Annotated in this window: 49 protein-coding genes and 3 pseudogenes (1 of these 52 running past the window's edge); 50 read left to right on the top strand and 2 right to left on the bottom strand. The window is 39.1% G+C overall.

What is annotated here, in order from left to right:
• The 7 genes from pbp2b to rpsI all read left to right on the top strand — a co-directional run.
• On the top strand, positions 1-220 hold the 3' end of the coding sequence (gene pbp2b / locus AC3E7H_RS08545; RefSeq protein WP_414260822.1) for a penicillin-binding protein PBP2B. The gene continues 1,826 nt to the left of window position 1, outside the view; only the last 220 of its 2,046 coding nucleotides appear in the window; the start codon falls outside the window, past its left edge; its stop codon occupies positions 218-220.
• 10 nt (positions 221-230) lie between these two features.
• Positions 231-827 (top strand): recombination mediator RecR, encoded by a 597-nt coding sequence (recR, locus tag AC3E7H_RS08540; protein ID WP_070888870.1) that lies wholly within the window; start codon positions 231-233, stop codon positions 825-827.
• 166 nt (positions 828-993) lie between these two features.
• Positions 994-2,037, top strand: a complete 1,044-nt coding sequence (locus AC3E7H_RS08535; RefSeq protein WP_414260821.1) for a D-alanine--D-alanine ligase — start codon at positions 994-996, stop codon at positions 2,035-2,037.
• A 53-nt stretch (positions 2,038-2,090) separates the two neighbouring features.
• On the top strand, positions 2,091-3,461 hold the full coding sequence (locus tag AC3E7H_RS08530; protein ID WP_490676389.1) for a UDP-N-acetylmuramoyl-tripeptide--D-alanyl-D-alanine ligase: 1,371 nt from the start codon (positions 2,091-2,093) through the stop codon (positions 3,459-3,461).
• A 146-nt stretch (positions 3,462-3,607) separates the two neighbouring features.
• Entirely contained in the window at positions 3,608-4,315 is a 708-nt protein-coding gene (locus tag AC3E7H_RS08525; RefSeq protein ID WP_490676388.1) for a YwaF family protein, read from the top strand.
• A 159-nt stretch (positions 4,316-4,474) separates the two neighbouring features.
• The gene (rplM, locus tag AC3E7H_RS08520; protein ID WP_001044622.1) at positions 4,475-4,921 is read left to right on the top strand and encodes a 50S ribosomal protein L13; all 447 of its coding nucleotides are present in this window, start codon (positions 4,475-4,477) and stop codon (positions 4,919-4,921) included.
• A gap of 18 nt (positions 4,922-4,939) precedes the next feature.
• Positions 4,940-5,332, top strand: coding sequence for a 30S ribosomal protein S9 (rpsI, locus tag AC3E7H_RS08515; protein ID WP_000075973.1), 393 nt, complete (start codon positions 4,940-4,942; stop codon positions 5,330-5,332).
• Between the two features lie 260 nt (positions 5,333-5,592).
• Here rpsI and AC3E7H_RS08510 read toward each other — a convergent pair.
• A pseudogene (locus tag AC3E7H_RS08510) lies at positions 5,593-5,793 on the bottom strand (tyrosine-type recombinase/integrase); the annotation flags it as partial.
• Positions 5,794-5,932: 139 nt separating this feature from the next.
• On the opposite strand from AC3E7H_RS08510, the gene AC3E7H_RS08505 reads away from it, so the two are divergent.
• The 14 genes from AC3E7H_RS08505 to glmS all read left to right on the top strand — a co-directional run bounded on the left by AC3E7H_RS08505 (position 5,933) and on the right by glmS (position 22,845).
• Positions 5,933-6,445 carry a GNAT family N-acetyltransferase gene (locus tag AC3E7H_RS08505; RefSeq protein ID WP_485737624.1) on the top strand — a complete coding sequence of 171 codons (513 nt, stop codon included), beginning with the start codon at positions 5,933-5,935 and terminating at the stop codon, positions 6,443-6,445.
• A 147-nt stretch (positions 6,446-6,592) separates the two neighbouring features.
• Complete coding sequence (locus tag AC3E7H_RS08500) at positions 6,593-7,279, top strand: XRE family transcriptional regulator (RefSeq protein ID WP_000284673.1); 687 nt, start codon at positions 6,593-6,595, stop codon at positions 7,277-7,279.
• Between the two features lie 3 nt (positions 7,280-7,282).
• Entirely contained in the window at positions 7,283-8,698 is a 1,416-nt protein-coding gene (locus AC3E7H_RS08495; RefSeq protein ID WP_000540266.1) for a Y-family DNA polymerase, read from the top strand.
• Positions 8,695-9,057: a hypothetical protein gene (locus AC3E7H_RS08490; RefSeq protein WP_000567213.1), complete on the top strand. Its 363-nt coding sequence runs from the start codon at positions 8,695-8,697 to the stop codon at positions 9,055-9,057. Before AC3E7H_RS08495 ends, AC3E7H_RS08490 begins: the two co-directional genes overlap by 4 nt.
• Complete coding sequence (locus AC3E7H_RS08485; protein WP_000196990.1) at positions 9,050-9,328, top strand: DUF5960 family protein; 279 nt, start codon at positions 9,050-9,052, stop codon at positions 9,326-9,328. The genes AC3E7H_RS08490 and AC3E7H_RS08485 overlap by 8 nt, the downstream gene beginning before the upstream one ends.
• A gap of 628 nt (positions 9,329-9,956) precedes the next feature.
• Positions 9,957-10,814, top strand: a complete 858-nt coding sequence (locus tag AC3E7H_RS08480; protein WP_000760785.1) for a TPM domain-containing protein — start codon at positions 9,957-9,959, stop codon at positions 10,812-10,814.
• A gap of 38 nt (positions 10,815-10,852) precedes the next feature.
• On the top strand, positions 10,853-11,446 hold the full coding sequence (locus tag AC3E7H_RS08475) for a LemA family protein (RefSeq protein ID WP_000790850.1): 594 nt from the start codon (positions 10,853-10,855) through the stop codon (positions 11,444-11,446).
• A 666-nt stretch (positions 11,447-12,112) separates the two neighbouring features.
• Entirely contained in the window at positions 12,113-14,626 is a 2,514-nt protein-coding gene (gene secA, locus AC3E7H_RS08470) for a preprotein translocase subunit SecA (protein ID WP_000002003.1), read from the top strand.
• An 81-nt stretch (positions 14,627-14,707) separates the two neighbouring features.
• A complete protein-coding gene (locus tag AC3E7H_RS08465; protein ID WP_045762820.1) occupies positions 14,708-15,739 on the top strand; it encodes a 3-deoxy-7-phosphoheptulonate synthase in 1,032 nt (343 codons plus the stop codon).
• Position 15,740: 1 nt separating this feature from the next.
• Entirely contained in the window at positions 15,741-16,772 is a 1,032-nt protein-coding gene (locus tag AC3E7H_RS08460; RefSeq protein WP_075228792.1) for a 3-deoxy-7-phosphoheptulonate synthase, read from the top strand.
• Between the two features lie 45 nt (positions 16,773-16,817).
• Positions 16,818-17,180 (top strand): holo-ACP synthase, encoded by a 363-nt coding sequence (gene acpS, locus AC3E7H_RS08455; protein ID WP_075228817.1) that lies wholly within the window; start codon positions 16,818-16,820, stop codon positions 17,178-17,180.
• Positions 17,170-18,273 carry an alanine racemase gene (alr, locus tag AC3E7H_RS08450; protein WP_075228793.1) on the top strand — a complete coding sequence of 368 codons (1,104 nt, stop codon included), beginning with the start codon at positions 17,170-17,172 and terminating at the stop codon, positions 18,271-18,273. The genes acpS and alr overlap by 11 nt, the downstream gene beginning before the upstream one ends.
• A 24-nt stretch (positions 18,274-18,297) precedes the next feature.
• Positions 18,298-20,313, top strand: coding sequence for an ATP-dependent DNA helicase RecG (gene recG, locus AC3E7H_RS08445; RefSeq protein ID WP_075228794.1), 2,016 nt, complete (start codon positions 18,298-18,300; stop codon positions 20,311-20,313).
• Positions 20,314-21,036: 723 nt separating this feature from the next.
• Complete coding sequence (gene glmS / locus AC3E7H_RS08440; protein WP_000334312.1) at positions 21,037-22,845, top strand: glutamine--fructose-6-phosphate transaminase (isomerizing); 1,809 nt, start codon at positions 21,037-21,039, stop codon at positions 22,843-22,845.
• Positions 22,846-23,271: 426 nt separating this feature from the next.
• On the opposite strand, the gene AC3E7H_RS08435 is transcribed toward glmS, so the two are convergent.
• The gene (locus AC3E7H_RS08435) at positions 23,272-24,756 is read right to left on the bottom strand and encodes a DUF1846 domain-containing protein (RefSeq protein WP_490676387.1); all 1,485 of its coding nucleotides are present in this window, start codon (positions 24,754-24,756) and stop codon (positions 23,272-23,274) included.
• A gap of 150 nt (positions 24,757-24,906) precedes the next feature.
• On the opposite strand from AC3E7H_RS08435, the gene AC3E7H_RS08430 reads away from it, so the two are divergent.
• The 29 genes and pseudogenes from AC3E7H_RS08430 to AC3E7H_RS08290 all read left to right on the top strand — a co-directional run.
• Positions 24,907-26,517, top strand: a complete 1,611-nt coding sequence (locus AC3E7H_RS08430) for a glycoside hydrolase family 13 protein (protein ID WP_061863836.1) — start codon at positions 24,907-24,909, stop codon at positions 26,515-26,517.
• A 315-nt stretch (positions 26,518-26,832) separates the two neighbouring features.
• On the top strand, positions 26,833-28,800 hold the full coding sequence (locus AC3E7H_RS08425) for a peptide ABC transporter substrate-binding protein (RefSeq protein ID WP_490676386.1): 1,968 nt from the start codon (positions 26,833-26,835) through the stop codon (positions 28,798-28,800).
• 160 nt (positions 28,801-28,960) lie between these two features.
• Positions 28,961-30,919 (top strand): peptide ABC transporter substrate-binding protein, encoded by a 1,959-nt coding sequence (locus AC3E7H_RS08420; RefSeq protein WP_490676385.1) that lies wholly within the window; start codon positions 28,961-28,963, stop codon positions 30,917-30,919.
• Between the two features lie 305 nt (positions 30,920-31,224).
• Entirely contained in the window at positions 31,225-32,670 is a 1,446-nt protein-coding gene (gene cpsA / locus AC3E7H_RS08415) for an LCP family glycopolymer transferase CpsA (RefSeq protein ID WP_490676384.1), read from the top strand.
• A 1-nt stretch (position 32,671) separates the two neighbouring features.
• Complete coding sequence (cps4B, locus tag AC3E7H_RS08410) at positions 32,672-33,403, top strand: capsular polysaccharide biosynthesis protein Cps4B (RefSeq protein ID WP_490676383.1); 732 nt, start codon at positions 32,672-32,674, stop codon at positions 33,401-33,403.
• A gap of 8 nt (positions 33,404-33,411) precedes the next feature.
• Complete coding sequence (locus tag AC3E7H_RS08405; protein WP_490676382.1) at positions 33,412-34,104, top strand: CspC family polysaccharide chain length determinant protein; 693 nt, start codon at positions 33,412-33,414, stop codon at positions 34,102-34,104.
• A 10-nt stretch (positions 34,105-34,114) separates the two neighbouring features.
• On the top strand, positions 34,115-34,798 hold the full coding sequence (locus tag AC3E7H_RS08400; protein WP_490676381.1) for a tyrosine-protein kinase: 684 nt from the start codon (positions 34,115-34,117) through the stop codon (positions 34,796-34,798).
• A 21-nt stretch (positions 34,799-34,819) separates the two neighbouring features.
• A complete protein-coding gene (locus AC3E7H_RS08395) occupies positions 34,820-36,190 on the top strand; it encodes a sugar transferase (protein WP_490676380.1) in 1,371 nt (456 codons plus the stop codon).
• A gap of 3 nt (positions 36,191-36,193) precedes the next feature.
• The gene (gene pssD / locus AC3E7H_RS08390) at positions 36,194-36,643 is read left to right on the top strand and encodes a PssD/Cps14F family polysaccharide biosynthesis glycosyltransferase (RefSeq protein WP_070460308.1); all 450 of its coding nucleotides are present in this window, start codon (positions 36,194-36,196) and stop codon (positions 36,641-36,643) included.
• A complete protein-coding gene (locus tag AC3E7H_RS08385; RefSeq protein ID WP_070460306.1) occupies positions 36,643-37,149 on the top strand; it encodes a glycosyltransferase in 507 nt (168 codons plus the stop codon). Before pssD ends, AC3E7H_RS08385 begins: the two co-directional genes overlap by 1 nt.
• Positions 37,150-37,453: 304 nt before the next feature.
• Positions 37,454-38,353, top strand: coding sequence for a beta-carotene 15,15'-monooxygenase (locus AC3E7H_RS08380; protein ID WP_490676379.1), 900 nt, complete (start codon positions 37,454-37,456; stop codon positions 38,351-38,353).
• A complete protein-coding gene (locus AC3E7H_RS08375; RefSeq protein WP_070460302.1) occupies positions 38,343-39,371 on the top strand; it encodes a glycosyltransferase family 2 protein in 1,029 nt (342 codons plus the stop codon). Before AC3E7H_RS08380 ends, AC3E7H_RS08375 begins: the two co-directional genes overlap by 11 nt.
• A gap of 7 nt (positions 39,372-39,378) precedes the next feature.
• Positions 39,379-40,335, top strand: a complete 957-nt coding sequence (locus AC3E7H_RS08370; RefSeq protein ID WP_070460300.1) for a glycosyltransferase family 2 protein — start codon at positions 39,379-39,381, stop codon at positions 40,333-40,335.
• A 15-nt stretch (positions 40,336-40,350) separates the two neighbouring features.
• Entirely contained in the window at positions 40,351-41,271 is a 921-nt protein-coding gene (locus AC3E7H_RS08365; protein WP_070460298.1) for a capsular polysaccharide synthesis protein, read from the top strand.
• The gene (locus AC3E7H_RS08360; protein WP_070460296.1) at positions 41,264-42,727 is read left to right on the top strand and encodes a flippase; all 1,464 of its coding nucleotides are present in this window, start codon (positions 41,264-41,266) and stop codon (positions 42,725-42,727) included. The genes AC3E7H_RS08365 and AC3E7H_RS08360 overlap by 8 nt, the downstream gene beginning before the upstream one ends.
• Positions 42,711-43,850 (top strand): CDP-glycerol glycerophosphotransferase family protein, encoded by a 1,140-nt coding sequence (locus AC3E7H_RS08355; protein ID WP_070460293.1) that lies wholly within the window; start codon positions 42,711-42,713, stop codon positions 43,848-43,850. Before AC3E7H_RS08360 ends, AC3E7H_RS08355 begins: the two co-directional genes overlap by 17 nt.
• A 38-nt stretch (positions 43,851-43,888) precedes the next feature.
• Positions 43,889-44,123, top strand: a pseudogene (locus AC3E7H_RS08350) (adenylyltransferase/cytidyltransferase family protein); the annotation flags it as partial.
• Between the two features lie 48 nt (positions 44,124-44,171).
• Positions 44,172-44,561: pseudogene (locus tag AC3E7H_RS08345) on the top strand (sugar nucleotide-binding protein); the annotation flags it as partial.
• A 242-nt stretch (positions 44,562-44,803) separates the two neighbouring features.
• The gene (gene ftsA / locus AC3E7H_RS08340; protein ID WP_490676378.1) at positions 44,804-46,177 is read left to right on the top strand and encodes a cell division protein FtsA; all 1,374 of its coding nucleotides are present in this window, start codon (positions 44,804-44,806) and stop codon (positions 46,175-46,177) included.
• 17 nt (positions 46,178-46,194) lie between these two features.
• Complete coding sequence (gene ftsZ, locus AC3E7H_RS08335; protein ID WP_414260794.1) at positions 46,195-47,451, top strand: cell division protein FtsZ; 1,257 nt, start codon at positions 46,195-46,197, stop codon at positions 47,449-47,451.
• A gap of 5 nt (positions 47,452-47,456) precedes the next feature.
• Complete coding sequence (locus tag AC3E7H_RS08330) at positions 47,457-48,128, top strand: YggS family pyridoxal phosphate-dependent enzyme (RefSeq protein ID WP_075227282.1); 672 nt, start codon at positions 47,457-47,459, stop codon at positions 48,126-48,128.
• Between the two features lie 9 nt (positions 48,129-48,137).
• A complete protein-coding gene (locus AC3E7H_RS08325; RefSeq protein ID WP_490676377.1) occupies positions 48,138-48,689 on the top strand; it encodes a cell division protein SepF in 552 nt (183 codons plus the stop codon).
• Positions 48,689-48,952 (top strand): YggT family protein, encoded by a 264-nt coding sequence (locus AC3E7H_RS08320; protein ID WP_490676376.1) that lies wholly within the window; start codon positions 48,689-48,691, stop codon positions 48,950-48,952. The genes AC3E7H_RS08325 and AC3E7H_RS08320 overlap by 1 nt, the downstream gene beginning before the upstream one ends.
• Positions 48,949-49,734: a YlmH family RNA-binding protein gene (locus AC3E7H_RS08315; protein ID WP_485766245.1), complete on the top strand. Its 786-nt coding sequence runs from the start codon at positions 48,949-48,951 to the stop codon at positions 49,732-49,734. The genes AC3E7H_RS08320 and AC3E7H_RS08315 overlap by 4 nt, the downstream gene beginning before the upstream one ends.
• A gap of 8 nt (positions 49,735-49,742) precedes the next feature.
• On the top strand, positions 49,743-49,997 hold the full coding sequence (locus AC3E7H_RS08310; RefSeq protein WP_490676375.1) for a DivIVA domain-containing protein: 255 nt from the start codon (positions 49,743-49,745) through the stop codon (positions 49,995-49,997).
• A 16-nt stretch (positions 49,998-50,013) separates the two neighbouring features.
• Positions 50,014-50,799, top strand: coding sequence for a DivIVA domain-containing protein (locus tag AC3E7H_RS08305; protein WP_490676374.1), 786 nt, complete (start codon positions 50,014-50,016; stop codon positions 50,797-50,799).
• A gap of 256 nt (positions 50,800-51,055) precedes the next feature.
• The gene (gene ileS / locus AC3E7H_RS08300) at positions 51,056-53,848 is read left to right on the top strand and encodes an isoleucine--tRNA ligase (RefSeq protein ID WP_490676373.1); all 2,793 of its coding nucleotides are present in this window, start codon (positions 51,056-51,058) and stop codon (positions 53,846-53,848) included.
• A 267-nt stretch (positions 53,849-54,115) separates the two neighbouring features.
• Positions 54,116-55,282, top strand: coding sequence for an IS110 family RNA-guided transposase (locus AC3E7H_RS08295; protein WP_490676372.1), 1,167 nt, complete (start codon positions 54,116-54,118; stop codon positions 55,280-55,282).
• Between the two features lie 630 nt (positions 55,283-55,912).
• Positions 55,913-57,671: lectin-like domain-containing protein (locus tag AC3E7H_RS08290; RefSeq protein WP_490676371.1), on the top strand; the 1,759-nt coding region annotated here is incomplete at its 3' end.

The raw sequence follows: 57,671 nt of genomic DNA, 5'->3' as shown, positions 1-57,671 counted from the left end.
TGTTTCTATCAGTGGTAAAACCGGTACAGCTGAAAGCTATGTAGCTGGTGGTCAAAAAGAAGCTAATAATACCAATGCCGTGGCCTATGCTCCAACAGAAAATCCTCAAATTGCAGTTGCAGTAGTCTTTCCTCATAATACCAATTTAACCAAAAATGTTGGGCCAGCAATTGCTCGCGACATTATCAATCTATACAACCAACACCATCCAATGAATTAGAAAGGAAGCCATGCTTTATCCAACACCTATTGCTAAGTTGATTGACAGTTATTCTAAACTTCCGGGTATTGGGATCAAGACAGCAACCCGTCTAGCCTTTTATACTATTGGAATGCCGGATGATGACGTCAACGAATTTGCTAAAAATCTCCTTTCAGCTAAAAGAGAGTTGACCTATTGTTCTATCTGTGGACGTTTAACCGATGAAGATCCCTGTTCTATCTGCACAGATCCAAGTCGGGACCAAACAACTATCCTCGTCCTAGAGGATAGTCGAGATGTAGCTGCTATGGAAAATATTCAGGAATACCATGGGTTATACCATGTATTGCATGGGTTGATTTCACCCATGAATGGAATTAGTCCGGATGATATCAACCTTAAGAGTCTTATGACTCGTCTTATGGCCAGTGAGGTTTCAGAGGTCATCGTAGCTACCAATGCAACAGCTGATGGCGAAGCGACCTCCATGTATCTCTCTCGCTTGCTCAAACCTGCAGGTATCAAGGTTACTCGTCTAGCACGAGGTCTAGCAGTAGGAGCAGATATCGAATATGCAGATGAAGTAACGCTCCTAAGAGCCATCGAAAATCGTACCGAACTTTAGTCTGTAAGGATATAGAACAGGCAATTAACTAGCAGATACGATATATAAGAAATCAAGAGACTAGATTTATTTTTAATCCAGTCTCTTTTGTGCTATTCAAGTTTAAAAAAATAAACAAATGTGATATACTAAAAAGCGAGTATTCTAGTAGAAATAGGACAATCATATGAAACAAACAATTATTCTATTATATGGTGGACGCAGTGCAGAACGTGAAGTGTCTGTCTTGTCAGCTGAGAGTGTCATGCGTGCGGTTAACTATGATCGTTTCGCAGTAAAAACCTTCTTTATCAGCCAGTCTGGAGACTTTATCAAAACCCAAGAATTTACCCAAACACCTGGACAAGACGAACGTCTCATGACCAATGAAACGATCGATTGGGACAAGAAAATTGCTCCAAGTGCTATCTACGAAGAAGGCGCAGTTGTTTTTCCAGTTCTTCATGGACCCATGGGAGAAGATGGTTCCGTTCAAGGTTTCTTAGAAGTCTTGAAAATGCCTTATGTTGGTTGCAACATCTTGTCTTCAAGTCTTGCTATGGATAAGATTACTACCAAGCGTGTCTTGGAGTCTGCTGGGATTGCCCAAGTCCCTTACGTAGCCATTGTTGAAGGGGATGACTTGGCTTCTAAGATTGCTGAAGTTGAGGGGAAATTGACTTATCCAGTTTTCACAAAACCGTCAAATATGGGTTCTAGTGTTGGGATTTCTAAGTCTGAAAATAAAGAGGAACTCCATCAAGCTCTAGAGCTTGCCTTCAAGTACGATAGTCGTGTATTAGTGGAGCAGGGTGTAAATGCGCGTGAAATTGAAGTTGGACTTTTAGGAAACTATGATGTTAAGAGCACTCTTCCTGGTGAAGTTGTCAAAGACGTAGCTTTCTATGACTATGATGCCAAGTATATCGATAACAAGATTACCATGGATATTCCAGCTAAGATTAGTGAGGATGTAGTAGCAGTCATGCGTAAAAATGCAGAAGCTGCCTTCCGTGCTATTGGCGGGCTTGGATTGTCGCGTTGCGACTTCTTCTATACAGATAAGGGAGAAGTTTTCCTAAATGAGCTAAATACCATGCCAGGCTTCACTCAATGGTCTATGTATCCCTTGCTTTGGGACAATATGGAAATTTCTTATCCAGAATTAATCGAACGTTTGGTTGACCTTGCTAAGGAAAGTTTTGACAAGCGTGAAGCGCACCTATTGTAAAGACAGACATAAGGGCGAGGAAGGACTCCTTGCCCCTTTTTAAAGGAGTAAACATGAAACTTACGATTCACGAAGTTGCGCGTGTTGTTGATGCAAAAAATGATGTGACAAGCTATGCGGATAGTCCGCTAGTTAAGGCGGAGTTTGATAGTCGCTTGATTGCTGAGGGGGATTTGTTTATTCCTCTCAAGGGAGCGCGTGATGGTCATGATTTTATCGAGACAGCCTTTGAAAATGGCGCTACTGTAACCCTGTCAGAGAAGGAAGTAGCAGATCATCCTTACATTTTAGTAGAGGATGTTTTGACAGCCTTTCAAGCTCTCGCAGCTTACTATCTTCAAAAGGCAGGTGTAGATGTCTTTGCCGTTACAGGTTCGAACGGTAAGACTACTACCAAGGATATGCTGGCGCATTTGCTTTCTACAAACTACAAAACCTACAAAACTCAAGGAAATTACAATAACGAGATTGGGCTGCCTTATACAGTTCTTCATATGCCAGATGATACTGAAAAGTTGGTCTTGGAGATGGGTCAGGATCACTTGGGAGATATCCATCTTTTGTCTGAATTGGCTCATCCAAAGACAGCCATTGTGACCTTGGTTGGAGAAGCTCATTTGGCCTTCTTTAAGGACCGTTCTGAGATTGCCAAAGGGAAATTGCAAATCGCTGATGGTATGGAGAAAGGGGGCTTGCTTTTAGCACCAGCTGATCCTATTGTTGAGGATTATCTACCTGCTGATCAAAAAGTAGTTCGTTTTGGTCCAGGTGCAGAACTAGAAATTACAGATTTGATTGAGCGTAAGGATAGCCTGACTTTCAAGGCCAATTTCTTAGAGCAGGCTCTTGACTTGCCAGTAACAGGTAAGTACAATGCGACTAATGCCATGATCGCATCTTATGTTGCCCTGCAAGAAGGAGTATCTGAAGAGCAGATTGGTCAAGCCTTCCAAAATCTAGAATTGACCCGCAATCGTACCGAGTGGAAAAAAGCAGCCAACGGTGCGGATATCCTGTCAGATGTCTACAATGCCAATCCAACTGCCATGAAGTTGATTTTAGAGACTTTCTCTGCCATTCCAGCCAATGAAGGTGGCAAGAAACTCGCAGTTCTGGCGGACATGAAAGAACTTGGAGACCAGTCTGTTCAACTCCATAATCAGATGATTTTGAGCATTACACCCGATGTCCTTGATACCGTTATTTTCTACGGCGAAGACATTGCTGATTTGGCTCAACTAGCCAGTCAAATGTTTCCAATCGGTCATGTTTACTACTTCAAGAAAACTGCTGAAGAAGACCAGTTTGAAGCCATGGTCAAGCAGGTCAAGGAAAGTCTTGGAGCACATGACCAAATCTTGCTTAAAGGTTCTAACTCTATGAATCTAGCCAAGCTAGTAGAAAGTTTGCAAGAAGAAGACTAATGTTCTTCGATAAGAAAAATTTTTCAAGAGTAAATTTGTCTTGAAGGATTAGCTTCTTTGGAACACAAAAATATAAGAAATAAATGTAAGCTAGGCTCTATAAAGATCAGTAAGAGATTGGCTTATATGAAAATGAGGAAAGTTACATGAATTTTTGGGATGCTTTATTTAGCACGCAGCCGACGGAACCACCCCAATTTGATCTTCTTTGGTACGGAAGTCTATTTACCTTATTGGCATTGACTGTATTTCTTGCCTATCGTTATTGTGAGAAAAAAGTCTGTCAGCGATTTTTCCGGATTTTACAGGCGGTACAGCTAATCCTGCTCTACGGATGGTATTTGGTTAATCAGATGCCTTTAACAGAAAGTCTACCCTTTTATCATTGCCGTTTGGCTATGTTTGTAGTGCTTTTGACTCCGGGTGTCTCTAGAGTCAAGCAGTATTTTGCTGTATTGGGAACCTTTGGAACTTTGGCAGCTTTTATTTATCCAGTGCCAGATCCCTATCCCTTCCCCCACATTGCCATCCTGTCTTTTATTTTCGGACACTTAGCCCTCTTTGGAAATTCCTTGATTTATCTCCTGAAGGACTACGATGCTAGTTTACTGGATTTCAAACGAATCCTAATTATCACGTCTTCGCTCAATGCCTTGATTTTCGTGGTTAATTTAGTAACAGGTGGAGATTATGGATTTTTGACAAAACCACCATTGGTTGGAGATCATGGTCGTTTGATCAATTATTTAGTGGTAACGCTATTCTTGACTTGCGCTATTTACTTAGTCTCTAAAATTTTTCAGACAATCCTTCAGGAGCAGGCAGAAAAAAGGTTGAGAATCTGGCAGAAATAAAAAAATATTTTTCCAATCTCTTGACTTTTATCTGAGAATTTTGATACAATAGTAGACGGTATTGTTTACCCCATTTGTAAGGCCCCGGAACCTTTCAAATAACTTGCGGACCGGAACATCCGCCCTGTAAACAAAAACGATATTCATATAGGAGAAATCATGAACAAAACTACATTCATGGCTAAACCAGGCCAAGTAGAACGCAAATGGTACGTTGTTGACGCAACTGATGTACCTCTAGGACGCCTTTCAGCAGTTGTTGCTAGCGTACTTCGCGGAAAAAACAAACCAACATTCACACCACACACTGATACAGGTGACTTCGTAATCGTTATCAATGCTGAAAAAGTTAAATTGACTGGTAAAAAAGCATCTGATAAGATCTACTACACTCACTCAAACCACCCAGGTGGATTGAAATCAATCTCTGCTGGTGAACTTCGTTCTAAAAATGCAGTTCGTTTGATCGAGAAATCAGTTAAAGGTATGCTTCCACACAATACTCTTGGCCGCGCTCAAGGTATGAAATTGAAAGTATTCGTTGGAGCTGAGCACACTCACGCTGCACAACAACCAGAAGTTCTTGATATTTCAGGACTTATCTAAGGAAAGGAACAATAAAGTATGTCACAAGCACAATATGCAGGTACTGGACGTCGTAAAAACGCTGTTGCACGCGTTCGCCTTGTTCCAGGAACTGGTAAAATCACTGTTAACAAAAAAGATGTTGAAGAGTACATCCCACACGCTGACCTTCGTCTTGTCATCAACCAACCATTCGCAGTTACTTCAACTGTAGGTTCATACGACGTTTTCGTTAACGTTGTAGGTGGTGGATACGCTGGTCAATCAGGAGCTATCCGTCACGGTATCGCTCGTGCCCTTCTTCAAGTAGACCCAGACTTCCGCGATTCATTGAAACGCGCAGGACTTCTTACACGTGACTCACGTAAAGTTGAACGTAAGAAACCAGGTCTTAAGAAAGCACGTAAAGCATCACAATTTAGTAAACGTTAATTCGAAAGAATTACTATACTTACAAAGAGCACCTTTCGGGGTGTTCTTTTTTAAATTTTCTTACTAAATTGGTGCAATTGACACAGTTGTTGCGACTTTAGTCGCTTACAAATGTGGCTGCAATCTGACAAAGTCAGTTGCCTCAAAACGTTAATCAATACGATTATATCAACGTTTCAAAGCACTCAAGAGTTTACCTCATGGGTGCTTTTTTTATGTTTTTTGAAAAAGTTCACCTCAAAGTTTACCTTATTTTAACCTTATTGTTTTAGAGACTTTAAGGCAAATTCACCGACTGCCATAGGGACTACATTAGAAGTATTGACATAAATCTGTGTTGTACCTGTGTCGCTATGTGTTAGAGCTTCGGAAATAGCTTCTAAGCTCATTCCTGCCTGTTTAGCGAGTGTTGCTCCCGTATGACGCAGTTTATGAGGTGAAATGTGTTTTAACATTGGATATTATTTTTCTTCATAGTATGTTGTGTTATAATGTAGATACGATATGAAAAAATTAAGATAGCTCTGTAAATTCTGTAAATGTCACTTTGTGTGAACATGAGTACATTTGAATTTAGAGAATGATAGGAGATGGTTTACAATGATAAGTTTAGAGTTGATGTCTGAAGAAAATAGTATAGATATTTATTCTTTTGAAAAAGAAAATCGGGAGTATTTTGAGCGGAGTCTACCTCCTAGACCAGCCCACTATTTTGACTTAGAAGGTTTTAAAGAAATTACAAGGGAATTGTTAAGGGAACAAGAGAGCCATGATGTCTACATGCATCTTATTAGAGATGCACAAGGCATTATGGTCGGGAGAATCAATTTAAGTGTTTTAGGGAAGGATAGAAAAATAGCAGAACTTGGATATAGGATTGGAGAAAATGTTACTAATTTAGGATATGCAAGCGAAGCAGTTAAACTCGTTTTAGAAAAGGCCTTTACTACTTATGGTTTACATAAGATTATCGCAGGGACGGCAACGGACAATCTGGCTTCTCAGAGAGTGCTTTTAAAAAATGGTTTTACCTTTAGTAAAATCATAGAAAATGACTTTCAAATGAATAACGAGTGGATTCATACGACAGTATTTGAGATAAGGAATCTATAGCATCATCATTCCCAATAGTCTGCTAAACCTCAACATTCCTAGTAGACATTTGTCTGCTTTTTTTATATAATAAAACTAAACCAAAATGGTTGAATTTTAAAAAATAGAGTCAACCTTCAATGAAAACATCAGACTAGGAGGTAAAACATGTACCAACCAGAAAAACTTAAGGCTCGGAGAAAAGAGCTAAAGCTAACACAAAAGGAGATTGCAGAGCAGCTTGGGATTAGTTTTCAGGCCTATTCAGCTTGGGAACGTGGAGTCAAGGAACCTTCCGAAGAAAAGGTTAGACAGCTAGAAGAGATTTTAAAAGTGCCAAAAGGTTATTTCACCCAAATCGAAATTGTCCGTCTCTATAACAGCCTCTCTAATCAAGGAAAAGAGAAGGTAGTGGTCTATGCTCGCGATCTGGCTCAAGAAGAACAAGCCAAGAAGGTGATGCTTATTTCAGAAAAACTTTTCGAGTATCATGTCTACGAACGTATGTCAGCTGGTATCGGAGCTTCAGTTTATGATGATCGAAACTTTGACACGGTTTATTTCAATGAAGAACTGGCTCATGATTTTGCATCCTGGGTATCAGGGGATTCTATGGAACCCAAATATCAAAATGGTTCCGTGGCTCTGATTCGGGAGACTGGGTTTGATTACGACGGTGCTGTCTATGCAGTGGTTTGCAATAACCAGACCTATATCAAACGGGTCTATCGAGAAGAAGATGGTTTACGTCTGGTCTCTATCAATCCTAAATACAAGGATATTTTCATCTCTTATGAAGAAGATCCGAGGATTGTAGGCATTATCGTGGGTAATTTTGTGCCAATGGAGGGATAGTCTATGGGCTACTTTGATTATTCCAGAGAGCCCAAAAGTGATATTGCCTTTGTCGATATGAAGTCCTTTTATGCCAGTGTTGAGTGTGTGGAAAGAGGGCTTCATCCTCTTAAAACTTCCCTTTGTGTTATGAGTCGGGCGGATAATTCTGTTGGGCTTATTCTTGCCTCCTCGCCTATGTTTAAAAAGGTCTTTGGAAAAGCAAATGTAGGCCGTGCTCATGACCTGCCTTTTGATATCAAGACGCGCAAATTTTCCTACTACAATGCTAAGAAACAAGGCCTACCTACGGGTTCAGCTTATGTGAAATTTATCGAGGATTGGGCTCGGGTGAGCGTCATTGTCCCTCCTCGGATGGACAAGTATATCGCAGTTAATATGGAAATCCAACGAATCTTTCAGAACTATGGCAGTCCAGATGATATTTATCCTTATTCAATTGATGAAGGCTTTATTGATCTAACCAGTTCGCTCAATTATTTTGTCCCAGATCAGCAGATTTCTCGTAAAGATAAGCTGGATATGCTTTCGGCTCGTATCCAGAGGGACATCTGGCGGCAGACGGGGATTTACTCGACAGTCGGCATGTCTAACGCTAATCCTCTGCTTGCTAAGTTGGCCTTGGATAATGAAGCCAAGCACACACCGACTATGCGAGCCAATTGGTCTTACCAAGATGTGGAGGATAAGGTCTGGTCCATTCCAAAGATGACCGACTTTTGGGGGATTGGGCATCGGATGGAGAAGCGCTTAAATAGCTTGGAAATCTATTCGATTAAGGAATTAGCCAATAGCAATCCTGATGTCCTGAAGAAGGAGCTTGGCCAAGCTGGACTACGCTTGTGGTTTCATGCCAATGGAATAGATGAGAGTAATGTTCATAAGCCTTATAAGCCAAAATCTCACGGCTTAGGCAATTCGCAAATTTTACCGAGAGACTATGTCAAGCAGCGAGATATCGAAGTTATCTTCCGAGAGATGGCTGAGCAGGTGGCTATCAGGCTTCGACGGGCCAGAAAGAAGACGACAGTTGTGTCTATTCATCTTGGATTTTCTAAGCAGGAACAAAAACGCTCCATCCATACCCAGATGAAGGTTGAGCCGACCAATAATACCAGTCTTTTAGTCAGTTATGTACTGAAATTATTCCATAGCAAATATACTTCTGGAGCTGTCAGGAGTGTAGCCGTTAGTTATTCAGGATTGATGGACGAGTCCTTTTCTTTAATTTCCCTTTTTGATGATGTTGACAAGCTAGAAAAAGAAGAAAGGCTCCAGACTGCCATTGATTCCATTCGAGAACAATTCGGCTTTACTTCCCTTTTGAAGGCAACTGCCTTAGAGGATGCATCGAGAAGTATTGCCAGAAGTAAGCTGATCGGAGGGCACTCTGCTGGAGGATTAGATGGACTAAAATGATTGATCGCTCTTATTTGCCCTTCCAATCCGCGAGGGATTATCAAGATCCAGGCATGCAGAAGTGGATGGGCTTTTTTCTATCGGAGCATACGAGTTCACTCAGTGCAGAAAAAAATCGTGTCGATTTATCAACAGATTTGAATCCAGTTGAGAAATTGTTGCTGCTTTCCCAGCTCTACGTTGGACGACAAAAAGGCTCTTTTGTTGTCAAGGAGAAAAATCATAAAGGCACGATATTGGGTGAAGTAAGAGCATTATCCCCCGAAGAAATCTCTGTTAGAACGGATGAAGGCTATCGATTAATAAGGGTAGATGATATTCTCACAATCCAACTTTGTCAGGAGGAAGTTGATGACTAGAAAAGAGTTATATGAAAACAAATTGCAGATGGATTACTTCTCAGATGACTACATTCGTTTTGAGGAAGATTTCCAAAAATACTCTGCCATGAATGTACCCTTGACTTTCTTGATTGATGATATTCTGCGAACCATGGCTATCAACCAAAAGGACTACTTTGTCTTGAACAAGGAAAATGCCAAGGACGGCAGAGATCATTATTATTATTTTGAGATAGATTATCGCGTAGGATGTAGAAGTTTTCACTATAAAAAGCATGTGAATAGATAATTTGAACGCTACGACAGATGAAGCCTATATTTATTTTGAAAATAAATTACCCAGTGAATTAGCCCCCCTAACAGAGAGTGCTAAAACATCATAAATTCATCAAGTGATTTCGAAAATTTTGAGAATAACGGAAAAAAGGTTAAAAATGTTTGATCAGTAGATAAATATATTGATGACTATATTTTTTATTATATTGTAAAATAAAAATTTCTCTCCACAAGAATACAAAGACTAGTAGATTTAAGAATGTATAGACCCCGAAAGTTAAATTTTTCGGGGGTGTAGTACAGAGGAATTCCTCCCTCTCAAAGCCTCTCTTTTGTCATGAGTTGTTGGATATCAAGAAATGCAAATCTTATGAACTATAATGCCAAGAAATAAGGCTTGTCAACAGATCCAAAATTTATCTAAGATTGGTTCCGAGTGCTTCTGATTATTCCTTCTAGAGATTGCAGTCAATATGGTGGGAATTTAGACCATTTAATGCAGAATAGAGAGTCCGATTTGTCATCAAAAAAACATCATTTTCTTAGTTTTTGTCATAGATTTGTAATGAAAATGTACTTTCTTTGTAAAAATCAAAATGCTATAATTCTCTAAACAATTTTCCTTACACAGGGAGGTTATTATGAAAAAATATAGATTGTTAAAGAAAAGTTTCTTGGCGCGTATCCTTGGATTGCTGATGGTATTTCTCTTCTTATCAGCATTCACAGCACCTGAAAAACCAGACTATGGTATCTACGATCCAAATCATTATTTGACAGAGGACACTATCACACAAATTCGTGATTTGAATGAAGCTAATAGTAAAAAGGCAGAAAAGCTTCAAGTGGGAGTTTATATCGTGGACAGTTTAGAAGGAGAAAACATTGAAACGGTCGCTAATGAGACGGCTAGAGCCTGGAAAATAGGTTATTCAGGAGATAATTTTGGAAGTTTGATTGTGGTAGCTGTTCAAGATCGTAAATCAAGGATTGAAACAAGTAATAATACCGCAATTAGAATAACAGACTACCAAACCAAGCAGATCCTGGCAGCCAGTCGTACAGATTTTAAAAATGGGGACTATAGTAAGGGGATTCTAGCGATTGCCAAAGCTTTGGATAATCAGTTTTATAAGGGAAGTGGAACCTTTTCATCTGATGAAACGTCGTTTGCAGATGCTTCCGCCAAAATCAGACGTTACTCTGATAGCATCAGTGGTAAAAAATCGAGTCGAAATAGTAGCTCGTCTAGTCATCGTAAGAACAGTGATCCTATGGACAATGTGTTCGGAGTCGGGATAATCATTTATTTCATTATCATATTTATAGCCATTATTAGAGGAGGCGGCGGTGGCCGAGGAGGAGATTCCTCTGACGGTGGCTGGTGGTTTAGTGACTCATCCGATTCGGATTCGTCTTGGTCAGACTCAGGTTCAGATTCTTCTGGTGGCTGGGACGGCGGAGGCTTTGATGGTGGAGGTTCATCTGATGATTGGTAATGTCAGTATAAAATTTAAAGAAATGAGTAGGTTTAGATATGAAAAATAAAGGAATCATTTATGTATTGAGCATTTTACTAGCCATTATCTTGCTGGGAGGTTGCTCGGTTGTAGGTACTTATAACGGTCTTGTCTCCGAACAGACCAAGGTAGAACAAGCTCAAGCAAATGTAGCGACAGCTCTTCAACGTCGTTCAGACTTGATTGGAAATTTGGTAGAGTCTGTAAAGGGACAAATGAACCATGAGACAGAGGTCTTCACCCAGATTGCAGAAGCACGTGCAAAAATTGGGAATGGCTCTGTTACTTCAAAGGAAAACCAAGAGGCTCAAGGTGAGTTGAGTTCAGCTATTTCACGCCTACTTGTGTTGACAGAGAACTATCCTGAGCTTAAGAGCAATCAAAATGTGGAACAACTCATGACGGAGTTGGCTGGAAGCGAAAATCGTATTTTTGTAGCCCGCAAGGATTACAACCAGGCAGCAACTGACTACAATCAAAAATTAAGAAGCTTCCCAACTGTTCTCTTTGCTAATATGATGAACTTTAAAGAAGCAGAAACCTTCAAAGAAAGCGAAGAAGCCAAGACGGCTCCAAAGGTTGACTTTAGTACTTCTACATCAAAACAGTAGACTGGCCGTTTATTTCTAAGAATTGCAAGATCTGGAAACTACTTTCCAGGTCTTTTTGCTATAATAAAAATAGGAAACAGTTCTGGAGGTGATGAGATGGAGAAGTTGCTACAATTGTTGATTTTAGTGCCCTATTTTTTCTTTTTTAGTTGGCAAAGGAAGGCACGACCAGGAAGAAAACACTTTTCACTCCTTTACTACTTTTACTGGATTTATTTACCTCTCATGGCCTTGTTTAGTCTAGCTTTCACTCTTTTTTCGCTAATCTTATTTAATTTTATTTTACTAGAACCCAAGGATTTAGCTAGGTGGTTGATATGGATAGTTTTAGTCTTTTTATCCTTACTCAATGACTGGATAGTTTATACTTGTCTAAAATTTATGAAAAAATTGAAGTTGGAAAAGAATAAGGCTAATCTTCCTTGAGAGAACTGAGGAAATTAGTGCCTAATAACTGAAGGATGCTTCGTTTCTCAATGCTGAAGTTGAGTAGAAGTTCAAATTAGGAAAAATGAAGCTAAGAGGAGGAATTTTAAGGGAACTAATCTCGATGATTAGCCCTTTTTTGCCCTAAGGGAAAACGGAATATTTCTTGAAAAAATTGGGCAAATATGCTACAATAAAAAGAACATTCTAAAATATTCAGAATTTAAAGTAAGGAAAAAAATGGCAAATTTATTAAAAACAATCATCGAAAATGATAAAGGGGAACTCCGCCGCCTAGAAAAGATGGCTGATAAAGTCCTCAAATATGAAGATGAAATGGCTGCGTTAACAGACGAGCAATTGAAAGCAAAAACAGAAGAATTCAAACAACGCTATCAAAATGGTGAGACTCTTGACCAACTTTTGTATGAGGCGTTTGCTGTTGTACGCGAGGGAGCTAAGCGTGTTCTTGGTCTTTTCCCGTATAAGGTTCAGGTTATGGGGGGAATCGTTCTTCACCATGGTGACGTTCCTGAGATGCGTACTGGTGAGGGGAAAACCTTGACAGCGACTATGCCAGTATACCTTAACGCCCTTTCAGGTAAAGGTGTTCACGTAGTTACGGTCAATGAATACCTATCAGAACGTGACGCGACTGAGATGGGTGAGTTGTACTCATGGCTCGGCTTGTCAGTTGGGATCAACTTGGCAGCCAAATCTCCAATGGAGAAAAAAGAAGCTTATGAGTGTGATATCACTTATTCAACAAACTCAGAGATTGGTTTCGATTATCTTCGTGATAACATGGTCGTTCGTGCCGAAAATATGGTTCAACGTCCACTCAACTACGCCTTGGTCGATGAGGTTGACTCAATCTTGATCGACGAAGCTCGTACTCCTTTGATCGTTTCAGGAGCCAATGCAGTTGAAACCAGTCAACTCTACCATATGGCTGACCATTTTGTGAAGTCTTTGGATAAGGATGACTATATCATTGATATTCAGTCTAAGACAATTGGTCTGTCTGATTCTGGTATTGACAAGGCTGAAAGCTACTTCAAACTAGAAAATCTCTACGATATCGAAAACGTAGCCTTGACTCACTTTATAGACAATGCCCTTCGTGCTAACTACATCATGATTCTTGATATTGACTATGTGGTCAGCGAAGAGCAGGAAATCTTGATTGTCGACCAATTTACCGGTCGTACCATGGAAGGTCGTCGTTATTCTGATGGTTTGCACCAAGCTATTGAAGCAAAAGAAGGTGTGCCAATCCAAGATGAAACCAAGACTTCAGCTTCTATTACCTACCAAAACCTCTTCCGTATGTATAAGAAATTGTCAGGGATGACAGGTACTGGTAAGACAGAGGAAGAGGAGTTCCGCGAAATCTATAATATTCGTGTTATTCCAATCCCAACAAACCGTCCAGTTCAACGTATTGACCATCCAGACGTACTTTATGCTAGTCTTGAAGCTAAATTTAAGGCTGTTGTTGAAGATGTAAAAGCTCGCTACCAAAAAGGTCAACCAGTCTTGGTAGGTACTGTTGCTGTTGAAACCAGTGATTATATTTCTAAAAAATTGGTAGCTGCAGGAGTTCCTCACGAAGTATTGAATGCCAAGAACCACTATAAAGAAGCTCAAATCATCATGAATGCTGGCCAACGTGGTGCAGTTACAATCGCGACCAACATGGCCGGTCGTGGTACTGATATTAAGCTAGGTGAAGGTGTTCGTGAACTTGGTGGACTTTGTGTCATTGGTACAGAACGCCATGAAAGTCGTCGTATCGATAACCAGCTTCGTGGACGTTCAGGACGACAAGGGGACCCAGGGGAATCTCAATTTTACCTTTCTCTTGAAGATGATTTGATGAAACGTTTCGGTTCAGAACGCTTGAAGGGTGTCTTTGAACGTCTCAATATGTCAGACGAAGCGATCAAATCTCGTATGTTGACACGTCAGGTTGAAGCAGCACAAAAACGTGTTGAAGGAAACAACTACGACACACGTAAACAAGTCCTTCAATACGATGATGTTATGCGTGAGCAACGTGAGATTATCTACTCACAACGTTACGATGTCATCACTGCTGATCGCGACTTGGCTCCTGAGATTCATGCAATGATTAAACGCACTATTAATCGTGTTGTTGATAATCATGCGCGTGCTAAACAAGATGAAAAACTAGAAGCTATCTTGAATTTTGCAAGATACAACTTGCTTCCAGAAGATTCAATTTCACTTTCAGACCTAGAAGGTTTGTCAGACCAAGCGATCAAAGATGAACTTTACCAACGTGCCTTGAAAGTCTACGATAGCCAAGTTGCTAAGCTTCGTGATGAGGAAGCTGTTAAAGAATTCCAAAAAGTCTTGATTCTACGTGTTGTAGACAACAAGTGGACAGACCATATTGATGCTCTTGATCAGTTACGTAATGCTGTTGGTCTCCGTGGTTATGCTCAGAATAACCCAGTCGTTGAGTATCAAGCCGAAGGTTTCCGTATGTTTAATGATATGATTGGTTCCATTGAGTTTGATGTGACTCGTTTGATGATGAAAGCACAAATTCATGAACAAGAGCGTCCACAAGCAGAGCGTCATATCAGTACGACAGCAACTCGTAATATTGCTGCGCAACAGACTGAGCTTCCTGCAGATTTGGATCTTAGCCAAGTTAAGCGTAACGACTTGTGCCCATGTGGTTCTGGTAAGAAATTTAAAAACTGTCACGGTAAACGACATTAAGAATGACTAATTTTCAGGCGGATGCCTAGTGAAAAGTGAATTTTCGCTTGGCGTCCGTTTGCTTTATAAGGAGGATGAATCATGGTATTTACAGCCAAAAGCCCTAAAATTAATATTGAAGAAGTTCGTAGTTTGTCTAAATTAGAAGGACAGGCACTTGCCAATAAACAACAACGCGATCAAGAACTTGAAGCGATTATTCGTGGTGAAGATCAACGCATTTTGTTAGTGATTGGTCCGTGTTCGTCTGACAATGAAGAAGCAGTTCTTGAGTATGCCAAGCGTTTGGCAAAACTGCAAGAAGAAGTAAAAGACCGCGTCTTTATGGTGATGCGTGTCTACACTGCTAAACCACGTACTAATGGTGATGGTTATAAGGGCTTGATTCACCAACCAAATGCCAAAGAAGCACCTAGTCTCATCAATGGGATCAAGGCGGTTCGTCACCTGCATTACCGTGTTATTTCTGAAACAGGAATGACGACAGCGGATGAGATGTTGTACCCAGAAAACCTTCCTTTGGTAGATGACTTGATTTCTTACATGGCAGTTGGAGCTCGTTCGGTTGAAGACCAACAACACCGTTTTGTAGCTAGTGGAGCAGATTTTGCGACAGGTTTTAAAAATCCAACGTCTGGAAATCTCAATGTCATGTTCAACGGGATTTATGCAGCTCAAAATAAGCAGAGTTTTCTTTTCTTAGGAAAAGAAGTAGAAACTACTGGAAATCCTCTATCCCATGCCATTCTCCGTGGTGCCCTCAATGAATACGGGAAAAATATCCCCAACTATTACTATGATAATTTGATGGATACCATTGCCCAGTATGAAAAAATGGGCCTCGAAAATCCATTTATCATCATTGATACCAACCATGATAACTCAGGCAAGCAGTATATGGATCAGATTCGCATCGTTCGTCAGACCTTGATTAACCGCGACTGGAATGAAAAGATTAAAAAATATGTTCGTGGCTTCATGATTGAGTCTTATCTAGAAGACGGTCGTCAAAATGAACCAGAGGTCTTTGGAAAATCTATCACCGATCCATGTCTAGGATGGGAAAATACTGAGTCTCTTGTTCGTGAAATCTACCAAAGACTAGGAGAATAGTATGGCATTTATTGAAAAAGGTCAAGAAATCGATATTGAAGCGATTAAGGCGGAAACACAGCTGTCTGCAGAAGCCTTGCAACATAAGGAAAGCCGAGACCAAGAACTGGCTGATATTCTATCTGGTAAGGATGATCGTATCCTTTTAGTCATTGGTCCTTGTTCATCTGACAATGAAGAAGCAGTGCTTGAATATGCTCGCCGTTTAGCAGACTTGCAGAAGAAAGTTGCGGATAAGATTTTCATGGTCATGCGTGTTTACACAGCCAAGCCACGTACCAATGGAGATGGCTACAAGGGTTTGGTTCATCAGCCAGATACTTCTAAAGCACCAAGTTTGATTAATGGTTTACAGGCTGTTCGTCAGCTTCATTATCGTGTTATTACAGAAACTGGATTGACTACAGCAGATGAAATGCTTTATCCATCCAATCTAGTCTTGGTTGATGACTTGGTGAGCTACCATGCCGTGGGTGCACGTTCGGTAGAAGACCAGGAACACCGTTTTGTTGCTTCAGGGATTGATGCACCAGTGGGTATGAAAAATCCAACCTCTGGAAATCTGTCTGTTATGTTTAATGCCATCTATGCTGCACAAAACAAGCAAACATTTCTTTACCATGGACAAGAAGTTGAGACTTCAGGTAATCCCCTAGCTCACGTTATCCTTCGTGGAGCTATGAATGAATATGGGAAAAATGAACCAAACTTCTACTATGAAACTCTCTTAAATGCTATCGGGCGTTATGAGTCTATGGGGCTTGAAAATCCCTTTATCATGATTGATACTAACCATGATAATTCAGGGAAACAATATATGGAGCAAGTTCGAATTGTTCGCCAAGCACTGCTCAACCGTGACTGGAATGAAAAGATTAAGAAAACAGTTCGAGGTTTCATGATTGAATCCTACTTAGCAGATGGTCGACAAAATCAACCAGAAATCTTTGGTTGCTCTATTACAGACCCATGTCTAGGATGGGAAAATACAGTAGCCTTGGTAGAAGAAATCTACACTACCTTAACAAAATAAGTGAAAAGGATGGAGTTGGGGGTATCTCAACTCCTTTTGACGAAAATGATAGTTGGACACGGAATTGATATCGAAGCATTAGCTTCTATAGAAAATGCAGTTGAAAAAAGAGAAGGATTTGCACGGCGTGTCTTGACAGACGAGGAAATGGAGCGTTTTGCCAGTCTCAAAGGTCGTAGACAAATCGAGTATTTGGCTGGGCGTTGGTCAGCTAAAGAAGCTTTCTCAAAGGCTATGGGAACGGGAATTGGGAAGCTGGGCTTTCAGGATTTGGAAGTTTTGAACAATGAGAGAGGGGCGCCTTACTTCAGCAAATCCCCATTTTCAGGAAAAGTGTGGCTATCGATCAGCCATACAGATCAGTTTGTGACAGCTAGTGTTATTTTGGAGGAAGATTATGAAAACTAGTCCACATAGACCAACCAAGGCCCTCATCGATCTGGGTGCTATCCGCTACAATATCCAACAAATGGGAGAGCACATTCCCAAAGATACCCTAAAATGGGCGGTTGTGAAAGCCAATGCCTACGGACACGGAGCGGTAGCTGTTGCTACGGCTATCCAGGATGATGTCGATGGTTTTTGCGTTTCTAATATCGATGAAGCCCTTGAACTCCGTCAAGCAGGAATTTCTAAGAAAATTCTCATTTTGGGAGTATCTGAGGTTGAATCTCTTTCATTGGCCAAGGACTTTGATATTACTTTGACAGTGGCTGGCTTGGAATGGACCCAGAAACTCATAGCTACAGAGCCAGACTTATCAGGTTTAACTGTTCATCTTAAAATTGACTCAGGTATGGGACGAATTGGTTTTAGAAGTGCAAGCGAGGCAGCACAAGCTCAAACTTTACTCAAGGAACATGGAGCAAATGTTGAGGGAATCTTTACCCATTTTGCAACTGCTGATGAAGAGTCGGATAGTTACTTTAAGCAACAGTTAGAATGCTTTAAGGGAATCCTAGCTGACTTGCAAGAAGTACCAGAACTAGTCCATGCGAGTAACTCAGCAACGACTCTATGGCATGCAGAAACTATTTTCAATGCGGTTCGCATGGGGGATTCTATGTATGGTCTCAATCCAAGTGGACAAGTTTTGGAATTGCCTTATGAACTAAAACCTGCTTTGACCTTGGAAACAGCCATCGTTCATATCAAAACAGTAGAGGTTGGGGCTTGTATGGGTTACGGAGCAACTTATCAAGCAGACGGTGAGCAAGTCATTGCAACGGTACCGATCGGTTATGCAGATGGTTGGACACGAGATATGCAGAGTTTCTCAGTTTTGGTGGATGGACAATTGTGCCCTATCGTAGGGCGGGTATCCATGGACCAAATCACCATTCGTTTACCTAAGCTGTATCCATTAGGTACCAAGGTAACCTTGATTGGTGCAGACGGTGATCAAGAAATTACTGCAACAGATGTAGCGGTTTACCGAGGAACCATCAATTATGAGGTAGTTTGTCTCCTCAGTGATCGAATTCCGAGAGAATATCATTAAGAAACAAAAGGAAAGGAGAGGAGCATGAATTTACACCAACCCTTGCATGTCTTGCCTGGCGTGGGACCAAAGTCAGCAGAAAAATATGCCAAACTAGGAATCGAAAACCTGCAAGATCTCTTGCTCTACTTTCCTTTCCGTTATGAAGATTTTAAGACCAAGCAGGTGCTAGAGCTAGAAGACGGTGAAAAGGCTGTCCTATCTGGTCAGGTAGTAACACCAGCTAGTGTTCAGTATTATGGTTTTAAGCGCAATCGCCTACGCTTTAGCCTCAAGCAGGGAGAGGTTGTGTTTGCAGTTAACTTCTTTAACCAACCCTACCTGGCTGACAAGATTGAGCTAGGAGCGACTCTAGCCGTTTTTGGTAAGTGGGATCGCGCCAAGGCTAGTCTAACAGGGATGAAGATTTTAGCTCAAGTGGAGGACGACCTTCAACCTGTCTATCGTCTCGTACAAGGAGTTAGTCAAGCAAGTCTTGTTAAGATCATTAAAACCGCCTTTGATCAGGGGCTAGATCTCTTGATAGAGGAAAATCTCCCTCAGTCCTTGCTAGATAAATACAAACTCATATCTCGCTGTCAGGCTGTTCGTGCTATGCATTTTCCTAAGGATTTGGCAGAATACAAGCAGGCTCTCCGTCGAATCAAGTTTGAGGAACTTTTCTATTTCCAAATGCAATTACAGACCCTCAAGTCTGAAAATAAGGTTCATGGAAGTGGATTGGTTCTGAATTGGTCCCAGGAAAAACTAACTGCGGTTAAAGAAAATTTGCCTTTTGCTTTGACCCAAGCACAAGAAAAGAGCCTGCAAGAAATCCTGACCGATATGAAGTCGGACCATCACATGAATCGACTCTTGCAAGGGGATGTTGGTAGTGGGAAAACAGTGGTGGCAGGTCTAGCGATGTACGCAGCCGTAACGGCTGGTTATCAGGCTGCCCTCATGGTTCCAACAGAGATTCTTGCAGAGCAGCATTTTGAAAGTCTAGAAAGTCTCTTTCCTGATTTGAAACTAGCTCTCCTAACAGGTTCATTAAAAGCTGCAGAAAAACGTACGGTTTTAGAGACCATTGCCAAGGGCGAGATTGATGTGATCGTCGGTACCCATGCTCTTATACAGGACGGGGTGGACTACGATCGACTTGGTTTGATTATCATCGACGAGCAACACCGTTTTGGGGTCGGACAAAGGCGTATTTTACGTGAAAAAGGAGAAAATCCAGATGTCCTTATGATGACGGCAACACCGATTCCACGAACCTTAGCCATCACCGCCTTTGGAGATATGGATGTTTCTATTATTGACCAGATGCCAGCAGGACGAAAGCCAATCGTAACACGCTGGATTAAACATGAACAGTTGCCCCAGGTCCTGACTTGGTTGGAAGGAGAAATTCAAAAAGGGTCTCAAGCCTATGTCATTTCGCCCTTGATTGAAGAATCTGAAGCCCTAGATCTTAAAAATGCTATTGCTTTATCGGAAGAATTGACGGCTCATTTTTCTGGAAAAGCAAAAGTTGCTCTCTTACACGGTAAGATGAAAAGTGATGAAAAAGACCAGATTATGCAGGAGTTCAAAGAGAGAAAAACAGATATTCTGGTTTCAACAACAGTTATCGAAGTCGGGGTCAATGTGCCAAATGCGACCGTCATGATTATCATGGATGCTGACCGTTTCGGACTCAGCCAGCTTCATCAGCTCAGAGGTCGTGTCGGTCGGGGAGACAAGCAGTCCTACGCGGTTCTTGTAGCCAATCCCAAGACTGACTCTGGAAAAGACCGCATGCGCATCATGACGGAAACGACTAATGGATTTGTCCTTGCAGAAGAAGATTTGAAAATGCGTGGTTCGGGTGAGATTTTTGGAACCAGACAGTCAGGTCTACCAGAGTTTCAAGTGGCTGATATCATCGAAGACTTCCCAATCCTTGAGGAAGCTAGAAAGGTAGCAAGCTATATCAGTTCTCTTCCTAATTGGCAAGAGGAACCAGAGTGGCATATGATTGCCCTAAATCTAGAAAAGAAAGAACATTTAGATTAAGCTTTCTCTAAGAAAATCTTAAGTTTGCTTTTAGGGTTATTGCCTATACTAGAGTCATCAAAAAGAAACGAGGACTCTCACATGACAATTAAAGTAAATTACCAAAAAACGTTTCAACAGGAACAAACACCTTCTCCTAAATACTAAGTAAAAGAGCGGTAACGCTCTTTTTGTATGGGATTCTCAGGTAAGGGATTCTGATAAATTATTCATTGAATGTATAACCTTAAACATCACTTCAAACAAGGTCTTAGTCTATCTGGTAAGCTGAAAGCAGTGCTTAGAGAAAGCTGTGACTAGCTTTCTAGTTTGCTCTTTCGTTTTCATTGAGTCACAAGTTACTTTTAGTTTTTTCTAAGGAAAATATAAGCTATGTTTTAGGAAGGGATTTTATACTGGATTCATCAAAAAGAAACGAGGACTCTCACATGACAATGACGATTAAAGTAAATTACCAAAAAACATTTCAAAAAGTAGTAGAAGCAGAAAAGCTTGCTACAAAATAGTAGTTATTAGGGGCAGTAGAGCCCTTTTTAAATACTTGCTTTAGGCGAAATATGATAGATTTTTAGCATGTGGAATCAGTAGAATTAGGCTATACCAATTTTTGTTCTTGACAAGTGAAAGAAACAAGTATATACTGTTTCTGCTGATTCTGCAAAGCGAGAATTAGACTATACCAATTTTAAGGGGAAAGCACAGCTAGCCTGTGTCGTATATACTATGTGTGGAATTGTTGGTGTTGTTGGAAACACAAATGCAACTGATATTTTGATTCAAGGGCTTGAAAAGCTCGAATACCGTGGTTATGATTCTGCGGGGATTTTTGTCCTAGGTGGTGCTGAAAGCCATTTAGTGAAGGCGGTTGGTCGTATCGCAGAATTATCTGCTAAAACTGCTGGTGTTGAGGGAACAACTGGTATCGGACATACTCGTTGGGCCACTCACGGGAAACCAACAGAAGATAATGCTCACCCACACCGCTCTGAGACAGGACGTTTTGTCTTGGTGCACAACGGGGTGATTGAAAACTACCTTGAAATCAAGGAAGAATACCTTGCAGGTCACCACTTCAAGGGACAAACGGATACTGAAATCGCTGTTCACTTGATTGGTAAATTTGCGGAAGAAGACGGGTTGTCAGTGCTTGAAGCCTTCAAAAAAGCTCTTCACATCATCCGCGGTTCATATGCCTTTGCCTTGATCGACTCTGAAAATCCAGATGTCATCTACGTGGCAAAGAACAAATCACCACTCTTGATTGGTCTTGGTGAAGGTTACAATATGGTCTGTTCAGACGCCATGGCTATGATTCGTGAGACCAATCAATACATGGAAATCCATGACCAAGAGTTGGTTATCGTAAAAGCTGATAGCGTTAAAGTTCAAGACTATGATGGTAACAGCCATGAGCGTGCTAGCTACACTGCGGAACTTGACTTGTCTGATATCGGTAAGGGAACTTATCCTTACTACATGCTCAAGGAAATTGATGAGCAGCCAACGGTGATGCGTAAGTTGATCCAAGCCTACACAGATGAGGCTGGTCAAGTTGTCGTAGATCCAGCTATCATCAAGGCTGTTCAAGACGCAGACCGCATCTATATCCTCGCAGCTGGAACATCTTACCACGCAGGATTTGCTTCTAAGAAGATGTTGGAAGAATTGACAGATACGCCAGTTGAACTTGGTATTTCCTCTGAGTGGGGATATGGTATGCCGCTTCTCAGCAAGAAACCACTCTTCATCTTTATCAGCCAATCTGGTGAAACAGCTGATAGCCGTCAAGTTTTGGTAAAGGCTAATGAAATGGGAATCCCAAGCTTGACAGTGACAAACGTGCCAGGTTCAACCCTTTCACGTGAAGCCAACCATACTATGTTGCTTCATGCAGGTCCTGAAATTGCCGTAGCGTCAACTAAGGCTTATACAGCCCAAATCGCAGCCCTTGCCTTCCTTGCAAAAGCTGTTGGTGAAGCAAATGGCAATGAAAAAGCCAAAGCCTTTGACTTGGTTCATGAATTGTCTATCGTGGCTCAATCTATCGAATCAACTCTTTCAGAGAAAGAAACAATCGACGCAAAAGTCCGTGATCTTCTTGAAACAACACGCAACGCCTTTTACATCGGACGTGGTCAAGACTACTACGTAGCCATGGAAGCTAGTCTCAAGCTCAAAGAGATTTCTTACATCCAATGTGAAGGTTTTGCGGCTGGAGAACTCAAGCACGGAACCATTGCATTGATTGAAGAAGGAACACCTGTTTTGGCTCTCTTGTCAGACCCAGTTCTTGCCAACCACACTCGCGGAAATATCCAAGAAGTGGCAGCACGTGGAGCTAAGGTTCTCACCATTGCAGAAGAAAATGTTGCCAAAGATACAGATGATATCGTTCTTACGACCGTACACCCTTACCTCTCACCAATCTCAATGGTCGTACCAACACAATTGGTCGCTTACTTTGCAACCCTACACCGTGGACTCGACGTGGACAAACCACGTAACCTTGCTAAGTCAGTAACGGTAGAATAAACCAAAAAATTAAATCATAAGCAAAAGTGAACTAGATAGTTTTCTGAAAAACAGAATGCTGTCTTGTTCGCTTTTTTGTATATTCAATGAAAATCAATGACCAAATTTGTTCTCTTATGTAGATGTCTCCAAGCATCGCTTTGAGGTTCTAGATAAGAGTGACGCAGTCAGTCTCGTTACACCGATTTGATATTGTAGAGAAAATGGGTCAACCTCAGCCAAGGTAGTTCAAGTCAAGATTGAAGAGGATGGATTCACTCCTTTTAAGGATTCATTAGAAATAAATCTAAAATTAAATGTTATCTCAGCTTCTATTAAAATGAGAATTATTTTTAAAAGATATGTTTGTGAAAGACTTGCAAGATATAAAAAACTCTTAGAGCTGGATGCTAAGGATCCAATTCTAAGAGGAGTGAGTGTCGTATTTTACTTGCGATACAAACGATCGTATTGATAGTAAGGATCAAAGGTTACGTTGATACCTAGTTTGCGAAGAACATTCTTGTCTTCATCCGTTAAGATAATCGTAGAGTGAGCTTCGCTTCCTTTGAGATTTCCGAGTTCTTTCATGGCATGATCTGCATCAGGATTCTGCATTGCTGTGATAGCAAGGGCGATGAGGATCTCGTTAGAATGAAGTCGAGGGTTACGGCTACCCAAGTGATTGATTTTCAAACCTTGAATTGGTTTCACCACTTCTGGTTCAATTAATTTTGTTTCAGCATCAATGTTAGCGGACATTTTGATAGCATTGATCAATGCAGCCGCTGTTGGACCAAAGAGTTCTGAGTTCTTACCAGTAACGATTTCACCAGAAGGTAATTCAAGTGCTAGAGCGGGTCCGCCTGTTTCTTCTGCTCTTTGTCGAGCAGCAACAGCAACCTTTCGGTCAGCTGGTGTGATACCGAGGTCATTCATGAGAAGCTCAATCTTCTTCACAGCAGTTTCTCCAACCTTCTCAGCTTTGAAGTCAAGAACTGTCTGGTAATAGCGACGGATAATTTCCTGTTTAGATGCTTCAATGGCGGCGTCGTTATCAGTGATTGCAAAACCAACCATATTGACACCCATGTCAGTTGGAGACGCATAAGGAGACTCACCGAGAATACGTTCCAGCATACGCTTAAGGACAGGGAAAATTTCAATATCGCGGTTGTAGTTGACTGTGGTTTCTCCATAAGTTTGGAGATGGAATGGGTCAATCATGTTGACATCATCTAGGTCTGCTGTGGCAGCTTCATAAGCCAAGTTGACAGGATGATGAAGTGGGAGATTCCAAACTGGGAAGGTTTCAAATTTGGCATAACCAGACTTGATACCATTGATTTGGTCGTGGTACATGTTAGACATACAAGTTGCCAACTTACCTGAACCAGGACCAGGAGCAGTCACGACAATCAAGTTACGGCTAGTTTTGATATAGTCGTTTTTCCCCATACCTTCAGGAGAAATGATGTGATCCATATCTGTCGGATACCCCTTGATAGGGTAGTGGAAATAAGAGTCGATACCATTTTTCTCTAATTGATTACGGAAGGCATCAGCTGCCGGTTGGCCTGCATATTGAGTAATGACAACTGAACCAACAAAGATACCGAGTTCATTGAATTTATCGATCAAACGAAGCACTTCTTGGTCATAAGAAATGCCCAAGTCTCCACGAGCTTTTGAGTGCTCGATATTGCTAGCGTTAATAGCGATAACAACCTCAACTTGCTCCTTCAATTCTTGTAAGAGTTTGATTTTGTTATCTGGTTCATATCCAGGAAGGACACGAGCAGCGTGGAAATCTTCTAGCATTTTGCCACCAAACTCCAAGTAGAGTTTGCCGTCAAATTGGTTGATGCGCTCCAAAATATGGTCGCGTTGTAGATTTAAATATTGTTCAGAACTAAAAGCTTGTTTTTTCATTTTTTTACCTCTGATCTCTATTATATAAAAAAAATGGAAGATAAGAAACAACGGAGGTTCGAAATAAGGAAAAAGATTGAGGCAAACGCTTGCATAAAATTAAGAAAAGGTCTATGATGGAATAAAGTGAATGTTAAAAGGGGAAAAAAGATGCAAGAAAAATGGTGGCACAATGCCGTTGTTTATCAGGTCTATCCAAAAAGTTTTAAGGATAGCAATGGAGATGGGATTGGTGATTTACCTGGGATTACCAGTAAGCTAGACTATCTAGCTAAGTTAGGGATCACAGCGATCTGGCTTTCTCCAGTCTATGATAGCCCCATGGATGATAATGGTTATGATATTGCCAATTATCAAGATATCGCGGCTATCTTTGGAACCATGGAAGATATGGATGAGCTCATTGCTGAGGCTAAAAAACGAGATATCCGAATCATTATGGATTTGGTGGTCAATCATACATCAGATGAGCATGCTTGGTTTATCGAAGCTTGTGAAAATCCTGATAGTCCTGAGCGAGACTACTATATCTGGCGTGATGAACCTAACGAATTGGAGTCAATTTTCAGTGGTTCTGCCTGGCAATATGACGAAAAGGCTGGTCAATATTATCTGCACTTTTTCAGTAAGAAACAACCAGACCTTAACTGGGAAAATGAAGAACTACGCCAAAAAATCTATGAAATGATGAATTTCTGGATTGATAAAGGGATCGGTGGATTTCGTATGGACGTTATTGACATGATTGGGAAGATACCTGATCAGAAGATTGTCAACAATGGTCCTATGCTCCATCCTTATCTCAAGGAAATGAATCAGGCTACTTTCGGCGACAAAGAGCTCTTGACAGTAGGGGAGACATGGGGAGCGACACCAGAAATCGCAAAACTCTATTCAGATCCAAAAGGACAAGAACTGTCTATGGTCTTCCAGTTTGAACATATCTGTCTTCAGTATCAGGAAGGACAACCTAAGTGGCAGTACCAAAAAGAGCTAAATGTTGGGAAATTAAAAAAGATTTTCAACAAATGGCAGACAGAATTAGGAGTTGAGGACGGCTGGAATTCGCTCTTCTGGAACAACCATGACCTCCCTCGTATCGTCTCAATCTGGGGAAATGACCGAGAATACCGCGAAAAATCTGCTAAAGCGTATGCAATCTTGCTTCATCTCATGAGAGGGACTCCTTATATTTACCAAGGGGAGGAGATTGGGATGACCAATTTCCCATTTGAAAACTTGGAGCAAGTAGAAGATATTGAATCCCTCAACTATGCGCGTGAAGCCCTTGAAAAAGGTGTTTCAATGGAAACAATCATGGATAGCATTCGTGTGATTGGACGTGACAATGCGCGTACTCCAATGCAGTGGGATGAGACAAAAAATGCTGGTTTCTCAGACGGACAACCTTGGTTGGCTGTTAATCCAAACTACGAAGCAATCAACGTTCAGGAAGCACTGGCAAACCCGGATTCTATTTTCTATACTTATCAAAAATTGGTAAACATTCGTAAGGGAAATAGCTGGTTGGTGAGAGCTGATTTTGAACTCCTTGAAACGGCTGAAAAAGTCTTTGCATACATCCGTAAAGATGGCGACCGTCGATTCCTAGTTGTGGCAAACTTGTCCAACCAAAAGCAAGAGTTCGCAGTTGAAGAATCAATCACATCTGTCTTGATTGAAAATACCTCAGTAGAAGCAGCTTTAGCTACACAGACCTTGGCTCCATGGGATGCCTTCAGTGTCGAATTAGCCAAATAAACCTAAAAGAGGCTGGGACAAAAGTGCCAGCCTCTCAATTGTCTTTGGATTACCGAGCAAGACGCAGTGGTTGAGTGAGCTCTACTACGCTGATTTCATCAGCTTTTACAGCCCTACTCAACTGTGCGGAGGTGGGACAACGAAATCGAATTCTAACGAATTACCGATTTCTGTCCCACTCTCTTTTCTAAAATAAGTATAGGAAATTCTTTAAAAAATATTTGTTTGAATTTTCTAAAAAATACCTTATAAACCCTTGCTTTTATGGGAAAATAGGGTATAATGGTGAAAATAGTATTTTAAAGGAGAATACCTATGAAATCGAAAAAGTGGCTCGCAGTAGCAGGGATAACGATGAGCGCAGCTCTTCTTTTGGCGGCTTGTGGCAAGACTGAGAAAAAAGCAGATGCTCCAACAACATTTTCGTATGTTTATGCTATTGATCCAACAACATTGGACTATAGCGTTACTAGTAAAAGTTCAACATCAGATGTCATCTCCAACCTGGTCGACGGACTCTTGGAAAATGACAAATATGGAAACTTAATTCCATCGCTTGCTGAAGACTGGTCTGTTTCACAAGATGGTTTGACTTACACATACAAGCTACGTAAAGGTGTCAAATGGTATACTTCTGAAGGAGAAGAGTATGCTGAAGTCAAGGCCCAAGACTTTGTGACTGGTTTGAAACATGCAGCTGATGGTAAATCAGATGGCCTAACACTTATCCAAGACTCCATCAAAGGATTGGCAGAGTACGTTAGCGGTGAAACGAATGACTTCTCAACAGTCGGTGTCAAAGCAGTTGATGACTATACGGTTGAGTATACCTTGAACAAACCAGAAAGCTTCTGGAATTCTAAGGTAACAACAGCAACCATGCTCCCAGTTAATGAAGAATTCTTAAATTCTCAAGGAAAAGATTACGGTGCAGCAGCGCCTTCAGGTATTCTCTACAATGGTCCTTATATTTTGAAGAACTTCACTTCGAAATCCGTGATCGAGTACGAAAAGAACCCAAATTACTGGGATAAGGACAATGTTAAGATTGACCACGTCAAGCTTACTTTCTACGACGGCTCTGACCAAGAATCATTGATTCGTAGCTTTGCGTCAGGCTCATATACGACAGCTCGCCTCTTCCCAACTAGCTCAAGCTTTGATTCAACTAAGAAAGAATACGGCGATAAGATCGTTTATAGTCCACAAGAAGCCACTAGCTATTACTTTACTTTCAACGTAAATCGTCAGTCTTACAATAAAACAGCTAAGACAGATGATGCCCAAAAAACATCAACTAAAGAAGCGCTTCTCAATAAAAACTTCCGTCAAGCCATCAACTTCGCTCTTGACCGTCATGCTTACTCTGCACAGATGAATGGCGAAGAAGGTGCAGACAAGATTATCCGTACCAGCCTTGTGCCTTATGACTATGTTCAGGTTGGTGAAAAGACCTTCGGTGAATTGGCTCAAGAACAATTGGTAACATACGGAGACCAGTGGAAGGATGTAGCTTTGACAGATGGTAAAGATACCCTTTACAATCCAACAAAAGCAAAAGCTGCCTTTGAAAAAGCAAAATCAGAATTGCAAGCTAAAGGTGTAACCTTCCCAATCCATTTGGATATTCCAGTTGAACAGACAGATGTCATTGCTGTTCAACAAACCAACTCCCTCAAACAATCTGTCGAAGCAGCGCTTGGAACTGAAAATGTTGTCATCGATGTGCTTCAAATGACTGACAATGAGAAAATGAGCATTACATCTCAAGCTAAAGTTCCTTCTCAAAAAGACTATGACTTGAACGGAACTGGTTGGGGGCCAGACTATCAAGACCCGGCAACCTATCTCAATATCCTAGATGCTAAGAAGGGTTCTGCCCTTAAACACTTGGGTATCACAAAAGGAAAAGATCCAGAAGTCATGGCTCAAGTTGGACTTGATGAGTACAAGAAACTCTTGGATGATGCAGCATCAGAAACGAGCGATCTCAACAAACGCTATGAAAAATATGCCAAAGCCCAAGCATGGGTTTCAGATAGCTCGCTCCTTATCCCTGTAGCATCTTCAGGTGGTTCTCCGACAGTTAGTCGTACAGTGCCATTTACAAAAGCATACTCTCAAGTTGGTATCAAGGGTGATCCATTTGTATTCAAAGGCTTAGAGTTGCAAAACGATATTGTAACCACTAAAGAATACGAAGAAGCTCTCAAGAAATGGCAAAAAGAGAAAATCGAAACAAATGCCAAATACCAAAAAGAACTAGCAAATCACGTTAAATAGTCTTTTGTAATGAATAAAGAAATCCTGTTTTAAAGCAGGATTTCTTTCTTTTCTCCTTTTATTGACGATTGGACAAATAAGGATATAACTTTACTTTTAGGTCAAAATTTGATAACATAGTTATATGTTACAAAACCTAACATATAAGGAGAAATGAAACATGAAACTTAAAAAACGTTTGATTGGAGCGGGGTTGACACTTGCTGCTGCGGTCTTGTTGACAGCGTGTGGGAAGTCAGCATCAGATGCTAAAACCTACTCGTCAACATTTGGTGCCGATCCAACAACCTTCAACTACCTTTTGGACTATTCAGGAGATAACACTGCTGTTGTAACCAACTTGGTAGATGGTTTGCTTGAAAATGACAATTATGGAAATCTCATTCCTGCTCTTGCAGAAGATTGGAGTGTTTCAAAGGATGGCTTGACTTACACTTATAAACTTCGTCAAGATGCTAAATGGTTCACGGCTGATGGGGAAGAATACGCCTCCATTAAGGCACAAGATTTCGTCACAGGTATCAAGTATGCAGCTGATAACAAGAGTCAAGCGCTTGATTTGATTCAAAACTCAATCAAGGGATTAGATGATTATGTGACAGGTGCAAATACTGACTTTTCAAATGTTGGAGTCAAAGCCTTGGATGACTATACTGTCCAATATACCTTGACACGACCAGAACCATTCTGGAACTCTAAGACTACCAATAGTATCTTGTTCCCAGTGAATGAAGAATTCTTGACTTCTAAAGGAAAAGAATTTGGAGAATTAAAACCAGATGGTATTCTTTATAGCGGTCCTTATTTGTTAAAAGAATTTACATCAAAATCATCACTTGAGTACAAGAAGAATCCTCATTACTACGATCAAGATAAAGTAACGATTGAAAGAGTTAAATTAGCTTATGTTGATGGTTCTGACCAAGATATGACAATCCGTAATTTCGAAAGCGGAGCCTACTCGTCTGCTGGTGTCTACCCGAATAGCTCAAACTTCGCTAAGACAAAGGAAAAATACAAGGACAATATCGTTTATAGCTTGCAAGATGCAACATCTTGGTACTATAATTTTAACGTTAACCGCCAAGCATACAATCATACAGCTAAGACTAGCGATGATCAAAAACAAGCAACTCAAGCTGCGATTTTAAATAAAAACTTCCGTCAAGCCATCAACTTTGCAATTGACCGTACGGCCTATTCGGCTCAGTCTAATGGAGAAGAAGCTGCGAAAAACACTCTGCGTAACACGCTTGTCCCACCAACTTTCGTACAAGTTGGAGATAAGACCTTTGGTGAGACAGTTTCATCTAAGTTAGTAAACTACAGTACTCAGTGGTCAAATATGAATCTTGAAGATGCTCAAGATGGATACTTCAACAAAGAAAAAGCACAAGCTCAATTTGCTGAGGCTAAGAAAGAGTTAGAAGCTCAAGGTGTGAGCTTCCCAATTCATTTGGACTTGCCTGTAGACCAAGTTAACAAAACCTTGCTTCCAAAGATTAATTCGCTTAAACAATCTGTCGAATCAACTCTTGGGGCAGAAAATGTAGTGATTGATGTAGTTCAAATTTCAACAGAAGACTATGCCAATGCGACATTCCAAGCACCAACTACAGCTGATCATGACTATGATTTGAACTTGGATGGTTGGTCTGCGGACTACCAAGATCCATCAACTTATCTCAATCCTTTCAACGCTGAGGATGGATTCTATCTCAAGATTTTAGGGCTTGATCCAAGCAAGGATGCTGATAAGATTACAAGTATTGGATTGGACCAATATACTAAAAAATTGAAAGCGGCTGATGCAGAAAATACAGATGTAGCTAAACGCTATGAAAACTATGCAGACGCACAAGCCTGGTTGATTGATAGTTCGCTATTGCTCCCTGTAAATTCAAACGGTGGTGGGGCTTCAGTGACACGTGTTACACCATTTACACGAGCTTACTCACTTGTTGGAATCAAAGGTACTGGAAGTAACTACAAATACATGAGACTGCAAACAGAGGTAGTAACAACTGCTCAATTTGACGAAGCGAAAGCTAAATGGGAACAAGAACGTAAAAATTCTGTCGAAAAGAGTCAAAAAGACTTTGAAAGTCACGTGAAATAAGTATAAAGAGTGGTAGTAGAACAGAAATCGGTAAACCCAAACTTCATCTCATAGTTTAAAAAATGAACAAAAATCATCTGCTGTCGTGATAAAGTTTCATGATCAATAAACATAAAGGTCGGGATTTTTGCCCCGACCTTTTTAACATAGCAGCCTCTTTTAAGTAAAGTTTTAGCTGTTTTATCATTGAAATTTACTATTCATGTTTTTAAGGTGAATAAAAACGGTTACTTAATATGTCTTAATGGTATCCAGTACTACTTTATGATATAATAAAAATAAAAAATACTTTGTAGAGGTGTAAGTTGAGTAGACATTCAAAAGAAAGAAAAACGAGCAAGATTCAACAAAGCATCAATATTATTTTGTTGTTTGTATATATCGTGCTTGCTTGTTTTTTGCTGTTTTTAATATTCAGATATCATATTTTAGCGATTAGCTATGCCAATGTCCTTATAGCCATCGCTATGATCTTGATTGCGCTAATAGCCTTGTTTTTGATTTTAAAGAGAAAAGCCAAGGTATTCACCATGATTTTACTCGTGGTTCTGGTCATTGTGAACGCAGTTTCTTTGATTGGAGTTCATCAATTCGTTAGCCTAGCAAATCAATTAAATGCAACCTCTAACTATTCTAGTTACTCCATCAGTGTTGCAGTTTTGGCGGATAGCGAGATTGGAAATGTCTCAGAATTATCCAGTGTGGCAGCCCCAACCAAAACAGATGCAGAGAATATCAAAAAATTGCTCGATGATATTAAGACAAGTCAGAGCAAAGACTTAACGGTTGAAGACAGTTCTTCCTATCTTGCAGCTTATAAGAGTCTCTTAGCTGGAGAGACCAAGGCAATTATTTTGAACAGTGTCTTTGAAAATCTGATCGAACAAGAGTATCCAGACCATGCCAAAAAGATCAAGAAGATTTATACCAAAGAACTAACCAAGAGCGTTGAAGCGCCTAAAGTTTCTCAAAACAAGGCTTTTAATATCTACATCAGTGGGATTGACACATACGGACCGATTAGCTCCGTTTCTCGTTCGGATGTCAATATCATTATGACGGTCAATCAAGAGACCAAGAAAATTCTCCTGACAACAACGCCTAGGGATGCTTATGTGCCTATAGCTGATGGTGGCAATAACCAAAATGATAAATTGACCCATGCAGGTATTTATGGCGTGGATGCTTCCATCCATACCTTAGAAAATCTCTATGGAATTGATCTAAATTACTATGCACGACTCAACTTCACTTCCTTCTTGAAATTAATTGACCTCTTAGGTGGTGTCGATGTTTATAATGATCAAGACTTCACATCTCTTCATGGGAACTATCACTTCCCTGTTGGGAATGTTCATCTAAACTCTGAGCAGGCTCTAGGCTTTGTTCGTGAACGTTATTCCTTGACCAATGGTGATGGAGATCGTGGACGAAACCAACAAAAAGTCATTGCTGCCATTATTCAAAAATTAACTTCAGCAGAAGCCTTGAAGAATTTTGATGGTATTATGCAAGGGTTGCAAGATTCTGTACAAACTAATATGCCTCCTGAAACTATGGTGAGCTTAGTAAATGCCCAACTAGCAAGTGGAGGAAAATATACTGTCATCACTCGAGATCTAAAGGGAACTGGTCGTATGGATTTTCCTTCCTATGCCATGCCTGACAGCAACCTTTATATGCTAGAGGTCGATCCAAATAGCTTGGAGACACTCAAAACAGAAATCAAAGATATCATGGAAGGAAAATAAGATGATTGATATCCATTCACACATAGTTTTTGATGTAGACGATGGCCCAAAGGATAAGGCAGAGAGTATAGCGCTTCTGAAGGAAGCCTATGCCCAAGGAGTCCGTACCATCGTTTCGACCTCCCATCGTCGGAAGGGGATGTTTGAAACACCAGAGGAGGACATTGCAAGAAATTTTAAAGTTGTCAAGGAGTTGGCTAAGGAGATTGGTCCCGACTTCACTATCTTGTATGGAGCGGAAATCTATTACAGCAGTGATGCTTTAAACAAATTAGAAAATCAACAGATTCCACAATTAAACGACACACGCTATGCCTTGATAGAATTCAGCATGAATACCCCTTATCGTGAAATCCATAGCGCATTGACCAATGTTTTGATGTTGGGAATAACCCCTGTTGTTGCTCATATAGAACGTTATGATGCTTTGGAAAATAATGAAAAAAGGGTTAGAGATCTTATCAATATGGGATGCTATACCCAGGTCAATAGTTCGAGTATCCTCAAACCAAAACTGTTTGGCGACACCTATAAATTCATGAAAAAGCGTGCTCGCTATTTTTTGGAGAGGGACTTGGTTCATATAGTTGCTAGTGATATGCATAATCTAGAGAGTCGTCCACCTTATATGCGAGAGGCTTATGAGATAGTGAGCAAAAAATATGGCCAAGATAAGGCTCGGGAACTCTTTGTGGAAACCCCCAAAAAAGTCATTAAAGATCAAATAATATAGGAGTTAAAATGAAAGAACAAGATACTATTGAAATCAACGTTATTCAGTTGTTAAAGGCGCTATGGAAAAAGAAATTGCTAATCCTTCTTGTAGCTATCGTAGCAGGAGCTGCTGCATTTGCGTATAGTAGTTTTGTGGTCAAACCTGAGTATAGAAGTACAACGCGAATCTATGTGGTTAATCGAAATCAAAACGATAAAGCAGGACTAACAAATCAGGACTTACAAGCAGGGGCCTACTTGGTCAAGGACTATCGTGAAATCATTCTATCTCAAGATGTCCTAGAGAAAGTAGTTGCTGATCTTGGCTTGAACGTTAATGCAAAAGCATTGGCTAAAAAGGTTCAAGTAACGGTCCCTGCAGATACACGTATCGTATCTATTTCAGTTAGTGATCATAAACCTGATGAAGCTAGTCGTATTGCAAATGCACTGCGAGACGTTGCAGCACAAAAAATTATCGCAGTTACTCGAGTTTCGGACGTAACGACTCTGGAGGAGGCCCGTCCAGCTACTGGTCCTTCATCACCAAATATCCGTCGTAATACTTTAATGGGAATCGGTGCAGGTGCAGGCTTGGTGATTGTCGTGGTTCTATTGGTTGAACTTCTAGACGACCGTGTTAAACGTCCAGAAGATATCGAAGACGTTATGAAAATCTCACTCCTTGGAGTCATTCCAGACCTGGATAAATTAAAGTAAGGGAGAACATATGGTAAAGTTAGAATTAGCACAACAAAAACTGAACTCTTTAAAAAAGGCGGAAGAGTATTACAATGCTTTACGTACAAATATACAACTGAGTGGGAATAACTTAAAGGTTATTGCAGTTACATCGGTCGATCCGAGTGAAGGGAAATCTACAACTTCTACAAATATCGCTTGGGCTTTTGCGCGTGCAGGCTACAAAACGCTATTGATTGATGCCGACATCCGAAATTCAGTCATGTCTGGAGTATTCAAGTCAAGAGAAAAAATCACTGGTTTGACAGATTATCTAGCTGGGACTCAGGATTTGTCACATGGTCTCTGTGAAACAGACGTTGAAAATTTATTTGTAGTTCAATCAGGAGCAATTTCACCGAATCCAACGGCTCTCTTACAAAGCGCAAACTTTGAAAAAATGATTGAGACTTTACGCAAATATTTTGACTATATTATCGTCGATACTGCACCTATAGGGGTTGTAATTGATGCAGCCATTATTGTACAAAAATGTGATGCATCCATTTTAGTTACTGAAGCTGGTGTGGCAAAACGAAGAGAAGTGCAAAAAGCTAAAAGTCAGTTAGAACACACTGGGAAACCATTTCTAGGTGTAGTTTTGAATAAATTTGATGTTCAACGTGAAAAATATGGTTCTTATGGTGGTTATGGCAATTATGAAAAAAGATAAAATGAAGTTAGGGAGTCCAGTATGGAAGGAAGGGTTTTCTACAATGTAACTCTGGCATTCTTACAGAGTATACTTGTTAGTGTATTAGCTTATATACTGATTGCAATTTCAGAAACTGATATTGTTCCAAATACAGTATTCGTCTTATTTTTTCTTCACTTTGCAGCCTTCTACATTAGTGATTATGGTAAAGATTTTTTCAAACGAGGCCAGTATGTTGAGCTAGTAGAAACGATTAAATACATCCTCTTTTATGCCTTGTTGATTAGTTTTTCAAGTTTCTTCTTAAAAGAAAAATTTGTGATTTCTAGACGAGGGATGCTCTATTTACTTTCTTTGTATGGTGTTTTGAATTATCTCCTCTGTTTCTTTTTGAAGCGTTATTGGAAAACCTTTAACCATAATTTGAAGAGCAGTCGTAATATTTTGTTGATCACAGCGACATCACGTACTGAAAAAGTGTTGGACCGTTTGTTAACCGCTAACGATGTTCAAGGGAAACTGGTTGCAGTCAGTGTTTTAGACATGTCAGACTTTACTCATGAAAAGGTGACGGTTGTTCCGAGGGAACAGTTGATCTCTTATGCAACGCACGAGGTAGTGGATGAAGTCTTTGTCAATCTTCCAAGTGAAGACTACGACATTGGAGCCATTATTTCTCAGTTTGAAACCATGGGAATCGCTGTCACAGTCAATCTCAATGCTTTCGACAAAAACTTAGGTCGTGATAAACAAATTCATGAGATGGCGGGTTTGAACGTAGTGACATTTTCTACAAATTTTTACAAGCCTAGTCATGTGATTGCCAAACGCATCCTTGATATTTGTGGAGCTATTGTTGGGTTGATCCTTTGTGGCATTGCTAGTCTATTTTTAGTTCCATTGATTCGTAAAGATGGCGGACCTGCAATTTTTTCACAAACTCGTGTCGGAAAAAATGGTCGTCACTTTACCTTTTATAAATTCCGCTCGATGCGAGTCGATGCTGAAGCAATCAAGGAACAGTTGATGGATCAAAATACCATGCAAGGTGGTATGTTTAAGATCGATAACGATCCTCGAGTGACTAAGATCGGACAATTTATCCGAAAAACTAGCTTGGATGAATTGCCACAATTTTGGAATGTTCTGATCGGAGATATGAGTTTAGTTGGCACACGTCCACCAACTGTAGATGAGTACGAAAAGTACACACCTGAGCAAAAACGTCGTCTCAGCTTCAAACCTGGTATTACAGGTTTGTGGCAAATTAGTGGTCGAAGTGAAATTACAAACTTCGATGAGGTTGTTAAGTTGGATGTGGCTTATATCGATGATTGGACCATCTGGAAAGATTTTGAAATATTGCTAAAAACTGTAAAAGTTGTGTTGATGAGAGATGGAGCGAAGTAAGGAATGAAAGTATGTCTAGTTGGATCTAGTGGAGGTCATTTAGCTCATTTATATTTGTTGAAACCTTTTTGGAAAGATAAAGAAAGATTTTGGGTTACTTTTGATAAGGAGGACGCTAGGAGTTTACTCTCTGAGGAAGTTTTATATCCCTGTTATTATCCAACCAACCGTAATATCAAAAATTTAGTGAGAAATACTTTTCTTGCCTATAAGATATTAAAGAAAGAGAGACCAGACGTAATTATTTCCTCTGGTGCTGCTGTCGCTGTTCCTTTCTTTTACATTGGAAAGCTTTTTGGATCAAAGACAGTTTATATAGAGGTGTTTGATAGAATCGATGCTCCGACAGTGACTGGGAAACTTGTTTATCCAGTCACTGACAGGTTCATTGTCCAATGGGAGGAAATGAAAAAAGTATACCCAAAAGCAATTAACCTAGGAGGAATATTCTAATGATTTTTGTGACTGTAGGTACACACGAACAACAATTTGATCGCTTGATCAAAGAAGTTGATCGTCTAAAAAAAGAAAATCTTATTCAAGATGAGGTCTTTATTCAGACAGGATATTCCAATTATATTCCGAAATACTGTGAGTGGGAAAAGATAATTTCTTATGAAAAAATGAATCAAATGATTGAGGAATCGGATATTATTATTACTCATGGGGGACCAGCAACGTTTATGGGGGTTATTGCTAAAGGTAAAGTTCCTATAGTTGTTCCAAGACAAAAAAAATTTGGAGAGCATGTGAATGACCATCAGATGGAATTTGTTGAGAAAGTATTAAATATCTATAATTTAACAGTCATTACAAATATAAGCAATCTTATGTCAGGTATTTCTAAAATAAATGAACAACAAGGTAAATCTTTGAAAACTAATAATAACCTATTTATGGAGAACTTTATAGATATGATTGACGATTTAATGGGGACAAGTAATGTTAAGGACGAATAAGTTTATAAATATTTGTATCAAGTTGCTATTCATATATTCGTTATGTAGTGAGTTAGTATATTCCTATTTTTCTTCATCGCTATTGCTTACGATACCAGATGTATTGCTACTAGTATCGGCTTTATTTGTTGTATTTGATTCCTATTCTTTGGGCAAGATTAAAATAAAAAATCCTCATGTCAGCATAGTCTTTTTTATTTTCTTAATACTATTTTTATTAATTAGTTTTAGTTGGGGAAATCTCAATGTATATGAATTCGTTGCAAGAATCAGATATATACTAGGAGCATTTCTAGTTTATTACATGACGAACAGTTATTTAGATGACAGAACTTTTTCATCTTTAATTGATACTGCTTACGTTTTACAGATATTTAATTTATTGTTAGTTTTATACCAGCATTTAGGATTACATTTACATCCAGATTTTACCAATGGTATTTTTGGTTTTACTAATTATGCAAACGGAATTCAAGGATTCTATTGTTTAGCTCTATGTGTTTTGTCTATTGTGTATTATTTATATGGCAAATGGGACGCTATGAAGTCGCTATTTTTGATTGCTATTTCCTGTATAATATGTGCATTGGCAGAAATAAAGATTTTTTTCGTTATTCTCATATTCTCTATTTTCCTAATTTTCATATTTCAAAAGTCAAAAAAAGTTAAAAAGTTACGTATAATTAGTGCAACTGCAGGAATATCTCTTCTTTTTTTGGTTGCCTACAAAATTATTGAAATGGTTTTACCTGATAATTTGTATACCTTTTTTAATGTTACAAAGGCATTATCCTATGAAAACAGAACGGAATTTGCAGGACGAACCAATACTATTTCCTTCTTATGGGATAACTTGTTCTATCATGATTATGTTAGTGCCATATTTGGAAAAGGTTTGGGGTCATACTCTGTTAATTATATCTATGAACTGGGTAAAATGCTTGCAGATGGTGGTTTTATTTCTGTAGTCCTTCTTTATTTATTCTTGTTATCATTATTTATAAGAGGAACTTTTACTAGAGATAAAGAGATGCAATGTGAAAGATTAATTGTATCCATAATAGCTTTTGTAGTGATGGTGAGCATTGTTGTGTGGAATAGTACGTTTACGAGGTCTACCTATATTGTGTTTTTCTTTCTTGGGTTAGGTAATGTTGCTTATAAGTCTACTAAATTAATCAGAGGAGATTTAGATGAAAATTGAAATATCAGTGGTGATACCAGTATACAATGCCGAAAAAACTATTAAAAATTGTGTTGATAGTGCCCTAAAGCAAAATTTAGAATCTCTTGAAGTGATTTTAGTGAATGATGGGTCTAACGATTCTACAGCAGAAATTTTGAACCAGTACGATAGTAATTCAAAGGTTAAGATTTTTCATCAGCTTAATAAAGGGGTATCTGCTGCTAGAAATAAGGGGTTATCTCATGCTAGTGGAGAGTATGTTTTTTTTCTAGATTCAGATGATGTTTTAGATGAAGGTATGCTTAATAAAATGTGTCAATTTGCAAAAAATAATAAAATTGATCTCTTATCTTGTTGGCATAAAGAACCTGCTACAACTCAATACGGTGGAAACGAGAACAAGTCAACTTCATTTATTGCACGTACAAGAGAAGAAATAGGTGCTCATTTTGTTGATATCTTTCCGAGAAGTGTTTGTGCTAAACTGTTTCTTCGTAAAGTAATTGAAGAAAATAATATTACTTTTTCGACTGAGATGTCACTCGGTGAAGATATGTCATTTGTGTATCAATACTTAATGGTTTCTAAAAGTATTGGAGTTGTTGATGGGGTGTATTATAATATTCAAAATGTAAATCCGCAGTCGTTATCTAAGCGCTATGTGCAGAACATTGAAAATTCCCTGATAATTCAGAACCAGATATGGAATCAACTGTTGGAAGTTTATCCTAAAATTGAGGAGAACTACTATAAGCAACATATGGATTTTAGATTTTACCTTGCTAGCTTGTATGTAAATAATTTATTTAAATTTGATTCTCCGTATTCACCAAAAGAAAAACTAGACCAAATTACTCAACAATTAAAAAGGTATAGATTATTTTTAGATGAAAAAGTAAGCAAAGAAAAGATGCCTAAAAATATAAATGAGATGATTGTTTTTTATTTGCTAAAATTAAAAATTCCAGTGTTGATCTATTCTTTTTACTTATTTAAAGAGTGGTGGAAGAGAAGAAAATTTAAAAATGAAGGATAAATAAGTTATGGAAGATTTGGTAAGCATTGTTGTTCCAGTCTATAACGTGGAAAATTATTTAAAAAAATCAATTGAAAGTATTTTAAATCAGACTTATAAAAATATCGAGATTTTATTGGTTGATGACGGAAGTACAGATAGTAGTGGGCAAATTTGTGATTCATTTAGTAAAGTTGATCCTAGAATAAGAGTATTTCATAAAGCAAATGGAGGTTTATCAGATGCTCGGAATTTTGGGATTAAGCAAATGGAAGGGCGATATGTAGCATTTATTGATAGCGATGATTACATATCTAAGGACTATGTCTGGAAGTTATATTCTTCTATAAAGAATAATGATTCCGAGGTATCGATTTGTTCTTTTTCGTTAGTTGATGAAAAAGGGGAAAAAATAAAAGATGAGCTATTGGATTCTGGAGAAGAATGCTTGTCCGGTAAACAAATATTAGAAAAAGTATTAACAGCAGATGGCTATCGCTATGTGGTTGCGTGGAATAAGCTTTATCGTTCAACTTTATTTGAAAAGTTTCAATTTAAAATAGGCAAGTTATATGAAGATGAATTTCTAAATTATCCTCTTTTTTGGGAATGCCAAAAGGTATCAATTGTTGAGGAACCATTATATTTATATGTTCAACGAGAAGGAAGTATAGTCCAAAGTAATATGACTTTAGAGAAAATAAAAATGAAGGATGAGATGCATACTTCACGTATTGAGTTTTATTCAGATAAGGGGCATTCCTTTTTGCACGAAAAAGCGTGTCAACAGTATTGTAATTGGATCGTTACAACGACTACCAATCACAGAAATGTTTTGAATCCTACTTTTGCAAAGTATTTACAGAGACAGTTTAGAAAGTTTGCTAAGTATACACAAAACAATGATGCGAGACTAATTGTGCAGAATATTTTAGGATTTATAGATATTCGTTTAGCAGCTTATGTGAAATCAAAAGTAATGTAGAGTATAGGAAACATAATGATAGAAAAAATTTTAGATTCTATAAAAAATCATTCTTTTTATAGTAAATTGAAGAATAAAATTCATAGAATCATTCCACTATATATTATAAATAATCAAAATATAGCTTTTCAACAAGACACAGATACAGCATACAGAAAGCTAAAGCAACAGTTTAGCTATATTTCGTTGACTGAAAATGAGCTTAAATCTCAAATGGAATTTTCAAATAAAGTTTGGATTTGTTGGTTTCAGGGAGAAGAGTATGCTCCAGAGTTAATTAAAACATGTATTCAATCAATGAGGACTCAACTTCAAGGAAGAGAAATCATTGTATTGACAGAAGAAAATATAAGTGATTATACGGAGATTCCAGACTATATTATTGAGAAATACAAAAAAGGATGGATTTCTCGTGCGCATTACTCTGATATCCTTCGGATAGAGCTCCTATGCCGCCATGGTGGATTATGGGTGGATGCAACTGTGTTGAATACTGGAGGAGATTTTACAAATCTTGAATTACCCCTTTTTGTATATAAATCGTTAGATTTATCACGGAAGGATTCCCAAGCCATTGTTGCGTCAAGTTGGTTAATTTCAGCTTATAGTGATCATCCTATATTACTGTATACGAGAAAACTTCTCTGGGAATATTGGAAGAGAAATAATAGTTTATGTAATTATTTTTTATTTCACATATTCTTTACAATTGCTACGGAACATTATCCAGCAGAATGGGCAGCTGTCCCTACCTTTAATAATCATTCTCCTCACACACTTCACTTTGAGTTAAATAATCAATTTTCGGAAAAACGATGGGAACAAATAAAAAATATATCAGTGTTTCATAAATTAAACCATCACCTTGATTATTCTAGTGGTGTGGATACCTTTTATAAGTTTATAATATCTTCGAAAGTTGAGACAAATGAGTAATAAGATTAGTAAAAATTTAGCTTATAATATGGGATATCAGTTGATTGGTATTGCTGTTCCTTTAATAACTTCTCCCTATTTATCACGAGTATTAGGTGCTGAAAATCTAGGTATTCATTCTTTTACGATGTCAGTTGCACTTTACTTTATGATGTTCATGCTTCTGGGAATTGCAAATTACGGAAATAGAACAATTGCGACTGTTAAACGAGAAGGAGAAGATACTCTATCAAAAACATTTTGGAGTATCTATTCTATCCAGTTAATAATGTCTATTCTGGTCACTATAGCTTATATTGCTTATCTATATTTTGGGGCAGTACATTACAAGGTTATTGCAATATTACAACTCTTTTTATTGTTGTCAAATGCTGTTGATATTACTTGGTTTTTCTATGGATTAGAAAATTTTAAACAAATCGTTTTTAGGAACACATTAGTTAAACTTTTAGGATTATTTTTAATTTTTTTATGTGTACGTCAAAGTACAGATTTATGGAAGTATACATTTATAAATGGGTCAGTGACTTTAGTTGGTCAACTTTTACTATGGGGAAAATTAAAAGGAATATTGTCTTGGAAAAAGATTCAATTGAAGGAATTATTACCTCATATTAAACCAATTTTAATTCTTTTTATTCCTGTACTAGCCATTAGTATTTTTACTAATATGGATAAATATATGCTTGGTTTAATGGTTGATGTAAGGCAGGTTGGATTTTATGACAATGCAGGTAGAATTATTGAAATTCCTAAAGCTTTGATTGCGGCCTTAGGGGCTGTGATGTTGCCGAGAACTTCCTATTTACTAGCAGAAGGACAAGAAGAAAAGAGTAAATACTACATAGAAGTAACAATTTTATACGTGATGATTATTTCTAGTGTATTGATGTTTGGACTAATATCGGTTTCTGATATTTTTTCTATTATATTTTGGGGAGAAGAATTTCTTGAATCAGGTAGATTAATTGCGGCTATGTCTCCAGCTGTTGTTTTTTCTGTTTTAGGAAATATTATTAGAACTCAGTATTTGATTCCTAGAGCTAAGGATAAAGATTATGTGGCATCTCTAATTGCAGGAGCCGTTGTAAATCTAGTGCTAAACTGTTTTTTTATAAAACCTTTTGGAGCAATGGGAGCTACAGTAAGTACAGTGTTGGCAGAATTTGTATTGTCTGGAATGCAATTTTGGTCAGTGAGAAGAGATTTAGATTTAAAAAGATATTTGAAAAACGGTTTGATATTCTACCTATTCGGTCTAGTTATGTACCTGGTTATTATGGTAGTCAAAACTCATTTACCATACAATATAATGAGTCTTATTTTCCTAATTGTTTTGGGTGGAATAGTATATGTTGTTTTTTGTTGCTGCTATATTTTAATGTCAAGAAACTTACATTTTAAGTTATTGAGGGAAAAAATCAAACGAAAGATTGGATATGAAAAGATATTATAAATTATTTTTAAAAAGATTAATGTTTTACCCATTTAGTTGGTTACCTCTAAATAAAAGAAAGCTGGTATTTGACAACTTTGGTGGTCGAGGATATGGGGACAATCCAAAGTATATTGCTGATGAACTATTAAAGCAGGATAAGAATCTTGATATAGTTTGGTTAACAAAGGATATGAGTACTTCTGTACCTGATGGGATTAGAAAGGTACGATATGGAAGTTGGAGAGCTTTTTTGGAGTGTAGTACAGCTAAAGTTTGGGTTGATAATATCAGAAATTCTGATCGTCCTTGGAAAAGAAAAAAGCAAATCTACTTACAGACTTGGCATGGTTCTTATGGAGTGAAACTAGTTGAGCAGGACGTAGAATCAACACTTTCAAAATCCTATCTCATAATGGCAAAATACGATGGTAAGATATCTGATGGAATCATTTCTAGTTGCCAATTGCAAACAGAACAGTTTAAAAAATCATTTTGGCTAAATGATAATGTTGATGTTTTGGAATATGGTTTACCAAGAAATGATGATTTCTTTCATAGTGAGAAAATAACCCACTTAAACCAAATCGTTAGAGATAGATATAGTATCTCTTTAGATGAACTAGTTGTTTTATATATGCCTACTTTTAGGGATGATGGATCAACAAAAGCGTATAATCTTGATTATGATAAGGTAATCAATTCGTTTCAAAAATTCTATAATAAAAAAGTTAGAGTGTTGATTCGTTTTCATCCAAATGTTGATAATACATTTTTTAAAAATGATGATGAAAGATTGATTAATGTGACAGACTATCCGGATCCTCAGGATTTGATGTTTGCAGCTGATATTATGATTTCAGACTATTCATCAGCACCGACCGATTTCATGCTGTTAAATAGAGTCATATTTTTGTATATGCCAGATTATGAAGAGTATACAAAATTAAGACCTCTAAATCAGGATTTTAATAATCTTCCATTTATTAAATGTTATACAAATCTTGAATTAGTTGAACAAATTTCTAGATTTTCAAAAATTGATTATTATAAATGTGTCAATGACTATAAGTTAAAGAATAGACAATTTGATGACGGAAATGCTGCAATGAAGAGTGCAGAGTGGATAGTAAATCAATTATAAAGAAATTAAAAATGAGAAATATGGTATGCTAAAGTACGATTACTAAAATTTTTGATTTGCTCCATTATTGGGATATTAATTTATTAAAAAAGTAAAGCAGTTGGGTGACTATTCAATTGTTGTTTCAAGTGATGAGTTCAATTTAGAAGAAAAGAATAAAGTATGCTACTTTAATTATGAACATAGAGAAATAAGTTGAAACGATACGATATGTAGATCTAGTTATATCTGAAACTAGTTGGTAACAAAAAATCAAATGTAAAAGAGTATCATAGTGTACATGTTTGAGTTTGATTGGGTGGTGAAAAAAGATAATCTGAAAATTACGGCAAAAACTTCGTCTTCACGATGCAAAATCTTGCTAAAACTCATAAAACCTTGACAGTTGTAAATGATCAACATGGTCGACCAACCTGGACGCGTACCTTGGCCGAGTTCATGACTTTCCTAGCTGAAAATCGCAAGGAATTTGGTTATTATCATTTGTCAAATGATGCGACGGAAGACACAACTTGGTATGACTTTGCAGTTGAAATTTTGAAGGATACAGATGTCGAAGTCAAGCCAGTGGACTCAAGCCAATTTCCTGCCAAAGCTAAACGTCCACTAAACTCAACAATGAGCCTTGCAAAAGCCAAAGCTACTGGGTTTGTCATCCCAACTTGGCGAGATGCCTTGAAAGAATTTTACAAACAAGACCTTAAAAAATAGCCTTACTGGAGGCCAAAATGTATACAGAAAGAGAGAGCAGAGAGATTCTCTTTCTTTTTTTGTTTACTCATATATGCAATCGTCGAATAATTATAAAAATTCAAGAAAAAGCTTGTTTAAATGTTAGAAAATTCGAGCACGAATGTTTTTTTTGTGTTATAATATTTTGTGAGTAGTTATGCCTTGGTGTAGCTATTAAAAATAGAAGTGTGAAACTGGGAAGATAGAGAGGACGCAGTGTAATGACTAGAAATGGTTTTTTTACAGGCTTAGATATCGGGACTAGCTCTATTAAAGTGTTGGTTGCAGAGCTTGTAAATGGTGAAGTAAATGTAATTGGCGTAAGCAATGCCAAAAGTAAAGGTGTCAAAGATGGGATTATCGTTGACATCGAAGCAGCAGCGACTGCTATTAAGTCTGCAATTTCTCAAGCAGAAGAAAAAGCAGGAATTTCAATCAAGTCTGTAAACGTTGGTTTGCCAGCTAATTTGCTACAAGTGGAGCCAACTCAAGGCATGATTCCAGTGACATCAGATACAAAAGAAATTACGGATCAAGATGTCGAAAATGTGGTCAAATCAGCCTTGACTAAAAGTATGACTCCAGACCGTGAAGTTATCACCTTTATTCCAGAGGAATTTGTCGTTGATGGATTCCAAGGAATTCGTGATCCTCGCGGGATGATGGGTGTGCGTTTGGAAATGCGCGGTCTCTTGTACACTGGCCCACGTACGATCCTCCACAATCTTCGTAAAACTGTTGAGCGTGTAGGCGTTCAAGTCGATAACGTGATTATTTCACCTCTTGCAATGGTTCACTCTGTCTTGAATGAAGGTGAACGTGAGTTTGGTGCGACTGTTATCGACATGGGTGGTGGCCAAACGACTGTTGCCACTATTCGCAACCAAGAACTTCAATATACAAATGTCAACCAAGAGGGTGGCGATTATGTCACAAAAGACATTTCAAAAGTTCTCAAGACTTCTAAGAAAATTGCAGAAGGTCTAAAACTGAACTATGGGGAAGCTTATCCACCGCTAGCTAGCAAGGAAACATTCCAAGTTGAAGTGATCGGTGAAGTTGAGCCAGTTGAAGTGACTGAAGAATACTTGGCTGAGATTATTTCAGCAAGACTTAAGCACATTTTTGAGCAAATTAAGCAAGACTTGGAAAGACGTCACCTGTTAGACTTGCCAGGAGGTATTGTCTTAATTGGTGGGAATGCCCTTCTTCCAGGTGTCGTTGAATTGGCCCAAGAAGTATTTGGAGTACGCGTTAAGTTATTCGTACCAAATCAAGTAGGTATTCGCAATCCTGCTTTTGCCCATGTCATCAGCTTGTCAGAATTTGCGGGTAGTCTTACTGAAGTGAATATTTTGGCCCAACGAGCAATTCGAGGTGACGAAAGTTTACGCCACCAACCGATTGACTTTAGAAGTTCAGCTCAACCAGTTGCACCTGTTTCTCCACGACCAGTTTTTAATACAGTGACAACTCCTGAGCCTGAAACAACTCAATCTGTTGAACCAGTAGCTCCTCTTCAATCAGAAGAAAAGAGCAAAGGTAAATTAACAGATCGTTTCCGTAGCTTGATTGGAAGCATGTTTGACGAATAAAATAGAGGAATATAAATATGACATTTTCATTTGATACAGCAGCAGCACAAGGTGCAGTAATTAAAGTAATCGGTGTCGGCGGCGGTGGTGGAAATGCCATCAACCGTATGGTTGACGAAGGCGTTTCTGGCGTTGAATTTATCGCAGCCAACACAGATGTACAAGCTTTGAGCAGTACAAAAGCTGAGACAGTTATCCAGCTCGGCCCTAAATTGACTCGCGGACTTGGTGCAGGAGGTCAACCTGAAGTTGGTCGTAAAGCTGCAGAAGAAAGCGAAGAAGTATTGACAGAAGCGATCAGCGGTGCTGACATGGTCTTCATCACTGCTGGTATGGGTGGTGGTTCTGGTACAGGTGCTGCACCAGTTATCGCTCGTATTGCAAAAAGTCTTGGTGCTTTGACAGTCGGTGTTGTAACTCGTCCATTTGGTTTTGAAGGAAGCAAACGTGGACAATTTGCCATCGAAGGGATTAACGAACTTCGTGAGCATGTTGATACACTCTTGATTATCTCAAACAACAACTTGCTAGAAATCGTTGACAAGAAGACTCCACTTCTTGAAGCATTGAGTGAAGCAGACAACGTTCTTCGTCAAGGTGTTCAAGGGATTACAGATTTGATTACAAATCCTGGTTTGATCAACTTGGACTTTGCAGACGTTAAGACTGTTATGGCCAATAAAGGAAATGCCCTTATGGGGATTGGTATCGGTAGCGGTGAAGAACGTGTTGTAGAAGCTGCTCGTAAAGCAATCTACTCACCACTTCTTGAAACAACTATCGATGGAGCAGAAGATGTGATTGTCAACGTAACTGGTGGCTTGGACTTGACTTTGATTGAAGCTGAAGAAGCATCAGAAATTGTGAACCAAGCAGCTGGTCATGGTGTTAACATCTGGCTTGGAACATCTATCGATGAGACAATGAAAGACGAAATCCGCGTGACTGTTGTTGCAACAGGAGTACGTCAGGATAAAGTTGAGAAAGTTGTAACTGCTCAACCACGTCAAGCAGCACATCGTGAACCTGCTCGAACTAGCCATGCACAAACTTTTGACCGTAATTTTGATATGGCTGATACAGCAGAAATTCCAACTCCAAGTTATCGCCGTCAAGAAGCGCCAAAGACATCGGCTTTTGGTGACTGGGACTTGAGACGCGATGCCATTGTTCGTCAAGGAGAACCAGTTGTTTCTCCAGTGGAACGCTTTGAAGTTCCAGCGGCAACAGATGAAGATGAGTTGGAAACACCACCATTCTTTAAAAATCGTTAATGAAGATGAATTTAAAAGAAAATACGAACCTTGTTTTTCAACAGATATCGAATGCAGTTCAGGAAGCCGGTCGTGAAAACGATTCGGTTTCTGTGATTGCGGTGACCAAATATGTAGATGTTGAAACAGCCTCAGCTTTGGTTTCGCAAGGAGTGCAACACATTGGTGAGAATCGTGTTGATAAATTTCTTGACAAGTATCATGCTCTGAGTGATAAGAATCTTACCTGGCATTTGATCGGAACCTTACAGAGACGTAAAGTCAAGGAAGTGATTTCTTATGTGGATTATTTTCATGCTTTAGATTCCTTAAAGCTAGCTCAGGAAATTCAAAAACGAGCGGACCACAAGATTAAGTGCTTTTTGCAAGTAAATATCTCTAAGGAAGAAAGTAAGCACGGTTTTTCGAAAGAAGAATTGTTAGCCCTCTTACCTGAACTTTCAGAATTAGACCAGATTGAGTATGTAGGTCTGATGACCATGGCTCCATTTGAAGCAACTAGTCAAGAATTACTAGAGATATTTAAAGAAACGCAAGAATTGCAAAAAACCATTCAAGAAAAACATCTCCCCAATATGCCGATGACAGAACTAAGTATGGGTATGAGTCGAGACTTCAAAGAAGCGATTCAATGTGGTTCAACTTTCGTTCGAATCGGTACAGCATTTTTTAAATAGGAAATAACCATGTCACTAAAAGATAAATTTGATAAGTTTATAGATTATTTCACTGAAGATGGAGAAGAGGTGGCACCAAGCGTTGCTGAATTAAAGTCTGAACAAACCTTAACTTCAGTTTCGACTCCAAAGGAAGAACTCCCACGAGCTCAACAGTTACCACAATCTTCACAAGTGAATGCTAAAGAGAAAAATATTACGCGCCTTCATGCTCGTCAGCAAGAGTTGGCGATGCAGAGCCATCGTAGCACAGAAAAGGTAACTATTGATGTTCGTTATCCTCGTCGCTACGAAGATGCAACAGATATCGTTGATTTGTTGGCAGGTAACGAAAGTATTCTAATTGACTTCCAATATATGACTGAAGTACAAGCGCGCCGCTGTCTAGATTACTTAGATGGAGCTCGTCATGTGCTAGCTGGTGAATTAAGAAAGGTTGCAAATACTATGTATCTTTTGACACCAGTAGGAGTTGTGGTTAATATTGAAGACATTCGCTTGCCTGATGGTTCTCACGGTGAAGAGTTTGATTTTGATATGAAGAGAAATCGAGTGAAATAATGATTTTTCTAATTCGTTTTATACAGAATGCTGCAACTATCTATTCATGGATACTTGTAGCTTTTGCTCTATTATCTTGGTTTCCCAATGCCTATGATACAGCACTAGGTCGTTTGTTAACTAGCTTAGTCAAACCGATCCTTCAACCCTTGAGACGTTTGCCACTAAGGGTTGGTGTCTTTGATCTTACAGTTTGGGTGGCTGTCATTTTAGTTCATTTAGTCGGTAACTATTTGATCCGTTTTCTTTTAATACTAGCATGAGAAAAGATATTTATCAGCATTTCTCAGTCGAGGATATTCCTTTCATTGATAAGGGACTGGAGTGGCTTAGGCAGGTTGAAGAGCACTACGCTCCCATCCTAACTCCCTTTATCAACCCCCATCAGGTCTTTATTTTAAAGACATTGGGGAATCATCATGGGATTCAAGTTTTTTCAAGCAATGATTTTGTGCCTAGTGAGTATAGTCGTGTGCTTCTTGCACCAGATTATTTCATACCGACTTTGGCGGATTTTGAAATGGAATTGCTTGAGATTGTTTATTCTAGTAAGTTTGACCAATTGACTCATTCCAAGATTTTAGGAACCGTTCTGAATCGTTTGGGAATCGATCGCAAGTTATTTGGTGATATATTAGTTACGGAGAATAGAGCGCAAATCATTGTGGACCAAAAATTCACTTCTCTCTTTCAAGATGGGATTCAAAAGATTGCTAGATTGCCTGTTAAACTAGAAGTCGTATCTTTTGAAGAATTGGTAGAAGCTGAGAGTGATTATCAGGAAAAGGAAGTTTTGGTTCCGAGTATGCGCTTGGATGCTTTCTTGTCAAATGTTCTGAAATTGTCTCGCTCTCAAACAGCTGATTTATTAGAAAGAAAGTTTGTTCAGGTAAATTACCATCTGGTTGAAAAATCTGACTATCAAGTTAAGTTAGGTGATTTAGTAAGCGTTAGACGCTTTGGACGGATTATCTTACTCAAAGAAAATGGTCAAACCAAAAAAGATAAGAAAAAAATAACAGTCCAATTACTACTAAGTAAGTGAGAAGAAACATGTCGATTACACCACAGGAAATTATTGATAAAGCTTTCTCCATTAAATTCAGAGGCTATAATAAGGAAGAAGTTGACGAATTTTTGGATAAGATTTATTTTGACTATGAGGAACTAGTCCGTTACAAGGATGAAACTGAAGTCTATATCAAAAGATTAGAAGAATGTCTTTCGTCTTTTACTACTGATTTTCCTAAGAGATCAGTGACAAACGAGCAAGAACCAGAACCATTGATTGATTCTATTTTTTATTAAGTAAGTGAGGAAAAATATGCCAATTACATCGTTAGAAATCAAGGATAAAACCTTTAGTACCAAGTTTAGAGGTTTTAATCCTGAAGAAGTTGATGAATTTCTAGATATTGTTGTTCGTGATTATGAAACGCTTGTTCGTAGTAACCATGAAAAAGAGCAACACATTAAAAATTTAGAGGAACGTTTGTCTTATTTTGATGAGATTAAGGAGTCATTGAGCCAGTCTGTATTGATTGCTCAAGATACTGCAGAACGTGTCAAACAAGCTGCCAATGAACGCTCTCAAAATATCCTTAAACAGGCTGAACAAGATGCCCAGCGTCTGCTTGATGAAGCTAAGTATAAGGCTAATGAAATCTTGCGTCAAGCTACGGATAATGCTAAGAAGGTTGCAGTAGAGACAGAAGAATTAAAGAATAAGAGCCGTGTCTTCCATCAACGTTTGAAATCTACGATTGAGAGTCAATTGGCCATTGTAGACTCTTCTGACTGGGAAGAAATTTTACGTCCGACAGCAACTTACCTTCAAACAAGTGACGAAGCTTTTAAAGAAGTTGTCGGAGAAGTTTTGGGTGAAGATGTAACTGGATATCATGATGAAGAACCAATTGATATGACTCGTCAGTTTTCACCAGAGGAAGTAGCAGAGCTCCAAGCTCGCATTGAAGCAGCTAATCGAGAATTGGCTGAATCACAAAAAGAAACAGTTCCAGATACTGCTAGCTCAGTAGTAGAAGGAGTCGTTTCTTCAAACCAAGATTCTCAACCAACACCCTTGACAGAATCTATTGATCTTTTATAAGAAAGAAAATCTGAGAACAAGATCTAACCAAACATATTTACAGCGAGTAGGCGATGGTGGAAGTCCTACAATCCCTGTTGATTAGATTATCCTCTCAAGTTATCAAGTCTGAAGTTAGTAGGATTTGACGTTCCCCACGTTACGGGAAAAGAGGGAGAAAGACTTGTTCTTTTTCCGAACAAAGGTGGTACCACGATTTTCGTCCTTTTTAGCGAGTCGTGGTTTTTATTTTGTCTATATAAAAAAAGGAGATATCATGAAACTCAAAGAAACTTTAAATCTTGGGAAAACTGACTTCCCAATGCGTGCAGGCCTTCCAACCAAAGAGCCAGTTTGGCAAAAAGAATGGGAAGAAGCAAAATTGTACCAACGCCGTCAAGAATTAAATGAAGGAAAACCTCATTTCACTCTTCATGATGGCCCTCCATACGCTAACGGAAATATCCACGTTGGTCATGCTATGAACAAGATTTCAAAAGATATCATTGTTCGTTCTAAGTCTATGTCAGGATTCTACGCACCATACATCCCAGGTTGGGATACACACGGACTACCAATCGAGCAAGTTTTGGCAAAACAAGGTGTCAAACGTAAAGAGATGGATTTGGTTGAATACTTGAAACTTTGCCGTGAATACGCTCTTTCTCAAGTAGATAAACAACGCGAAGACTTCAAACGTTTAGGTGTTTCTGGTGACTGGGAAAATCCATATGTAACTTTGACCCCTGACTATGAAGCAGCGCAAATTCGTGTCTTCGGTGAGATGGCTAACAAAGGCTATATCTACCGTGGTGCCAAGCCAGTTTACTGGTCATGGTCATCTGAGTCAGCTCTTGCTGAAGCAGAGATTGAATACCACGATTTGGTATCAACATCACTTTACTATGCCAATAAGGTCAAGGATGGCAAAGGTGTGTTAGACACTGATACTTACATCGTTGTCTGGACAACAACTCCATTTACTATCACTGCTTCTCGTGGTTTGACTGTTGGTGCAGATATTGATTACGTTTTGGTTCAACCTGCTGGTGAAACTCGTAAGTTTGTGGTTGCTGCTGAATTGTTGAACAGCTTGTCTGAGAAATTTGGCTGGGCTGATGTTCAAGTTTTAACAACTTACCGTGGTTCAGAATTGAACCATATCGTGACAGAACACCCATGGGATACTGCAGTAGATGAACTCGTTATCCTTGGTGACCACGTTACAACTGACTCAGGTACAGGTATCGTCCATACAGCTCCTGGTTTTGGTGAGGACGACTACAATGTTGGTGTGGCTAATGGTCTTGAAGTTGCTGTGACAGTTAACGAACGCGGAATCATGATGGCTAATGCTGGCGCTGAGTTTGAAGGCCAATTCTATGATAAGGTTGTTCCAACGGTTATCGAAAAACTTGGTGATTTGCTTCTTGCTCAAGAAGAAATTTCTCACTCATACCCATTTGACTGGCGTACGAAAAAACCAATCATCTGGCGTGCAGTGCCACAATGGTTTGCCTCAGTTTCAAAATTCCGTCAAGAAATCCTGGATGAAATTGAAAAAGTGAAATTCCATTCAGAATGGGGTAAAGTCCGTCTTTACAACATGATTCGTGACCGTGGTGACTGGGTTATCTCTCGTCAACGTGCTTGGGGTGTTCCACTTCCGATCTTCTATGCTGAAGACGGCACACCAATCATGACAGCTGAAACGATTGAGCATGTAGCTCAACTCTTTGAAGAGCATGGTTCCATCATCTGGTGGGAACGTGATGCTAAAGACCTCTTGCCAGAAGGATTTACACATCCAGGTTCACCAAATGGTGAGTTCAAGAAAGAAACAGACATCATGGACGTTTGGTTTGACTCAGGTTCATCATGGAATGGTGTCGTGGTTAACCGACCGGAACTCAAATACCCAGCTGACCTCTACCTTGAAGGTTCAGACCAATACCGTGGTTGGTTCAACTCTTCACTTATCACATCTGTGGCGAACCATGGTGTGGCACCATACAAACAAATCTTGTCACAAGGATTTGCTCTTGATGGTAAAGGTGAAAAGATGTCTAAATCTCTTGGAAATACCATTGCTCCAAGCGATGTTGAGAAACAATTTGGTGCTGAAATCTTGCGTCTCTGGGTAACAAGTGTTGACTCAAGCAACGACGTGCGTATCTCTATGGATATCTTGAGCCAAGTCTCTGAGACTTACCGTAAGATCCGTAATACCCTTCGTTTCTTGATTGCTAACACTTCTGATTTTAACCCAGCTGAGGATGCAGTAACTTACGAAGAACTTCGTTCAGTTGATAAGTACATGACCATCCGCTTTAACCAGCTTGTTAAGACCATTCGTGATGCTTATGCCAACTTTGAATTCTTGACCATCTACAAGGCGCTTGTTAACTTTATCAACGTTGATTTGTCTGCCTTCTACCTTGATTTTGCCAAAGATGTTGTCTACATCGAGGGTGCCAAATCACTTGAACGCTGTCAAATGCAAACTGTCTTCTACGATATCCTGGTGAAAATCACCAAACTCTTGACACCAATCCTTCCTCACACTGCAGAAGAAATCTGGTCATATCTTGAGTTTGAAGCTGAAGACTTCGTTCAATTATCAGAATTGCCAGAAGCTCAAACATTTGCTAACCAAGAGGAAATCTTGGACACATGGGCAGCCTTCATGGACTTCCGTGGTCAAGCTCAAAAAGCCTTGGAAGAAGCTCGTAATGCCAAAGTAATTGGTAAATCCCTTGAAGCTCATTTGACAGTTTATCCAAACGAAGTCGTGAAAACTCTTCTTGGAGCTGTTGATAGCAATGTAGCTCAACTCTTGATCGTCTCAGAATTGACTATCGCAGAAGGACCAGCTCCAGAAGGTGCAGTAGCCTTTGAAGATGTGGCCTTTACAGTTGAACGCGCTGCAGGTGAAGTATGTGATCGTTGCCGTCGTATCGATCCAAGTACAGCAGAACGTAGCTATAACGCAACCATCTGTGACCACTGTGCAAGTATCGTTGAAGAAAACTTTGCGAACGCAGTGGCTGAAGGCTTTGAAGTGAAATAAATTTATATACTGGAGGTTGGGACAGACAGCCATGACGACATAGCCGTCACCCACAGAAACATGAAAATAAAGACAAGAGCCCTCATTTAGAAGTATAATCTAAGTGAGGGCTTTGTGGTTGATAATTTCTTGAATATCACTTTCGCGGGACAAACTAATCCACTCTACCGACGAGTACCCCAAAATATCGCCTTGAGCATGAGTATAAAAATACGACAACGTTATCGGTAGACAAGCTCTCTGACTTTATAAATGGAGGGAATCACAATGGATGTTCTCTATCAATCTTGTGCAGGTATTGATGTCCATCAAGCTACTGTTGTGGTTTGTATTCTACATGGGCCGCTCACTTCTACTCGTCCAAAGCGTGAAATGACTCAGTTTGATACAACGACAAAAGGATTAAAAGCCTGTCATGATTTTCTCACTCAATTTCATGTAGAAGCCGTCGGCATGGAAAGCACAGGAGTTTACTGGAGACCTGTCTGGCATGAACTCTGTGATGACTTTGAACTCATCCTAGCACAGCCTGCTCATATGAAAGCTATTCCAGGTCAAAAAACAGATAAGAAAGATGCTCACTGGATTGCCCAATTAACACGAATCGGCCTGCTCCCTCGCAGTTTCGTTCCTGATGAAACCATTCAAGAATTGAGAGAGCTAACACGACAACGGAAACACTATGTAGAGAGCCGTAATCGTGAGACCAATCGGATCCATAAAATCCTCCAATCAGGAGGTATTAAGCTGACAACCTACATAGAAGATATCATGGGTGCTTCTGGTCGAAACTTACTGCAGCTGCTTATTGATGAGACGCCCCTTACCCCAAGAATGATCCATCAATCTGTTTATACCAGTTTGAAAAGAAAAGTTCCCCAACTCCTTGAGGCACTTGATGGGTACTTTTCGGCTCATCATCGTTTTATGTTAGGTCAGTCCTTAGAGATTTACGATTTTTATCAAAAACAAATCGATTGTTTGGAAGAGCGTATAAACGGCTATCTAAATCTCTATGAGAGACCAGTGGAAATCCTAGATTCTATTCCTGGTATGGATCTTATTACAGCCTCTGTGATCATAGCGGAAATTGGGGTAGACATGAGCCAGTTTCCAACAGCTGGACATCTCGCTTCCTGGGCTGGTTTGTGTCCTGGAAATAATGAAAGTGCCGGTAAAAAGAGGAGCACAAAAATCAGACATGGCAATTCCTATTTAAAAAGGTGTCTCTGTCAAGCAGTTTTTGCGGCAAAAAGACAAAAAGGAAGTCCACTAGCAGAGCGTTATTACCAAATTCAAAGTAGGAGAGGACCGCAAAAAGCAACTATTGCACTCGCACATCAACTTCTTAAAATAGCTTATATCCTTTTGAAAGAAAATCTCACTTATCAGGAGTTTGTGCTACAAAAAAGGCTACTAGAGACGAGCCAGTAGCCTAATACAATTTTTTCACCTTCATTATATCACAAGGGGAGTCTTTTTGCGCTCTTTTGAGTTTTCGTATAAGAAATCGGTAATTCGTTAGAATTCGATTTCGTCGTCCCACCTCCGCACAGTTGAGTAGGGCTGTAAAAGCTGATGAAATCAGCGTAGTAGAGTCCACTCAACCACTGCGTCTTGCTCGACAATCCAAAGACAATTGAGAGGCTAGGACTTTTTGTCCCAGCCTCTTTTTTATGAAGTAAATACTGTTTTAATGTTAAATAGAAGAAGCAACTATTTCTCTAGCATAAAAGCATGGTCATTGATTATAAAAAATATGTACATTATTACAAAATAATCAAAAAATAAAAATTTAAAAAACATAAAATACAAACAATGTATAAATGCCAATATTTTCAATGATTTTCAAAATTTACAAAGGGTATTTTCATTTTTAAAAAATCTAATTTTACTTAAAAACACTTGAATTTATTAGTTAAGAGTGCTATTAAAGCTCTCTTTTTATAGAAAATGATATTTTTTTAAAAAAGAACACAAATAATTTGAATCTTTATAGCAAATAAGTTATACTAAAGAAGTATGTAAAATACACTATAGCAAACATAAGAAGGAGAATACGTAATGTATTTTAATCGTAAAAATGCGGAACAGAAGAACTGGCGGATGATCAAAAAAGGAAAACATTTCCTGTTTGGTTGTTCGCTTGTATTTGCAATTGGGGCAGCTTTGGTGGCTCCGTCAGTCAAAGCAGATACAGTAGAAGCTAATCCAGAAGCAGGTTCTACAACAGAAGGGATTAAGCCAGTTGTAGCTGAGGAGGATGTCACTTATGCAGCACCAGCTGTCGAAGTAGCTCCATCAACACTAGCTGCTCCAGATACAGTAGTGACTGAGGAAAAAGCTGAAAAACCAGTTGCAACTACTGAAAATTCTAAGGAAGAAGCAGTAGCAACAACCACAGTTTCCGTTGATAAGTCTCAACTAGAAGCTGTTTTGGCACAAGCTAAAGCTAAAAGCTTGGAAGGTCAAGAAGCTTCAGTTAAAGCTGAAGTAGCAGTTGCAATTGCAGAAGCAGAAGCATTAGTTGCGAACGGTTCAGCAAGCCAAGAAAAAGTAAACCAAAGTGTTGAACGTTTGACTCAAGCTGTGGCAAGTGTGAAGGAAGTTACTGAAGCAGTAGCTGAAACAACAAAAGCAGCAGCTGAAGCAACTACAGAATCTTCAGCAACTCCTAAAGTCAGAAACCGACGTGCTGTTGAAGGTTCAGTACGTTCAGTGGATGAGACTAACCTGCAAAGAGCGGTAGTTACTAAAGAAAACTTTGAAAGTTTCTTCCAAGAAGGTGGAACTGCTACATATGATAAATCAACAGGTACTATTAAGTTGACAGATGACGTTTCAGGTCAAGTTGGTAGTGCTTACCTTCGTTTTAAAATCAACTCTGGACAACCCTTCACCTTCACTGGTAAAGTTGATATCGGTAATAAATATGAAGGCAAAACTGATGCAGATGGCCGCCCAGGTGGTGATGGAGTCGGTTTCGTCTTCCATACAGGTAAGGTAGATACTATTGGACAATCTGGAGCGTCTATTGGTATGGGAACTATCAAAAATGCCTTTGGTTTCAAACTGGACTCATGGCATAACACCTCTAATCCAAATGCCGCCCAAAATGCATCAGCCGATCCAAAATATAGCTATCGTCGAATAAATGGAAAGTTTGAGTATGAGCAAAATGCCTTTGGTGCCTTTTATTCATCAAATGCTGCAGGAAAAGTAACGACTGTAGGTGATGCGAAAGCATTAAATCCAAATCCAAATGGCCAATGGGTAGACTTTAAAATTGAATATGATAGCAAAAAAAACTTTACAGTAACCTATGGCTCACAAACTTGGACAACAAACTTATCAAAAGCTAACACTAGCATCATGACAACTGACGCTAAGAATGCCTTGACTAGAAATAATCCAACCTTTGCCCTTTCGTTCTTAGGAAGTACAGGTTCTGGTACCAACTTGCAACGTGTTCAGATTGAAAGATTTGAATTTACAGCACCACAAATCGTCCACATGAAGTTTGTTGACGTGAGTGGTAATGAAATTGAAGCAAGTAGTGCGATTCCAGGTGATGAAAATGAGGTTGTTAACCTTAGCACCCAAAACAAAAAAATTGCTGCAGTCGAAGCTAAAGGTTATAAATTAAAGAGAATCGACCATAGCCAAGCACGTTACTACAATGAAGACAACAACACAGTTACCCTTAAACCAGGTGGACAGTTGTTGACTTATATATTTGAAGAAAAAGATACTAAAGCCCCAGATGCACCAAAAGTAAACGAAGTTAAAGCAGGTGACACAGCAGTAACAGGTACAGCTGAAG

The organism is Streptococcus sp. SCPM-O-B-15304 (M98), assembly GCF_058200215.1.
This window is presented reverse-complemented; position numbering and strand designations above follow the sequence as displayed.

What these genes read in the sequence shown, in the direction of transcription:
- recR (WP_070888870.1), top strand. Translation starts at nt 231, where the DNA reads ATGCTTTATCCAACACCTATTGCTAAGTTGATTGACAGTTATTCTAAA.
- AC3E7H_RS08535 (WP_414260821.1), top strand. Translation starts at nt 994, where the DNA reads ATGAAACAAACAATTATTCTATTATATGGTGGACGCAGTGCAGAACGT.
- AC3E7H_RS08530 (WP_490676389.1), top strand. Translation starts at nt 2,091, where the DNA reads ATGAAACTTACGATTCACGAAGTTGCGCGTGTTGTTGATGCAAAAAAT.
- AC3E7H_RS08525 (WP_490676388.1), top strand. Translation starts at nt 3,608, where the DNA reads ATGAATTTTTGGGATGCTTTATTTAGCACGCAGCCGACGGAACCACCC.
- rplM (WP_001044622.1), top strand. Translation starts at nt 4,475, where the DNA reads ATGAACAAAACTACATTCATGGCTAAACCAGGCCAAGTAGAACGCAAA.
- rpsI (WP_000075973.1), top strand. Translation starts at nt 4,940, where the DNA reads ATGTCACAAGCACAATATGCAGGTACTGGACGTCGTAAAAACGCTGTT.
- AC3E7H_RS08505 (WP_485737624.1), top strand. Translation starts at nt 5,933, where the DNA reads ATGATAAGTTTAGAGTTGATGTCTGAAGAAAATAGTATAGATATTTAT.
- AC3E7H_RS08500 (WP_000284673.1), top strand. Translation starts at nt 6,593, where the DNA reads ATGTACCAACCAGAAAAACTTAAGGCTCGGAGAAAAGAGCTAAAGCTA.
- AC3E7H_RS08495 (WP_000540266.1), top strand. Translation starts at nt 7,283, where the DNA reads ATGGGCTACTTTGATTATTCCAGAGAGCCCAAAAGTGATATTGCCTTT.
- AC3E7H_RS08490 (WP_000567213.1), top strand. Translation starts at nt 8,695, where the DNA reads ATGATTGATCGCTCTTATTTGCCCTTCCAATCCGCGAGGGATTATCAA.
- AC3E7H_RS08485 (WP_000196990.1), top strand. Translation starts at nt 9,050, where the DNA reads ATGACTAGAAAAGAGTTATATGAAAACAAATTGCAGATGGATTACTTC.
- AC3E7H_RS08480 (WP_000760785.1), top strand. Translation starts at nt 9,957, where the DNA reads ATGAAAAAATATAGATTGTTAAAGAAAAGTTTCTTGGCGCGTATCCTT.
- AC3E7H_RS08475 (WP_000790850.1), top strand. Translation starts at nt 10,853, where the DNA reads ATGAAAAATAAAGGAATCATTTATGTATTGAGCATTTTACTAGCCATT.
- secA (WP_000002003.1), top strand. Translation starts at nt 12,113, where the DNA reads ATGGCAAATTTATTAAAAACAATCATCGAAAATGATAAAGGGGAACTC.
- AC3E7H_RS08465 (WP_045762820.1), top strand. Translation starts at nt 14,708, where the DNA reads ATGGTATTTACAGCCAAAAGCCCTAAAATTAATATTGAAGAAGTTCGT.
- AC3E7H_RS08460 (WP_075228792.1), top strand. Translation starts at nt 15,741, where the DNA reads ATGGCATTTATTGAAAAAGGTCAAGAAATCGATATTGAAGCGATTAAG.
- acpS (WP_075228817.1), top strand. Translation starts at nt 16,818, where the DNA reads ATGATAGTTGGACACGGAATTGATATCGAAGCATTAGCTTCTATAGAA.
- alr (WP_075228793.1), top strand. Translation starts at nt 17,170, where the DNA reads ATGAAAACTAGTCCACATAGACCAACCAAGGCCCTCATCGATCTGGGT.
- recG (WP_075228794.1), top strand. Translation starts at nt 18,298, where the DNA reads ATGAATTTACACCAACCCTTGCATGTCTTGCCTGGCGTGGGACCAAAG.
- glmS (WP_000334312.1), top strand. Translation starts at nt 21,037, where the DNA reads ATGTGTGGAATTGTTGGTGTTGTTGGAAACACAAATGCAACTGATATT.
- AC3E7H_RS08435 (WP_490676387.1), bottom strand. Translation starts at nt 24,756, where the DNA reads ATGAAAAAACAAGCTTTTAGTTCTGAACAATATTTAAATCTACAACGC.
- AC3E7H_RS08430 (WP_061863836.1), top strand. Translation starts at nt 24,907, where the DNA reads ATGCAAGAAAAATGGTGGCACAATGCCGTTGTTTATCAGGTCTATCCA.
- AC3E7H_RS08425 (WP_490676386.1), top strand. Translation starts at nt 26,833, where the DNA reads ATGAAATCGAAAAAGTGGCTCGCAGTAGCAGGGATAACGATGAGCGCA.
- AC3E7H_RS08420 (WP_490676385.1), top strand. Translation starts at nt 28,961, where the DNA reads ATGAAACTTAAAAAACGTTTGATTGGAGCGGGGTTGACACTTGCTGCT.
- cps4B (WP_490676383.1), top strand. Translation starts at nt 32,672, where the DNA reads ATGATTGATATCCATTCACACATAGTTTTTGATGTAGACGATGGCCCA.
- AC3E7H_RS08405 (WP_490676382.1), top strand. Translation starts at nt 33,412, where the DNA reads ATGAAAGAACAAGATACTATTGAAATCAACGTTATTCAGTTGTTAAAG.
- AC3E7H_RS08400 (WP_490676381.1), top strand. Translation starts at nt 34,115, where the DNA reads ATGGTAAAGTTAGAATTAGCACAACAAAAACTGAACTCTTTAAAAAAG.
- AC3E7H_RS08395 (WP_490676380.1), top strand. Translation starts at nt 34,820, where the DNA reads ATGGAAGGAAGGGTTTTCTACAATGTAACTCTGGCATTCTTACAGAGT.
- pssD (WP_070460308.1), top strand. Translation starts at nt 36,194, where the DNA reads ATGAAAGTATGTCTAGTTGGATCTAGTGGAGGTCATTTAGCTCATTTA.
- AC3E7H_RS08385 (WP_070460306.1), top strand. Translation starts at nt 36,643, where the DNA reads ATGATTTTTGTGACTGTAGGTACACACGAACAACAATTTGATCGCTTG.
- AC3E7H_RS08380 (WP_490676379.1), top strand. Translation starts at nt 37,454, where the DNA reads ATGACGAACAGTTATTTAGATGACAGAACTTTTTCATCTTTAATTGAT.
- AC3E7H_RS08375 (WP_070460302.1), top strand. Translation starts at nt 38,343, where the DNA reads ATGAAAATTGAAATATCAGTGGTGATACCAGTATACAATGCCGAAAAA.
- AC3E7H_RS08370 (WP_070460300.1), top strand. Translation starts at nt 39,379, where the DNA reads ATGGAAGATTTGGTAAGCATTGTTGTTCCAGTCTATAACGTGGAAAAT.
- AC3E7H_RS08365 (WP_070460298.1), top strand. Translation starts at nt 40,351, where the DNA reads ATGATAGAAAAAATTTTAGATTCTATAAAAAATCATTCTTTTTATAGT.
- AC3E7H_RS08360 (WP_070460296.1), top strand. Translation starts at nt 41,264, where the DNA reads ATGAGTAATAAGATTAGTAAAAATTTAGCTTATAATATGGGATATCAG.
- AC3E7H_RS08355 (WP_070460293.1), top strand. Translation starts at nt 42,711, where the DNA reads ATGAAAAGATATTATAAATTATTTTTAAAAAGATTAATGTTTTACCCA.
- ftsA (WP_490676378.1), top strand. Translation starts at nt 44,804, where the DNA reads ATGACTAGAAATGGTTTTTTTACAGGCTTAGATATCGGGACTAGCTCT.
- ftsZ (WP_414260794.1), top strand. Translation starts at nt 46,195, where the DNA reads ATGACATTTTCATTTGATACAGCAGCAGCACAAGGTGCAGTAATTAAA.
- AC3E7H_RS08330 (WP_075227282.1), top strand. Translation starts at nt 47,457, where the DNA reads ATGAATTTAAAAGAAAATACGAACCTTGTTTTTCAACAGATATCGAAT.
- AC3E7H_RS08325 (WP_490676377.1), top strand. Translation starts at nt 48,138, where the DNA reads ATGTCACTAAAAGATAAATTTGATAAGTTTATAGATTATTTCACTGAA.
- AC3E7H_RS08320 (WP_490676376.1), top strand. Translation starts at nt 48,689, where the DNA reads ATGATTTTTCTAATTCGTTTTATACAGAATGCTGCAACTATCTATTCA.
- AC3E7H_RS08315 (WP_485766245.1), top strand. Translation starts at nt 48,949, where the DNA reads ATGAGAAAAGATATTTATCAGCATTTCTCAGTCGAGGATATTCCTTTC.
- AC3E7H_RS08310 (WP_490676375.1), top strand. Translation starts at nt 49,743, where the DNA reads ATGTCGATTACACCACAGGAAATTATTGATAAAGCTTTCTCCATTAAA.
- AC3E7H_RS08305 (WP_490676374.1), top strand. Translation starts at nt 50,014, where the DNA reads ATGCCAATTACATCGTTAGAAATCAAGGATAAAACCTTTAGTACCAAG.
- ileS (WP_490676373.1), top strand. Translation starts at nt 51,056, where the DNA reads ATGAAACTCAAAGAAACTTTAAATCTTGGGAAAACTGACTTCCCAATG.
- AC3E7H_RS08295 (WP_490676372.1), top strand. Translation starts at nt 54,116, where the DNA reads ATGGATGTTCTCTATCAATCTTGTGCAGGTATTGATGTCCATCAAGCT.